52 protein-coding genes and 1 riboswitch (2 of these 53 running past the window's edge) are annotated in these 57,123 nt (G+C 61.1%); of the genes, 14 read left to right on the top strand and 38 right to left on the bottom strand.

The features are described from left to right. Nucleotides 1-265 carry the end of a KpsF/GutQ family sugar-phosphate isomerase gene (locus BM399_RS02770; protein WP_092863909.1) on the top strand. Its footprint begins 767 nt before the window's first position, so 265 of the gene's 1,032 nt are visible here — the last part of the coding sequence; its start codon lies beyond the left edge, outside the window; its stop codon occupies nt 263-265. Between the two features lie 31 nt (nt 266-296). On the opposite strand, the gene hemH is transcribed toward BM399_RS02770, so the two are convergent. From hemH to thiS, 5 genes are all read right to left on the bottom strand, one after another. After that, a complete protein-coding gene (gene hemH / locus BM399_RS02765) occupies nt 297-1,358 on the bottom strand; it encodes a ferrochelatase (RefSeq protein ID WP_092863906.1) in 1,062 nt (353 codons plus the stop codon). A 39-nt stretch (nt 1,359-1,397) separates the two neighbouring features. Continuing rightward, the gene (locus tag BM399_RS02760; RefSeq protein WP_092863903.1) at nt 1,398-2,474 is read right to left on the bottom strand and encodes a CHAD domain-containing protein; all 1,077 of its coding nucleotides are present in this window, start codon (nt 2,472-2,474) and stop codon (nt 1,398-1,400) included. Between the two features lie 103 nt (nt 2,475-2,577). Further along, the gene (locus BM399_RS02755; protein WP_092863900.1) at nt 2,578-3,195 is read right to left on the bottom strand and encodes a thiamine phosphate synthase; all 618 of its coding nucleotides are present in this window, start codon (nt 3,193-3,195) and stop codon (nt 2,578-2,580) included. 7 nt (nt 3,196-3,202) lie between these two features. Continuing rightward, nucleotides 3,203-4,018 carry a thiazole synthase gene (locus BM399_RS02750; protein WP_092863897.1) on the bottom strand — a complete coding sequence of 272 codons (816 nt, stop codon included), beginning with the start codon at nt 4,016-4,018 and terminating at the stop codon, nt 3,203-3,205. A 47-nt stretch (nt 4,019-4,065) separates the two neighbouring features. Continuing rightward, the gene (gene thiS / locus BM399_RS02745; RefSeq protein ID WP_092863894.1) at nt 4,066-4,284 is read right to left on the bottom strand and encodes a sulfur carrier protein ThiS; all 219 of its coding nucleotides are present in this window, start codon (nt 4,282-4,284) and stop codon (nt 4,066-4,068) included. A 159-nt stretch (nt 4,285-4,443) separates the two neighbouring features. Between thiS and BM399_RS02740 the strand changes: the two genes are divergently transcribed. Then, on the top strand, nt 4,444-7,890 hold the full coding sequence (locus BM399_RS02740) for an acyl-[ACP]--phospholipid O-acyltransferase (RefSeq protein WP_092863891.1): 3,447 nt from the start codon (nt 4,444-4,446) through the stop codon (nt 7,888-7,890). On the opposite strand, the gene BM399_RS02735 is transcribed toward BM399_RS02740, so the two are convergent. Continuing rightward, a complete protein-coding gene (locus BM399_RS02735; RefSeq protein ID WP_092863888.1) occupies nt 7,846-8,844 on the bottom strand; it encodes an FAD-dependent oxidoreductase in 999 nt (332 codons plus the stop codon). The two genes, BM399_RS02740 and BM399_RS02735, sit on opposite strands and share 45 nt — an antisense overlap. 37 nt (nt 8,845-8,881) lie before the next feature. After that, a complete protein-coding gene (ggt, locus tag BM399_RS02730) occupies nt 8,882-10,624 on the bottom strand; it encodes a gamma-glutamyltransferase (RefSeq protein ID WP_092863886.1) in 1,743 nt (580 codons plus the stop codon). Nucleotides 10,625-10,732: 108 nt separating this feature from the next. On the opposite strand from ggt, the gene BM399_RS02725 reads away from it, so the two are divergent. After that, nucleotides 10,733-11,182: a cupin domain-containing protein gene (locus BM399_RS02725; protein ID WP_092863883.1), complete on the top strand. Its 450-nt coding sequence runs from the start codon at nt 10,733-10,735 to the stop codon at nt 11,180-11,182. Nucleotides 11,183-11,207: 25 nt separating this feature from the next. On the opposite strand, the gene BM399_RS02720 is transcribed toward BM399_RS02725, so the two are convergent. Continuing rightward, entirely contained in the window at nt 11,208-11,633 is a 426-nt protein-coding gene (locus BM399_RS02720) for a cupin domain-containing protein (protein ID WP_092863880.1), read from the bottom strand. A gap of 180 nt (nt 11,634-11,813) precedes the next feature. On the opposite strand from BM399_RS02720, the gene BM399_RS02715 reads away from it, so the two are divergent. Beyond that, a complete protein-coding gene (locus BM399_RS02715) occupies nt 11,814-12,071 on the top strand; it encodes a hypothetical protein (protein ID WP_092863877.1) in 258 nt (85 codons plus the stop codon). A 67-nt stretch (nt 12,072-12,138) separates the two neighbouring features. Here BM399_RS02715 and BM399_RS02710 read toward each other — a convergent pair whose 3' ends face one another. From BM399_RS02710 to BM399_RS02700, 3 genes are read right to left on the bottom strand one after another with little or no spacing between them, the layout of a single operon-like run. Beyond that, nucleotides 12,139-15,807: an error-prone DNA polymerase gene (locus tag BM399_RS02710; protein ID WP_092866172.1), complete on the bottom strand. Its 3,669-nt coding sequence runs from the start codon at nt 15,805-15,807 to the stop codon at nt 12,139-12,141. A 10-nt stretch (nt 15,808-15,817) separates the two neighbouring features. Further along, on the bottom strand, nt 15,818-17,416 hold the full coding sequence (locus tag BM399_RS02705) for a Y-family DNA polymerase (RefSeq protein WP_092863875.1): 1,599 nt from the start codon (nt 17,414-17,416) through the stop codon (nt 15,818-15,820). Further along, the gene (locus tag BM399_RS02700; protein WP_143111308.1) at nt 17,313-17,999 is read right to left on the bottom strand and encodes an ImuA family protein; all 687 of its coding nucleotides are present in this window, start codon (nt 17,997-17,999) and stop codon (nt 17,313-17,315) included. The genes BM399_RS02705 and BM399_RS02700 overlap by 104 nt, the downstream gene beginning before the upstream one ends. 650 nt (nt 18,000-18,649) lie before the next feature. Between BM399_RS02700 and BM399_RS02690 the strand changes: the two genes are divergently transcribed. From BM399_RS02690 to otnI, 3 genes are all read left to right on the top strand, one after another. Continuing rightward, nucleotides 18,650-19,912: a L,D-transpeptidase family protein gene (locus BM399_RS02690; RefSeq protein WP_092863866.1), complete on the top strand. Its 1,263-nt coding sequence runs from the start codon at nt 18,650-18,652 to the stop codon at nt 19,910-19,912. 173 nt (nt 19,913-20,085) lie between these two features. Then, on the top strand, nt 20,086-21,054 hold the full coding sequence (gene lipA, locus BM399_RS02685) for a lipoyl synthase (protein WP_425284047.1): 969 nt from the start codon (nt 20,086-20,088) through the stop codon (nt 21,052-21,054). Between the two features lie 28 nt (nt 21,055-21,082). After that, nucleotides 21,083-21,877: a 2-oxo-tetronate isomerase gene (gene otnI, locus BM399_RS02680; protein WP_092863863.1), complete on the top strand. Its 795-nt coding sequence runs from the start codon at nt 21,083-21,085 to the stop codon at nt 21,875-21,877. A gap of 30 nt (nt 21,878-21,907) precedes the next feature. On the opposite strand, the gene BM399_RS02675 is transcribed toward otnI, so the two are convergent. From BM399_RS02675 to BM399_RS02620, 12 genes are all read right to left on the bottom strand, one after another. Next, nucleotides 21,908-22,837 (bottom strand): CysB family HTH-type transcriptional regulator, encoded by a 930-nt coding sequence (locus BM399_RS02675; protein WP_092863860.1) that lies wholly within the window; start codon nt 22,835-22,837, stop codon nt 21,908-21,910. Then, nucleotides 22,834-23,931 carry a sulfate/molybdate ABC transporter ATP-binding protein gene (locus BM399_RS02670; protein WP_092863857.1) on the bottom strand — a complete coding sequence of 366 codons (1,098 nt, stop codon included), beginning with the start codon at nt 23,929-23,931 and terminating at the stop codon, nt 22,834-22,836. Before BM399_RS02670 ends, BM399_RS02675 begins: the two co-directional genes overlap by 4 nt. After that, complete coding sequence (cysW, locus tag BM399_RS02665) at nt 23,928-24,824, bottom strand: sulfate ABC transporter permease subunit CysW (RefSeq protein ID WP_092866166.1); 897 nt, start codon at nt 24,822-24,824, stop codon at nt 23,928-23,930. Before cysW ends, BM399_RS02670 begins: the two co-directional genes overlap by 4 nt. Then, entirely contained in the window at nt 24,824-25,657 is an 834-nt protein-coding gene (gene cysT, locus BM399_RS02660; protein WP_092863854.1) for a sulfate ABC transporter permease subunit CysT, read from the bottom strand. Before cysT ends, cysW begins: the two co-directional genes overlap by 1 nt. A 225-nt stretch (nt 25,658-25,882) precedes the next feature. Next, entirely contained in the window at nt 25,883-26,518 is a 636-nt protein-coding gene (locus tag BM399_RS02655) for a helix-turn-helix domain-containing protein (protein WP_092863851.1), read from the bottom strand. A 241-nt stretch (nt 26,519-26,759) separates the two neighbouring features. Beyond that, on the bottom strand, nt 26,760-28,094 hold the full coding sequence (locus BM399_RS02650) for a porin (RefSeq protein WP_092863848.1): 1,335 nt from the start codon (nt 28,092-28,094) through the stop codon (nt 26,760-26,762). 135 nt (nt 28,095-28,229) lie between these two features. After that, entirely contained in the window at nt 28,230-28,952 is a 723-nt protein-coding gene (locus tag BM399_RS02645; protein ID WP_092863845.1) for an RBBP9/YdeN family alpha/beta hydrolase, read from the bottom strand. Nucleotides 28,953-29,244: 292 nt separating this feature from the next. Further along, on the bottom strand, nt 29,245-30,276 hold the full coding sequence (locus BM399_RS02640) for a sulfate ABC transporter substrate-binding protein (RefSeq protein ID WP_092863842.1): 1,032 nt from the start codon (nt 30,274-30,276) through the stop codon (nt 29,245-29,247). A 242-nt stretch (nt 30,277-30,518) separates the two neighbouring features. After that, nucleotides 30,519-31,094, bottom strand: a complete 576-nt coding sequence (locus tag BM399_RS02635) for a DUF3299 domain-containing protein (RefSeq protein WP_092863840.1) — start codon at nt 31,092-31,094, stop codon at nt 30,519-30,521. A 29-nt stretch (nt 31,095-31,123) separates the two neighbouring features. Continuing rightward, on the bottom strand, nt 31,124-32,383 hold the full coding sequence (locus BM399_RS02630; RefSeq protein ID WP_092863837.1) for an ABC transporter permease: 1,260 nt from the start codon (nt 32,381-32,383) through the stop codon (nt 31,124-31,126). Continuing rightward, a complete protein-coding gene (locus BM399_RS02625) occupies nt 32,380-33,138 on the bottom strand; it encodes an ABC transporter ATP-binding protein (protein ID WP_092863834.1) in 759 nt (252 codons plus the stop codon). The genes BM399_RS02630 and BM399_RS02625 overlap by 4 nt, the downstream gene beginning before the upstream one ends. A gap of 2 nt (nt 33,139-33,140) precedes the next feature. After that, nucleotides 33,141-33,716, bottom strand: coding sequence for a DUF2796 domain-containing protein (locus BM399_RS02620; RefSeq protein WP_092863831.1), 576 nt, complete (start codon nt 33,714-33,716; stop codon nt 33,141-33,143). Between the two features lie 744 nt (nt 33,717-34,460). Between BM399_RS02620 and BM399_RS02610 the strand changes: the two genes are divergently transcribed. Together BM399_RS02610 and BM399_RS02605 are read left to right on the top strand one after the other, a co-directional pair. Continuing rightward, nucleotides 34,461-36,470 carry a sensor histidine kinase gene (locus tag BM399_RS02610; protein ID WP_177228022.1) on the top strand — a complete coding sequence of 670 codons (2,010 nt, stop codon included), beginning with the start codon at nt 34,461-34,463 and terminating at the stop codon, nt 36,468-36,470. 90 nt (nt 36,471-36,560) lie between these two features. Next, nucleotides 36,561-36,992, top strand: a complete 432-nt coding sequence (locus BM399_RS02605) for a response regulator (RefSeq protein WP_092863822.1) — start codon at nt 36,561-36,563, stop codon at nt 36,990-36,992. Between the two features lie 19 nt (nt 36,993-37,011). Here BM399_RS02605 and BM399_RS02600 read toward each other — a convergent pair whose 3' ends face one another. Further along, a complete protein-coding gene (locus BM399_RS02600; protein ID WP_244531036.1) occupies nt 37,012-38,445 on the bottom strand; it encodes a sensor histidine kinase in 1,434 nt (477 codons plus the stop codon). 653 nt (nt 38,446-39,098) lie between these two features. On the opposite strand from BM399_RS02600, the gene BM399_RS02595 reads away from it, so the two are divergent. Further along, on the top strand, nt 39,099-39,539 hold the full coding sequence (locus tag BM399_RS02595; protein ID WP_092863817.1) for a PRC-barrel domain-containing protein: 441 nt from the start codon (nt 39,099-39,101) through the stop codon (nt 39,537-39,539). A gap of 66 nt (nt 39,540-39,605) precedes the next feature. Here the strand turns inward: BM399_RS02595 and BM399_RS02590 are convergent, their stop codons facing one another. The 7 genes from BM399_RS02590 to cbiE all read right to left on the bottom strand — a co-directional run bounded on the left by BM399_RS02590 (nt 39,606) and on the right by cbiE (nt 45,171). Then, a complete protein-coding gene (locus BM399_RS02590; RefSeq protein ID WP_092866163.1) occupies nt 39,606-40,412 on the bottom strand; it encodes a response regulator in 807 nt (268 codons plus the stop codon). A 131-nt stretch (nt 40,413-40,543) separates the two neighbouring features. Then, nucleotides 40,544-41,098 carry a sigma-70 family RNA polymerase sigma factor gene (locus BM399_RS02585; protein ID WP_092863814.1) on the bottom strand — a complete coding sequence of 185 codons (555 nt, stop codon included), beginning with the start codon at nt 41,096-41,098 and terminating at the stop codon, nt 40,544-40,546. Beyond that, nucleotides 41,085-41,252, bottom strand: coding sequence for a NepR family anti-sigma factor (locus tag BM399_RS02580; RefSeq protein ID WP_244531035.1), 168 nt, complete (start codon nt 41,250-41,252; stop codon nt 41,085-41,087). Before BM399_RS02580 ends, BM399_RS02585 begins: the two co-directional genes overlap by 14 nt. A gap of 213 nt (nt 41,253-41,465) precedes the next feature. Continuing rightward, entirely contained in the window at nt 41,466-42,797 is a 1,332-nt protein-coding gene (locus BM399_RS02575; protein WP_092863808.1) for a cobyrinic acid a,c-diamide synthase CobB, read from the bottom strand. A 15-nt stretch (nt 42,798-42,812) separates the two neighbouring features. Next, nucleotides 42,813-43,568 (bottom strand): precorrin-4 C(11)-methyltransferase, encoded by a 756-nt coding sequence (gene cobM / locus BM399_RS02570; RefSeq protein ID WP_092863805.1) that lies wholly within the window; start codon nt 43,566-43,568, stop codon nt 42,813-42,815. Continuing rightward, the gene (locus BM399_RS02565) at nt 43,565-43,951 is read right to left on the bottom strand and encodes a cobalamin biosynthesis protein (protein ID WP_092863802.1); all 387 of its coding nucleotides are present in this window, start codon (nt 43,949-43,951) and stop codon (nt 43,565-43,567) included. Before BM399_RS02565 ends, cobM begins: the two co-directional genes overlap by 4 nt. Then, complete coding sequence (cbiE, locus tag BM399_RS02560) at nt 43,948-45,171, bottom strand: precorrin-6y C5,15-methyltransferase (decarboxylating) subunit CbiE (protein WP_092863799.1); 1,224 nt, start codon at nt 45,169-45,171, stop codon at nt 43,948-43,950. Before cbiE ends, BM399_RS02565 begins: the two co-directional genes overlap by 4 nt. Before the next feature lie 17 nt (nt 45,172-45,188). Here cbiE and BM399_RS02555 point away from each other — a divergent pair, with 17 nt between their 5' ends. Next, entirely contained in the window at nt 45,189-45,974 is a 786-nt protein-coding gene (locus BM399_RS02555) for a cobalt-precorrin-6A reductase (RefSeq protein WP_342028734.1), read from the top strand. On the opposite strand, the gene cobJ is transcribed toward BM399_RS02555, so the two are convergent. Genes cobJ through cobW form a run of 6 tightly spaced genes read right to left on the bottom strand, consistent with a single transcriptional unit; the run spans nt 45,944 to nt 53,669 of the window. Then, a complete protein-coding gene (cobJ, locus tag BM399_RS02550; RefSeq protein ID WP_092863796.1) occupies nt 45,944-46,702 on the bottom strand; it encodes a precorrin-3B C(17)-methyltransferase in 759 nt (252 codons plus the stop codon). The two genes, BM399_RS02555 and cobJ, sit on opposite strands and share 31 nt — an antisense overlap. Then, entirely contained in the window at nt 46,699-47,442 is a 744-nt protein-coding gene (locus tag BM399_RS02545) for a precorrin-2 C(20)-methyltransferase (RefSeq protein WP_092863793.1), read from the bottom strand. The genes cobJ and BM399_RS02545 overlap by 4 nt, the downstream gene beginning before the upstream one ends. Beyond that, on the bottom strand, nt 47,439-48,068 hold the full coding sequence (locus tag BM399_RS02540) for a precorrin-8X methylmutase (RefSeq protein ID WP_092863790.1): 630 nt from the start codon (nt 48,066-48,068) through the stop codon (nt 47,439-47,441). Before BM399_RS02540 ends, BM399_RS02545 begins: the two co-directional genes overlap by 4 nt. Continuing rightward, nucleotides 48,065-49,351: a precorrin-3B synthase gene (gene cobG, locus BM399_RS02535; RefSeq protein ID WP_092863787.1), complete on the bottom strand. Its 1,287-nt coding sequence runs from the start codon at nt 49,349-49,351 to the stop codon at nt 48,065-48,067. The genes BM399_RS02540 and cobG overlap by 4 nt, the downstream gene beginning before the upstream one ends. Continuing rightward, nucleotides 49,348-52,632, bottom strand: a complete 3,285-nt coding sequence (gene cobN, locus BM399_RS02530) for a cobaltochelatase subunit CobN (protein WP_092863784.1) — start codon at nt 52,630-52,632, stop codon at nt 49,348-49,350. Before cobN ends, cobG begins: the two co-directional genes overlap by 4 nt. Continuing rightward, nucleotides 52,632-53,669, bottom strand: a complete 1,038-nt coding sequence (gene cobW / locus BM399_RS02525; RefSeq protein ID WP_092863782.1) for a cobalamin biosynthesis protein CobW — start codon at nt 53,667-53,669, stop codon at nt 52,632-52,634. The genes cobN and cobW overlap by 1 nt, the downstream gene beginning before the upstream one ends. Nucleotides 53,670-53,843: 174 nt before the next feature. Further along, a riboswitch (cobalamin riboswitch) is annotated at nt 53,844-54,027 on the bottom strand. Nucleotides 54,028-54,086: 59 nt separating this feature from the next. On the opposite strand from cobW, the gene cobU reads away from it, so the two are divergent. From cobU to BM399_RS02510, 3 genes are read left to right on the top strand one after another with little or no spacing between them, the layout of a single operon-like run. Next, on the top strand, nt 54,087-54,611 hold the full coding sequence (cobU, locus tag BM399_RS02520) for a bifunctional adenosylcobinamide kinase/adenosylcobinamide-phosphate guanylyltransferase (protein WP_092863780.1): 525 nt from the start codon (nt 54,087-54,089) through the stop codon (nt 54,609-54,611). 3 nt (nt 54,612-54,614) lie between these two features. Beyond that, nucleotides 54,615-55,232: a cob(I)yrinic acid a,c-diamide adenosyltransferase gene (cobO, locus tag BM399_RS02515; RefSeq protein WP_092863777.1), complete on the top strand. Its 618-nt coding sequence runs from the start codon at nt 54,615-54,617 to the stop codon at nt 55,230-55,232. Next, nucleotides 55,232-56,704, top strand: a complete 1,473-nt coding sequence (locus BM399_RS02510; RefSeq protein ID WP_092863774.1) for a cobyric acid synthase — start codon at nt 55,232-55,234, stop codon at nt 56,702-56,704. The genes cobO and BM399_RS02510 overlap by 1 nt, the downstream gene beginning before the upstream one ends. On the opposite strand, the gene cbiB is transcribed toward BM399_RS02510, so the two are convergent. Beyond that, on the bottom strand, nt 56,688-57,123 hold the 3' portion of the coding sequence (gene cbiB / locus BM399_RS02505; protein WP_092863771.1) for an adenosylcobinamide-phosphate synthase CbiB. The gene runs 539 nt beyond the window's last position; the window shows 436 of its 975 coding nt (coding positions 540-975); its start codon lies beyond the right edge, outside the window — the gene reads right to left on this strand; the stop codon is at nt 56,688-56,690. The two genes, BM399_RS02510 and cbiB, sit on opposite strands and share 17 nt — an antisense overlap.

Here is a 57,123-nt window from a genome sequence, read left to right as displayed (position 1 = left end):
CGTCGGCGTGACGGATACCAAAGGCAAGCTGCTCGGCGTGATCACCGACGGCGACTTGCGGCGCCATATGGGCGGCAAATTGCTCGAAGCCAAAGTCGATGACGTGATGACCGCGAAGCCCAAGACGATTGCGCCGACCCTGCTCGCGTCGGCCGCCTTGGAACTCATCAACTCATCGCGCATTACCGCGCTGTTCGTCGTCGAAAAGCAGAAGCCCATCGGCATCGTGCACGTTCACGATCTGCTGCGATTGGGCGTCGCCTAGGCAGGACGCACGAGACAAGCTGCGCGGCCGGTCAAAGCCAGCCTTGCAGCTCCCGGCGCACCACCGCCTCGATCACATCGACGCCCTCGGCACTGTCGTTGAGCGCTTTGAGATAGGCGAATTTCTCGCCGCCGTTCGACTCGAAAATGTGCCGGTTTTCAACGTCGAGTTCTTCGAGCGTCTCGAGGCAGTCGGCCGAAAAGCCCGGCGCGACCAGGGCCAATTTTTTGACGCCGGACTTCGCCAGCGCTTCAACGGTCTTATCCGTATAGGGCTGAAGCCACGGATCGTTGCCGAAACGCGACTGGAACGTCGTCAGCCAGCGCTCTTCGGGAATTCCCAATTTCTGCCGTAGAAGCCGCGAGGTCTTCTGGCACTGGCAATGGTAGGGATCGCCCGCCATGAAATATTTCTCCGGCATGCCGTGGAAGGTCGCGATGATCTTCTCCGGCTCGAAATCGAGTTCGGCCAAACTCTTGCGCATCGAACGCGCGAGAGCATCGATGTAGACCGGATCGTCGTGATAGCTCGGCGCCGTGCGAACAGCAGGCTGCCAGCGCATTTTCATCAGCGCGCGGAACGCCTGGTCGCACGCGGTCGCCGTCGTCGCCGCAGCGTATTGAGGATAGAGCGGCACCAAAAGAATGCGGTCGCACCCCTGCTCCTTGAGCGCAAGGATGCGGCTCTCCGTCGACGGGTTGGCGTAGCGCATCGCCCAATCGACAACGATGCGCTGCTCACCCCCGAGGCGCGCCGCCAATTGTTCCGCCTGACTGCGCGTGATCGTCTTCAGCGGACCCTCGTCGCGCTCGTTGTTCCAAATGGTCGCGTAATCGCGCCCCTTTCGGCTCGGACGCGTCGTCAGAATGATGAGGTTGAGGATCGGCCACCACTTCCACTTCGGCTCTTCGATCACGCGCTCATCGGACAGGAACTCGCGCAGATAGCGGCGCATCGGCCAGTATGTGGTGCCGTCCGGCGTTCCGAGATTAAGAAGAAGAATGCCAACCCGGCCGAACGCGACCGGAGGATGCCCGGCAGGCAGCTTCACGGCCTCGGAATCAAAGCGATCTTGTTTAGGAACTTCGTTCATCCGCTCTCCGAAATCAGAAATCTGCGCGACCCTAACGGATCAGGCGCGCCGTTGCGATGGGGCAGAGGCGACGGATTTCGTGGCGAGCCTCGGCTTGGACGCCGCGCGGGCCTTGTCCGGCTCGCCGCCCCTTTCATCGCTCCGCTCGTCAGCCCGGCCATTTAACTCGGCCCGTGCGGCATCCGCCGCCTGAGGAACCGGCTGCACCAGAGATGGTGCGTCGACCAGCGGATCCAATGCCCGGCCATGTTCCCAATAAGCCGCCGCGCGCTTGATGAAGGCCCGCGTTTTTTCAGAGAATAGCCGCTTAACGCGAAATTCGGCCTTTGCGCGCAGAACCTGCTGCTGCCGCCGGCAAATGGCAATAGCCGCTTCCTTCTGCTCGTCCGCCATATCGGGTGCGGCCGAAACGGCAACAACCAGCACCGCAAGATCATGGTCATCACCGAGCCACTGCGATAGCTCCCGCGAGGCGTTCACCCGGACAGCGAATTCATCCGGCCAAGCACGCGCAAGCAGCGCCATCTGACGCCAATGCCACTGCACGGCCTTGCGCAATTCGTGGAAATTTTCATCCGTCGGCTCGTCGTAAGCGTAGGCGATCGCCTTTCGCGCCTTCCGGTAACTTGTCTCGAGGCCACCCGCGAGTGCCGCGAAGCCCTTATGCTTGAAATCGAGACGCTCGATTTTCTTCGCTTCCGCGTCGAGCAACCCACGCGCACGATCGGCCGTCTCGGCGTCGAGCCGCTCCGGCTGATTTCCCGCCCGCGCTGTCAACGCCGCCTTCAACGGCACGAACGCGGCCACCGCCTCGGGGAATTCGTCAGCCAGTTTTTGGATGGTTTCGAACATGACGGTCTGGTCGCGCCGGGCCGACAGAAGTCTCCCGATTTCACCGAGCGCCTTCGTACGCCGCCGCGCTTTTTTGGTCCCGACGGACACTGCCGAAAGACGTATGAGCGCGCGCAACCGCTTGATGGATTTCCGGCACTCGTGCACGCCCTTGGGATCGGCCGTGGGCCCCGACAATTCCGCAATCGAGCTATCGAATTGCTCGCGCGCAATGCGGCGAAACCCCTTTTCGACGGGCTCGTTGATTTTGAATCGATACGGCATAACGCGGGAACGGCTTCGCAACGATGAGCAGGTCTGTCGTAGATCCGAACCACATAAAACTGTCACAAACAACGCTGCGATAGTTAACACATCACTGCCGTACTTATCGAGCCTCCAACTGTCGCAACCATTGAACCACGCGGTTCTCGGGGTCTGAGGCCGTTATGAAATCGGTTATGACGGCCAAGGTATCGGCACCGGCTTCGAGCACTCCCGGTGCCCGGTCCGGCGTCAAACCGCCGATGGCGACCAACGGTAGCTGACGAATTTTGCTGCGCCATTCCTTAACCTTCTCAAGACCTTGAGGCGCCCAGGGCATGGCTTTGAGCTTGGTTTCGTAAATCGGGCCCAGCGCCACATAGTCAGGTTCCGCAGCCAGAGCGATCTCGAGTTCGGCTTCGTCGTGTGTCGATACACCGAACCTGATGCCGGCGAGCTTTATCGCCTCGAAATCAGCCGTGCGCAGATCCTCCTGGCCGAGATGAATGTAATCGACACCGGTATCGAGCGCGACTTCCCAGTAATCGTTGAGGACCAGCTGGCAGTTGTTCTCGCGGCAGAAATCGAACGCCCGCTTCGCCTGCGCCGCGACCTCAGCCGGTGAACTATCCTTGATCCTGAGCTGAACGAGCTTCACGCCGAGCGGTACGATGCGTTCGAGCCAGCCGATGTCGGGCACGATCGGATAAAAACGCGCGAGCTTGGTTTGCGTTGAATTCAAAGCACGTTCAATCGAGATCGAAAAACGGAGTGCCGGCGACCGGCGTTGACGGTACCGCCATGTCGCGAGGTGGGATCAGCCCGGCTTCATAACCCAAACGCCCCGACTGGATCGCCGACGCGAATGCCGCCGCCATCTTGACCGGATCAGCGGCCTTCGCAACCGCCGTGTTGAGCAATACGGCGTCGTAGCCAAGCTCCATGGCGAGCGCCGCGTGCGATGGCGCGCCGATGCCAGCATCGATGATCAGCGTCACATCGGGGAAGTAGGCGCGCAAGCTTGTCAGCGCGTGAACGTTGGCGAGCCCGCGACCGCTGCCGATTGGCGCGCCCCACGGCATGATCACTTGGCATCCGGCGCGCTGCAGCCGTTCTGCGACCGAAAGATCTTCTGTTGTGTAAGGCAGCACTTTGAAGCCATCGCGACTGAGCGTGCCTGCCGCCTCGACGAGCCCGAAGACATCCGGCTGCAGAGTGTCGTCGTTGCCGATGACCTCGAGCTTGATCCAGTCCGTTCCGAAAAGCTCGCGTGCCATCTGGGCGGTGGCAATGGCTTCGCCCGGCGTCCGGCATCCGGCCGTGTTGGGAAGAACGCGAACGCCCAGATCTTTGATGATGTCGAGGAACCGCTCGCCGGCCTTTCCGCCGGCGGCCTCACGGCGCAGCGAAACGGTGACGATCTCCGCGCCCGACGCTTTGACCGCGCTCGTCAGAATGGCCGGAGACGGATAGCCCGCTGTCCCGAGCAGAAGCCGCGAAGAAATCGTCTCCCCGTAAACGGAGAGCGCACGCCCCGCATGCAACGACTGATCACGAACGTTCATTTTAAGCGTAACTCGTCCTTTTGACCGCTGAGCTTAGCCGCCCAATCTTAACCGCCCTGGCGAGCGGAAACGATCTCGACGCGGTCGCCGCTGCTCAGCGTCGTCGTAGCACGCCGCGCCTCAGGTACGAACTGTCCGTTGAGCGCCGTCGCAACCTTCGCCTCGCCGAGGCCCCGCTCCGCAATGAGGGCCGCGAGCGTACCGGCTTCGCTCACCGTTTTCCGGCCGTTGACGATCAACTCAGTGCTCGCTTCGTGTTGTAGCATCGCTCTATCTGACCTGAAGGGCGGACATGGGCATTTAATCGCCCTTTACCAGAGCATTGGAGAGTTTTTTACCGCATATAATCCGGACGGGTCAAAGGGACCCGCCAATCCGCCGCAATTAGCATCTGAATCTCCGGCGTCGAAATTGAGGATCGCCCCATGTTTTCGCGCCTGATGTCGTCTCGCCGTTTCATGCCGCTCTTCTGGAGCCAGCTTCTGGCTGCCCTGAACGACAACTTGCTGAAGAACGCCCTGGCGATGCTCGTCGTCTACAAGCTGGCGATGGAGAATGGCCCCGCGCTCGGAACGCTTGCAGGCGCGGCCCTGGTGCTTCCCTTCTTCGTCTTCTCCGCACTTGCGGGGCAGCTCGCCGATAAGTTCGACAAGGCGAAGGTTGCGGTTCGCGTTCGCCTTTTGGAGATTCCAATCGCCGTAATCGCGGCCGTCGGATTTCTTTTGCCATCGGTGCCGTTGCTGTTTGCGGCTCTCGTCCTCTTCGGCACGCTGAGCGCCTTCTTCGGACCGGTGAAATACGGATTGCTCCCCTCCCATCTCGAAACCAGAGAGCTTCCATCCGGCAACGCCCTAATCGAAGGCGCAACCTTCATTGCGATCTTGATCGGGACCATCGGCGGCAACTTGGCGTCCGGCGGCGAAACCGAACTGATGGTCGTCGCGAGCGCCATCGTTGGCATCTCGGTGCTCGGCTGGATTTCGGCGCGCTTCATTCCGCCGGCCCCATCCTCGGTGCCCGATCTCGTCGTCGATAGAAACGTCGTCACATCGACGGTCACCCTGTTGAAAGACCTGCGCGCCGACAAACGCATTTGGCAGGGCGCGCTCATTACGTCGTGGTTCTGGCTTGTGGGCGCCGCTGTGCTGGCGCTGCTGCAAAACCTCATTCCGCAAACCTTGAACGGCGCACCGTCCGTTTACACGCTGGCGCTCTTCACGTTTGCGGTCGCCGTCGCATTCGGATCAATCATTGCCGCGCGCGCCAGCACCAATCGTCCCAATCTCGCGCTCGTCCCCATCGGCGCATTGTTGATGGGCGTCTTCCTGCTCGATCTGGCGTGGGTCGCGTCCGCCATGAAACCTGCCCCGACGCCGCTCACCGCGGCGGATGTACTGACCTCGGTCGAAGGTCTACACATGCTCTTCGACCTCGCAGGCATCGCAGTCGCCGGCGGCCTCTTCATTGTGCCCTCGTTTGCCGCCGTACAGGCCTGGTCGCCCGTAGAGCGCCGCTCTCGCGTCATCGCCGGATGCAACGTCCTGTCGGCCGCATTCATGACGCTCGTCGGCATCGCCATCGCGGCGCTCCAGTTCGAGAAAGTCCCCGTCGCGCTCCTTTACGCCGGCCTCGGAATTGCAAACCTGATCGTCGTGGTGCTCGTTCTCCGCGCCTGGGGTGCCGAGGGCGTGAAGGACGTTGTCGTCTTCATGTTCAAGACGTTCTTCGGACTTGAAGTCAGAGGCCTCGAAAACCTCCCGAAGCCCGGGCAACGCGCAATCATCGCTCCAAACCACGTCAGCCTCCTCGATGCGGGATTGCTGAACGGACTTCTTCCCTCTCACAGCGCTTATGCGGTCGATACCGAAATCGCCAAGACGTGGTGGGCGAAGCCGTTCCTGAAGCTCGCGCAGTTCTACACGATCGATCCGACACGCCCGCTCGGCATGCGCCATCTGATCCAGGCCGTCAGAGACGGAGCATCACTTGTGATATTCCCCGAAGGACGCCTGACCGTCACCGGCGGACTGATGAAAGTCTACGACGGCACGGCGATGATCGCGGACAAGGCGAATGCACCAGTCATTCCCGTTCGCATCGATGGCCTTGAGCGCTCGCATTTTGGCTATCTCAACAGCTCTCAGACAAAGAAAGTCTGGTTTCCGAAAACAACCGTCACCGTTCTTCCTCCCGTTTGGCTGAAGGTCGATCCCGCCCTCCGCGGCAAGGCGCGGCGCCAGGCGGCAGGCGCGGCATTGCAAGACATCATGACTGACTCTGCAGTGCTGACGACGCCGATCGATCAGACGCTGTTCGAAGCGCTCGTCGCCGCCCACAAAACGCGCGACACCGGCAAGCCTGCGATCGAAGATCCGCTCGGAACCAAGCTCTCGTACAAGAAGCTGATCGTCGGCGCGCAGGTGCTGGGAGCGAAACTCGCGCCGATGCTGCCGCCGCCTCAATCGGCCGTCGGCGTGCTGCTGCCGAATTCCGCCGGCGTCGCGGTGACGTTCTTCGCGCTGCAGACGATTGGGCGCGTCCCCGCGATGCTCAATTTCTCGGCCGGGGCGGCCAACGTCGTCTCTGCCTGCAAAGCGGCGAACGTATCGGTCGTGCTGACATCCCGCGTTTTCGTTGAAAAGGGACACTTGGAACCGCTCATCCAGGCCCTCGAAGCCGTCGTGCGCGTGATCTATCTGGAAGACGTGCGCCCGACGATAACATTCCGCGATAAGGTCAAAGGCCTCGTGCAAGGTGGAAGGCAGCAAGTCAAAGCCGACTACAACGCGCCCGCAGCAATCCTGTTCACGTCGGGCTCCGAAGGAACGCCGAAGGGCGTCGTCCTCTCTCATCGAAACATTCTGGCGAACTGCGCACAAAGCCTCACGCGCGTTGCCTGCAACGGCACCGACAAGGTTTTCAACGCGCTTCCGGTGTTCCATTCGTTCGGCTTGACCGCAGGCCTGCTGATGCCGCTCGTCGCCGGCGTGCCCGTCTATCTCTATCCGACGCCGCTGCACTACCGCATCATTCCGGAGCTCGTTTATCAGTCGAACGCCACCATCATGTTCGGCACCGATACCTTCCTGGCAGGTTATGCCCGCGTCGCGCACCCTTATGATTTCGCGCGCGTCCGCCTCATTCTCGCGGGCGCCGAGGCGATCAAGGATCGGACAAGGCAACTCTACATGGATCGTTTCGGCGTCCGCATTCTCGAAGGCTACGGCGTGACGGAAACAGCGCCGGTCCTCGCGATCAACACGCCGCTTGCGAACAAGGCGGGCAGCGTCGGCCGCCTGTCACCGCTGATGGAAGCGCGCCTCGAACCGGTTCCCGGAATTGAAACCGGCGGCCGCCTCTACGTGCGCGGACCGAACGTGATGCTCGGCTATTATCGCGCCGAAAACCCCGGCGTCCTCGAACCGCCGGCGGCCGGCTGGCACGACACCGGCGACATCGTCGACATCGATCCGCAGGGCTTCATCATGATCAAAGGCCGCGCCAAGCGGTTCGCCAAGATCGGCGGCGAAATGATTTCGCTTTCGGCCGTCGAGGCATTAGCCGCCGAGCTTTGGCCGCAACAGATAACGGTCGTCGTCGCGCTCCCCGATCCGCGAAAAGGCGAGCGCCTGGCTCTGCTGACAACCGATCCGAATTGTACGCGCGACGCGTTCGCGCAGTTCGTGCGAAGAAAAGGCGTGACCGAGCTTACGACGCCTGCAGACATTTTCGTGGTTCCGAAAATTCCGCTGCTCGGCTCCGGCAAGCCCGATTACGTTGCCGCGCTCGAACTCGCGAAGCAAACGTTGGCCGCCAAGGCAAGCCCCTCAGGGAGCAGCGAACAGCGGCCCCTCACGCCGGTTGTCGGATAGATAATCGGCAACGGCCCGCGCAAGTACCGGCGCAAGAAGGAACCCGTGCCGGTACGCACCGTTGACGCGGATCAGATGGCCACCGTCCTCGACGATAATTCGTGGCACGTTATCGGAGAAAGCAGGCCTGACCCCCGCGCCCATCTCGAGGACGGATGCCTCCCCGAAGGCCGGATGCAGCGCATATGCCGAGCCGAGCAGATCGAGCGCCGATCGGAGCGAAATCGGACCGACGTCTTCCCGCTCGATGACGGTCGCGCCGACGACGAACCGCCCATCGCCCTGCGGCACGACATAGATCGGCTGACGCGGATGCAGGAGGCGAACCGGGCGCGACAAGCTCACCTCGCTCGTTCGAATGAGTACGCGTTCGCCGCGCACGCCTCGGAGGGACGGTAGATCTTCGTGGGCGCCGATCCCCCGGCAATCGATCACGACGTCTTCCGAGGTTCCCTTCCAAAGGGTCTCGAAAGAAATATCCACGCCGAGCAAGCGGAGCTGATCGACGAGCCAGCTCATCGCCTTTTGCGCATCGACGTGCGCTTCGCTCTCGAAATAAAGCCCGCGCTCAAAACGGCCGGCAAGCGACGGCTCAAGATCGGCGATGCGCGGTCCCGCAACCGCCACATGCCCTTCCGTCATATTGGCGAAGCGGGCGAGATCCCCTGCATCGCGCGCGTGCGCAACGACCAGCGTTCCGTTGCTCATGATGCCGGGATAGGTGTCGCGCCAAAGGCGAAGCCCCTCGCGCCCGAGATCGCGAACGCTGTGCGGCGCGCCTTCGGCCTCGCACTCCGGTGCAATCATCGCCCCCGCCCAACGGCTCGATGATCGCGCGAACGGATCGCAACCGGCCTCGATCAAGCGAACGCGATATCCGGCACGCGCCAACGAAAACGCCTGCCAAAGGCCGAATATGCCGGCGCCGACAACGAGGATGGACGGTTTGTTCAAGGTCGAAACTCTTCAGGACGTTTCGCTTCCTCTAGCATCAATCGCCGAGAGCGACACCCTCGCGGCGCGGATCGGCCCCGCCTTCGAGACGACCGTCGCGCCGGACGATCATGTTCACGCCGGACGTCATCGTCGCCCCCGAGACCGTCTGGCCATAGGACGTCAGCTCGTATGCCGGCCACACGATCGGCAACGAATATTCGATCAGAAACGGTCCGCCCTGGCTGCCGAAATTCGTGAGCGACGCGGCTTGCTGCGCGTCGAGACCCCAATCCAGTACGGCGACAAGGGCCTTCACGACGTAGAGGATGATTTGCGAACCGCCCGGCGAACCGGTGACGATCTCGGGCGCGCCATCAGGAGCCAGCACGATCGTCGGCGCCATTGAGCTTCTCGGCCGCTTTCCACCCTCTATTCGATTGGCGACGGCCATGCCGTTCGCATCGACCGGCACGAATGAGAAGTCCGTCAGCTCGTTGTTGAGAAGAAAGCCTTTCGCCCAAAGGTGCGAGCCGAACGCGCTTTCGATCGTCGCCGTCAGCGATACCACGTTGCCTTCGCCATCGATGATCGAAACCTGCGTCGTGCCCGGCACTTCGTACGTCGCATCCTGACCGAACGACTTTTTGGCAAGACCCGGCGGCAGTCCGGGCTCGGCCTTCGCCATCGCTTTCTTCGGATCGATGAGCTTCCGCCGCTCGGCAAGATAAGCGTCATCGAGCAGTCCGGACGGAACCGCAACCCGATCCGGATCGGCGATGTACATGTTGCGATCGGCAAAGGCGAGCTTCTCCGCCTCGGCAATGATGTGCAAAGCCGGTGCCGTCATCAGCGCCGACGCACCCTGCACCTGCGGAAAAGGCTCGATGAGTTTCAGCACGGCGCCGACAGTGAGTGCACCCGAGGAAGGCGGACCGACGCTGCAAACCTGCCGGCCGCGATAGGCGACACAAACCGGCTCCCGTTCCTTCGCGCTATAGGCCGCAAGATCCTCAGCACTCAAATCACCGGGTATGGTGTGAGCCTCTTTGACGGCCTTGACCATCGCGTCCGCAATGTCGCCGGTGTAAAACGCATCGGGGCCGCGCTCTGCAATCGTTCTGAGCGTGGCCGCGTATTCGGGATTTTTGAGCAGCGATCCTGCAGCCCTCGGCGTTACGCCGCCCTCATAAAAATACGAGCGCGCATCGGGCGCGAACTTTTCCGCGCTTTCGGATTTCAGAAGAACGTTGAGGCGCGGCGATACCGGAAATCCATTCTCGGCGAGCGTTATCGCCGGCTCGAAAAGCTTCGCCCAAGGTAGCTTCCCGTATTTCTCGTGTGATGCATGAAGCGCGCGAAGAAGGCCCGGAACACCGACGCTCAAACCCGAGTTCACGGCCTCCTCGAACTTCATCGGCTTCCCGTCTTTGAGAAACCGGTCGGGCCGCGCCGCAGCCGGCGCCGTTTCGCGGCCATCGAACGTCGTCATCGAACGCGTTTTGGCATCCCAAAGGGTGATGAACGCGCCGCCGCCAAGACCTGAGGACTGCGGCTCAACAAGGCCGAGCACCAGCTCCGTCGCAATCGCCGCGTCGATTGCCGATCCGCCTTGCCGCAATATTTCGCGGCCCGCCTCGGCGGCCAAGGGCTCGGCAGCGACAACCATGTGCTGCTTGGCGACAACGAGAGATTTCTCGCGCCTGCCCGACGCACCTTCAGGAACCGGCCGGAATTCCTGCGCCGACGCCGTCACTGCGACAATCGAGCACAAAACCGCAAGCAAAATTCTGAAAGGCATGAGATCCCCAAGGATGAGCCGAGCCGAACAAGTGAGCAATCGACGAACCGCAAAAAGCAAAGATTAACGTCCGCACACTATTTATGCTCGAAAACATGGGTGGCAACGATGTCTCTTACCATAAGCAAAAAAGTCCTACTCGCACTGTCCGCGCCTGCGCTCTTCGCCCTCGGCGCCGCAACAGCGATGGCGCTCGCGCCATCGATAACGTTCACGCCGCTGCTCCAAACGTCGAAAACCGTCGCGGACGAGCCGATCGTCTATCCGACGGGCGCGCCCGCGAAGATTACAGCCGGATACATCGATGTGCCGCCCGGCGTCTCCACCGGCTGGCACCAGCACGGTATTCCTCTCGTTGGAATGGTGATGGAAGGCGAGCTGACCGTCGACTACGGAAACAAAGGCAAGCGCACCTATAAGCCGGGCGATACTTTTGTCGAAGCGATCCACCAGACGCACCAGGGCACCAACACAGGGACTGGTCCCCTCCGGCTTCTAGCCATCTTCATCGGCGCGGAAGGCATGCCGACGTCGATCCCGGAAAAGGCCCCGGAATAGCTTGCTAGATTAGTTCGCAAACGGATCAATAGCTCCGCTGAACGAAGCTTTCCGGCGTGCCATCCTCGGGATTGACGAAAATGACGTCCTTCGGATCGCGCCGCGGTGTATCGACCGACAGGAAAACAACCGGCTCTTCGATGATCTCCGGCAGGGCGTGAACCGTTCCCTTCTCGAAGAACAATAATTGCCCGGGGCCGAATTCACTGATCGTCGAGGCATCGCGCATCCAGAAGGTGCCGCGCCCCGAAAACACATAGAGATATTCATCGCACGTCGCGTGATAGTGCGGCGGCGTCGGCTTGTAGACGCGGAAGACGCGGGCGCTCGCCGCTTCGCGATTTGTCAGATAGCGGTCGACGAGCAGCGTCGTCGCGGATGACGGAAACGACGCGGCGACCTCGCCGATATCGAACCGGCCAATGCCCGCCTGCTGAGCTTTCTCGTCCATGTGCTCGACCTCATTCCAATTATCACGAATTCGTAAGGTTTGCCGCGCCGCCCGCCCGTTCAGTGGCAATTCCGGCACGCTCCTCCATTCCTTTGTGCATACCACAATGAGACCGCCTGTCTTTCGTTTGAACCCTCGACTAATTTCCCGGCCGGAAGACCTGACCTTCTGGAGGGGCAAATGCGCTCATTGAAACTCGTCGTCGCTGCGGCTGCGGTGATGGTTGCACTATCCGCGACGGCTCAAGCCGCCGACTGCGTCCGCGTCGGAGCGATTGGCGATGGGCTGACGCACGACCTCGCGGTTATCATGTCGACGCACGGCTTGGCGAACATCATCGAAGCCAAGGGCCGCACGCCGAAGGGCGCGGTCCACACGTCCTGCACGCCGGGCACGTTCGGCACCCAGTGCCAGTCGTCGCAGCTGGCCTGCAAGTAACAAGCGTTCTGACTTTCGAGGGCTAACGAGCATCATCGTGCGGAATTCCGCACGGTGATGTTTTCGTTTAGTGGAAGTCCCGCGATTTCGGAATGACGCGAACATTGCGCGGATGACGCGGCTTCGGCTCGCGCGAGAAACGCGGATGTATCCGCCGCTCGTCTTTTCGGCTCGGATGCGCGGAGCCGGGTTCCGGGTGGTGCAGCACCTCGTCCGCATTCGCTACCGGCACGTCCATGTCGGCTGCCCATTCGGAAAGACGCAGCAGCCAATCGCTTCTGTCGACTAGCTTCGTCGACACCACGTGAATGATATCCGCGTGCTTCTCGACCTGCCTTTGCAGGCGGCCTTCAACCACGATGAGCCGCGACGTCATCACGACCTTGCGAAAACGTTCGAGCAGCTTCGGCCAGATGATGACATTGGCAATGCCTGTCTCATCCTCGACCGTCATGAACACGACGTTGCCCGTTCCCGGCCGTTGCCGGACGAGCACGACGCCCGCCACTCGAACAAAGGAGTCGTTTTTCGCGCTTGCCAACTCCTTGCAGGAAAGCACGCACTCGCGGCGGAAATCCTCACGCAGAAACGACATCGGATGCGCCTTGAGCGAAAGACGTAGCGTCTGGTAGTCGTTGACCACATGCTCCGAGAGCGCCATCTCGGGCAATTTGACGTCGGCCTCCTTCCCAACGTCCTGCGTCTCGCTCCAGGAAAAAAGCGGCAGCGGCGGCGCATTGGAGAGCGCTTTGACTTCCCACAAAGCTTGCCGGCGATCGAGCCCCAGCGAGCGAAACGCATCTGCCGCCGCTAGCTTCTCGAGCGTGCTAACGCTTCCGCGCTTTGCGACATCCGCAATGCCTTGAAATCTTCTGTTTATCCCGTGCTTCTGCGTCTCGGGTGCAGGCGGAATGAGCGTCGGGAATTTTCGGCGCAAAGCCTGCTTCTTCTCCGGATCTTTCTCCGGAACCTCGTGAATGTCGGCTTCGCTGAGGCCATCGATGAGACGCAGCCCGAGCCTCAACGCCGGACGACCTCCTTCGAGTGTCCGCTCCAATGTCGAATCCCAATCGGAGAAATTGACGTCCGTCTCCCGCACCTCCACCCCGTGCTCGTGAGCATCGCGCACGATCTGCGCGGGCGCGTAAAAACCCATCGGCTGCGAATTCAAAAGCGCGCACGCAAACGCCGCCGGATAATGACATTTGATCCAGGACGACACATAGACGAGCAGCGCGAAGCTCGCCGCATGGCTCTCCGGAAAGCCGTATTCGCCAAAGCCCTTGATCTGGGCGAAACAGCGCGCCGCAAATTCCTCGTCATAGCCGCGCTCGACCATGCGCGAGACCATCTTCTCTTCAAGCAGACCGATCGTGCCGACGCGGCGAAACGTTGCCATCGCGCGCCTGAGATCGTTGACCTCCTTGTCGTTGAACTTGGCGGCAACCATCGCAATGCGCATCGCCTGCTCTTGAAAAAGCGGCACGCCCAATGTCTTGCCGAGAATGTTCTTGAGTTCATCTTCGTCGCCGCCCTTGGGATAAGGATAGACCACGGCCTCGAGCCCGTTGCGGCGCCTGAGATAGGGATGCACCATGTCGCCTTGGATCGGCCCCGGACGCACGATCGCGACCTCGATGACGAGATCATAGAATTCCTGCGGCTTCAGCCTTGGCAGCATATTCATCTGCGCCCGGCTTTCGACCTGGAACACGCCGAGGGAATCCGCGCGGCACAGCATATCGTAAGTCGGCTTGTCCGCGCGCGGCACGGTTGCAAGCGTATACGTCCGGCCGTGATGCTTCTCGATCAGATCGAAGGCCTTGCGAATGCAGGTCAGCATGCCGAGCGCCAGAACATCGACCTTCATCAATCCCAGCGCCGCGATGTCGTCCTTGTCCCATTCGATGAAGGTGCGGTCCGCCATTGCCGCGTTGCCGACCGGCACGACTTCGACCAAAGGACCGCGCGTGAGCACGAAGCCGCCGACGTGCTGCGACAGATGCCGTGGGAATCCCATCAATTCCTGCGCCAGCTTCATCGCCGCAGCTAACGTCCGGTCCGCGGGATCGAGCCCCGCACCGCGAACGTGTTTTTCCGGCGGAACGCCGCCCCCATGCGTTCCCCACACCATGCCGGCAAGCGCCGAGATCGTATCTTCCGAAAGGCCGAACACCTTGCCGACATCGCGCACGGCCGATCGCGAACGATATGAAATGACCGTTGCAGTCAGCCCCGCACGGTCGCGGCCATAGCGCTCATAGATCCATTGAATGACCTCTTCGCGCCGCTCGTGTTCGAAATCGACATCGATATCGGGTGGCTCCAGGCGGGCAGACGAGATGAAGCGCTCGAAGAGCAAATTGACCTCGATCGGGTTCACCGCCGTAATACCGAGGCAATAGCAGACGACCGAATTCGCAGCCGATCCGCGCCCCTGGCAAAGAATGTCCTTGGATCTCGCGAACGCGACAATGTCGTGGACTGTCAGAAAATACGGCGCGAACTTGAGTTCGCCGATCAGCTTGAGCTCTTTTTCGATCGTGTCCCGAACCTTTTCCGGAACGCCTTCTGGAAAGTGGCTTTGAGCACCTTTCCAGGTCAGCTCGATAAGATGCTCCTGCGGGGTCTTGCCCGGCGGCACCGGCTCATCGGGATATTCGTATTTGAGATCACCGAGCGAAAACCGGCAGGCTTCGACGATGTCGAGCGTCCGCGCCAGCGCCGCTTCATGACCTCTGAAGAGGTGCGCCATTTCCTCCGCACTTTTAAGGTATCGCTCGGCATTGGCCTCGAGCCGGAGACCCGCTTCGCGAAGCGTCGTCTTTTCGCGAATGCAGGTGACGACATCCTGCAGCGGACGGCACTCGGCATGATGATAGAGCACGTCGTTGGTCGCAACGATCGGCGTGCCCGCCAGTTCGCCAATCGCGGCAAGCGCTGCGATGCGCGACCGGTCGTCCCCACGATAGGTATGCGAAGCCGCAAGATAAAGAGGCGCATCGCCCACGGCGCTTTTTATCCGCAGCAACGATGCCTGCAACACCTCCCTCTCTCCATACCCCTGCACTTGGCATAGGGAGGGGGGCGGCGGTTGGCCCGGATTCCCCCCTCCTCTTGACGGGGAGGGGTCGGGGGTGGGGTGAAGGCCGGGAGTGGGGTGAAGGAGCTCGTCGTTGCAGCCCCCCACCCCCAACCCCTCCCCGCGAGGGGGAGGGGAATCAAAACCATTCAAACGTTCACGAACGGATTCAAATGGAATGATCTTTCCGGTTTGAATTTCGGGCGCCGACCTGCGCGCAGCACTTGACGAAACCTCCCGCCAATCCCAATCATCCGGAGGCAGCGCGATGAAGATCTGGCCTTCCGCATGCGCGGCGACATCGGCGAGATGGAGAATGCATTTGCCTTTGTCCGCCCTGAGCTGCCCATGCGAGAGTAAGCGGCAGAGCCGCCCATAGGCCGCGCGATCCGTCGGATAGACGAGCAGGCTCGGTGCATCTTCGAGATCGAGACGCGCGCCGATCACGAGACGAATTTTTGGGTCTTCTTCCCCCTCGTCCGGTTTCGCCGCCACATACGCTCGCACGACACCGGCGAGCGAATTGCGATCCGTCACGGCAATCGCCGAAAGACCCAGCGCCTTCGCCTGCTCGACAAGATCCTCCGCATGCGAGGCGCCCCGCAGAAACGAGAAGTTCGTTGTCACCTGAAGCTCGGCGTAGCGAAGCGTCATCGGCATCGCCTCACGCAAATAGCCCATGCAGGAACCAAGAGGGCCGCTCGCTTCCCTCTTCACCCTCATAAAGGCCATGCCGGAAAACCCAGTACATCGCGCCTTGCTGGTCCTCTATCCGGTAATAGTCGCGCGTGCGCGGCCGCTTCTGATCTTCATCGAGATAGAGCGTCCGCCACCATTCGGGCGCGATGCGTTCAGGTCCTTGGGCGCGCGCCACGCGACGCTCGACGCGCCGCCAGATGAAGCTCGCCGGCGGTCCATCCGGCACGCCGGCCGTAACTTGGATCGGCTCAGGCCGCGAAAGCATGAAGGCCGGGCGAAGCAATCGCTTCGGATAGGGCCAAGGCGGCGTGTAGGATTGAACGCGCGAAGACGTTTCAGCCGCCAGCACATCGAGCGCCGGGAGCCGCACTTCCGCACGTTCCGGAATATGGCTGCCGTTGGGACGCAGCACCGTTATCGCGTCGCGCCCGAGACGATTGACGAGACGGTCGACAAGCTCCGAAGGATCGCGAAAGGCTGCGCCCTGAGGCGAGGCAAAACCCTTTTGATTGGCTCCGCGCTTTCCCGCACGCACCGCATCGAGCCGGAGAATATCGACACCGAAGCCCGCGTCGATGCTCGAAAATTTCTCGCTGAGCAGCGCCATCATGTGGCGAGCGTCATGACAAGGCGTGCTCATGGCAGCGGCAATTGTCCCGCTCGTGCCGTCGGCCCGATAGAACGTCAGACGAAGAACCCGCGCGCCGAGATCCTTCGCCGCGAGTGCGGCAGCGAGTTCGTCCGCAAGCTCATTCGTGAAGGCCTCCAGGGCTTCCGAAGAGATCAGAGGCTCCGCGAAAGCCCGCGCAACCGAGAGGACGGGCGGAGGCTGCATCGGCCGGCGCGGCTCCTCCATCGCGCCGAGGGCCTGATCGAGCCGCACGAGAACGGCGGCGGCAACGTCGGAGGAACGAAACCGCCGCGCCAGGCTATCGCGCGGAATATCGTAGAGCTGACCGATGTGGCGGAGACCCAGTCGCTTCAGCAGCAGAATCCGCGGAGCATCGAGCCGCAGCGCCTCGACGGGAAGGAAACCGATTGACGCGCGCGTCTCGGAAACGGGCGCCATCGCCCATGCCGCATCGGGCGGACAGCCGAAACGGGCGAGCGCATGCGCAGCGCCAAGCGTATCGGCAAGCCCGGCCTGCACGGCAACGCCGAACGACAAAAGATGCTGCGTCATGTTATTGAGCAAGTTCTCTTCGCCCCCGAAGAGATGAGCGACGCCGCTGACGTCGATCCACAAGCCATCATTTCCGTCGACGTGCCGGTTCGGACCGTAGCGGCCGGCCCAGCGCGCAAGCTTCAAAAGCGCAATGCGATCCTTCTCGGGCTCGGCGGGACGCGACAGGAGACCGGGATGCGCCGCCCTGGCATCCGCCAGCGATGTGCCGGCCTCGATCCCGAGACGCGCGGCAGCCTCGTTGACGGCCACGATCGCCAGACCATGCGCTCCGCTCTCAATAAGCGCGAACGGCTGCTGGGACGGCACGGCCGTCGGCTCCGCGCGCCTGAGCCGGAAGATCGGCCACGATGGAAGCCAAATCGAAACGACGCGTTTCATCACTCCACTCCAGAAGCATGGGAGACCGCGCGGCGCTTTCGGGACGCGCCCTGCAACGCTCCAGCGCGATCGAAAAGCGCGGAGACCCTGGCGCACGCGGGTCGAAGGTGTGCGGCGCACTCCCACCGCGCTGCACGCGCCATCGGGTTGCCGTTGCCCCGGCGGGCTCGGAAGCGGGATGCGTAACGAGAAGGCAAGGCGTCGCCGTCTCTCCGGCCGCAAGGCTCAAGCGGCGCGCCGGCGTCAACTCCGCCTCCTCGACAATGCCGATGACGACGGCGAGGCTCTGAGCCCGGAGGCTCTCTTCGATCGCGTTCAACGCGTCGCCAGCACGCGCCGTCTCGACGATGATGAGGCGTGATGGATCGAGACCAAGGCTCGCAAGGCCAGCCGCCGACGGAGAACCGAATTCGCCCGCAAGCTGCCGCGGCCAGCACCACAGCACCCAAGGCCCAATCCCTGAACCAGCCCCGGAACCAGGCCCAGAACCAGCCATCGAAGAGGAAGCATGTGCCTCTTCGCCGGCCGCGAATGTATCGATCCGGCGAACGGCGAGGCGAGCCGCAAAACCTATCCCAGCCATCCAGTCGGCCGCCGACGCGCCACGAACAGCAGAGGGCACTCCCTTGATTTCATGAAGGGAATTCGCCTCGAGCCCTCTCGGCAGAAGATCATCGCAGGCCGGGCAGCCAAGCTCCCAACGCGACCGCCGCCGCGAGCGGGGCAATGGGGAATTTTCCGGCGCCGCAGATACCCCCCGGCGCGGAGCATGCCGCTCGATATGCAAAATGCGGGAGCGTAAGCTTTCGATAACTGCATCTTTAAATGCATCATCTTTCCCGGATCCGGGGGACAGGACCGAGACAGCAGCGGAAACTCTCGAGTCCAATAGGAACCTCATGGTAAAGAAGTCCGTTTAGGGAACGCCTCTAAGCGATCCCCCAATAATGTTCGCCATTTGTTCTAATGCCAACCCTGTAATCCGTCAAGTCCGAGCAGACAAAGAACGAACTCAGATTACGCCGTCATCGAACCGCAACACATCGTTCTAAAATTCGTAAAACCCTAGGAAAGTCAGCGGGGAACGATGCAATCCGTACGGAACTGTGACTTCCCTGCTCTGCCGAGGCCACCGAGACTGAATTATACCGGCTCTTCACTATTCGAAGCACAGGATGACCCCCTCGTTCTGTGTTTAGTATATTTGTTGTTCACCAACCGGAGCATCCCCCGATGAGCCTGCGCTTCCTCAGCGGATTAACCCTCTCGGCCATGGTCATGGCTGGCGGGTTGATGTCCGCATCATCGGCCAAGGCCGACGACCTGATCGATTTCCTCTGGGGCGGCAGCGCCGAATACGGCGGCGGCCGCAAAATCGTATCGTTCGATCCGAAGTACAAACCCGGCCAGGTCATCGTCTCGTTCTCCGACCGCCGGCTCTACTGGATCACGAAGCCGGGCGAGGCAATGACCTATCCCGTTGCAGTTCCCAAGGAAGGAGCCCGTTGGCAGGGCGTGACTTCGGTGACCAACAAGCGTGTCAACCCGCCGTGGACTCCGACGCCGGAAATGGTCAGCAAAAACCCGCGCCTGCCGCGTTGGGTCCCAGGCGGCCATCCGATGAACCCGCTCGGCATCCGGGCAATGTATCTCGGCAGCAGCACGTACCGTATCCACGGCACCGACGCGCCCTGGACCATCGGGCAGGCCGTTTCGGCTGGCTGCATCCGCATGACCAACGAGGACGTGCTCGACCTCTATCCGCGCGTACCCATGGGGACGCGGGTGACTGTGACTTGGCAGCAGTTCTCGACGCAGCCTCTCGCGTCCGGCGACAAGTACCCGCGCTACGGCGATGCCGATTCGAACCCTCGGGCAGCCTCGGCGTCGTCCGCTTCGGCTAACTCGGCGCCAAAGGCCTCTGCCTCGGCTTCTTCATCGAACGCGTCGACCTACGAGTACAAAGCTTACAACACCGGCAAAGCGCAGAATGCCCGCGCCGCCAGCACTCAGTCGAACGACTATGGCCTGAATAGCGACTTCTGGGACGAGAAGCCGACGAAGTCGGCGTCTGTTTCCCAGGCCGCTCCGGAAGCACAGGATCAGGCATCGCAGGACGCCACGCAGGACGACGATCTGGCTCTGACCCAGAAGTCGGATCCGCAGCAGCGGGACGCCGAGAAGGCACCCAAGCAAAAAGCTGCTGAGGCAAAATCCGAAACCGAGCCGTCGGCGTCGGCGTCGGCGGAGAAGAAGAAAATTAGCGACACTTCAAGCGCATCGAGCGCGAAGAAGAAAGCAACGTCCTCTTCCGTCTCCGACCCTCATGTTGATCCGGTCATGAGCCCCGCAATGGCTGTTCCTGACCCGGTAAAGCCGAGCGCAGTGTCGGCTCCGGCGAAGGAATCGGATTCCGGCGCGGCGACAACGCGGGCATCGGCTTCGGAAGTCGACGGGCTTCCCGTCCATAAGGCTGCTGCTGTCCAGGTTCAGTGACGCGGCACCTGAAATCCATCATCGAGAATTTGAGGGCGGCTGATCAAGCCGCCCTTTTTCTTTGCGTCTTCAACGTCCGATCCCACATGAGGGACCGCACACGCCCGCATGAATAGGCGTCTGTTACATTCCGCCCGCAGCAGCTAGTATGTTGCGACAGTTGTCTTTTGCCGATGGCAGCCTTGGTGACTTTGCTCGACAGTACCGGCACGACGCCGCGCCCGCGCCACCCCGAGAAGGTCGCGCATTCCGAAACGCCGTCGTTGCCGAAACCGAACTGGTTAAGGGTCCGCGCACCGGGCTCCCCGGGCTACGACCACACGCGAGCCATCGTTCGCGAACACAAGCTTCACACCGTCTGCGAGGAAGCCGCCTGCCCGAACATCGGCGATTGCTGGCAAAAGCGGCACGCGACGATGATGATCATGGGCGGGATTTGCACGCGCGCCTGCGCTTTCTGCAACGTCGCGACAGGCCTGCCGTCGGCTCTCGATGCCGGCGAGCCGCAACGCGTTGCCGAGGCCGTCGCTCACTTAGCGCTTGAACATGTCGTCGTAACTTCAGTCGATCGCGACGATCTCGCGGACGGCGGCGCCCAGCATTTCGCCGAAACCATCCGCGCGATTCGGGTGGCGTCCCCCGGGACGACGATCGAAGTCCTGACGCCCGACTTCCTGCGCAAACGGGGCGCGCTCGAAATCGTGATTGCAGCGCAGCCCGACGTCTTCAATCACAATCTAGAAACCGTGCCGGGCCTTTATCTGCGCATTCGCCCCGGCGCCCGTTATTTCCATTCGCTCAGGCTCCTGCAACAGGCCAAGGAAATCGACGCCAAGACCTTCACGAAGTCGGGGATCATGGTCGGCCTTGGAGAAACCCGCGAAGAAGTTCTTCAGGTCATGGACGACCTGCGGTCGGCGGGCGTCGACTTCCTGACGATCGGCCAATACCTGCAGCCGACGCGGAAACATGCCGCTGTCGCCCGCTATGTTCCGCCGGAAGAGTTCGAAGGCCTTGCACAAGCCGCACGCGCCAAGGGATTCCTGCTCGTCGCCGCCTCTCCTTTGACGCGATCGTCCTACCATGCGGGTGACGATTTCCGCCGCCTTCAGGCAGCCCATCGCGCACACGCCTCGACTTAATCGAACTCATCTTGCAAGCAGAGCGGTCATGTTAAAATTCGCAGCCAATCTATCGCTGCTGTTCAACGAGATGCCGTTTCTCGATCGCTTCGAAGCAGCCGCCGCGCAAGGCTTCGAAGGCGCCGAATTTCTGTTCCCGTATGAGTTCAACGCCGACGACATCGCCGCGCGTTTGAAGGCGAACGGGCTTCGCCAGGCGCTATTCAATTTGCCCGCCGGCAACTGGGAAGCCGGCGAGCGCGGCATCGCGATTTATCCGAACCTCGTCAGCGAATTCCGCGATAGCGTTGCCCGCGCCGTGAAATACGCAAAGGTGCTGGGTTGCACGCAGCTTCATTGCCTTGCAGGCATCGCCCCAGTCGGCGCCGACCATCGCGCGATGCGCAAAACTTACGTTGAGAATTTACGCTTCGCCGCCCGCGCCCTGGCGGATGAAGGCATGACGCTGCTGATCGAACCGATCAATACGCGCGATATTCCGGGCTACTTCCTCGACTCCACAGCCAAAGCGGCCGACATCATCGAAACGGTGGAAGCGGAGAACCTGCGTCTCCAATACGACGTCTATCACATGCAGATCATGGAAGGCGACCTGACGCCGACGATCGACAAGTACCTGAAGATCATCGCCCATATTCAGATCGCCGACACGCCCGGCCGCCATCAGCCGGGCACCGGGGAGATCAACTACCCGTTCATATTCAGCCATCTCGAGCGGATCGGCTACAAGGGATGGATCGGCTGCGAATACAGGCCGCTCGCCGGTACCTACGACAGCCTCGCGTGGTTCAGAACGCAGAAGGCAAAGTCGCCGATCGCCTGACGCCGCCTCTCATCGAGCGTACCAGCCGCGTCAGTCGGACGGCGAAGCGATGCCGTCCTTGATGACCTTCTCGTTGAGAGCCGGTGCGCAAAGCTCGATGAACCGGTAGGCGAAGCCGCGTAGAAAGCGGCCGCGACGAAGCGCGATGCGCGACGTCGATTTCGGGAAAAGATGCGTTGTATCGAGAAGCGTCAGCCCCTTGTCGCGGCTCTCATCGTAGGACATAGACGCTACGATGCCGATGCCAAGGCCGACTTCGACATAGGTTTTGATAACGTCGGCATCGAGCGCGACCATCACGATATCCGGCGCGAGATTGGCCGAGGCGAACGCCGCATCGATCGCGGGGCGCCCCGTGAAGCCCTCGTGATACGTGATGATCGGCCAATCGGCGATATTCTCCAACGTCACCGGCGTCTGGCTTTCAAGCGGATGTCCCTTCGGCACGACCACGCCATGATGCCAGGAATAGAACGGGAAGGTCACGTGCTCGGCGGTGTCTTCCAGCGCCTCGGTGGCAATACCGATGTCGGCCGTGCCATCGTTCAGCATCGCCGCGATTTCCCTCGGCGTCCCTTGGTGCAGGACAAGATGGACGTTCGGAAACTCCTTCCGGAACGCCGCGATCGGCCCCGGCAGCGCATAACGCGCCTGCGTGTGCGTCGTCGCGATGAGAATCTCGCCGCGATCCGACCCCGCAAATTGATCGGCAAGCCGTTTGATATTCGCAGTATCGAGCAGAATCCGATCGACGATCAGCGCCAGCTCTTTGCCGGGCTCGGTAAGACCTAGGAGCCGCTTGCCGCGGCGCACGAACAGCTCAACACCCAGTTCGTCCTCGAGGTCTTTGATATGCTTCGAAACGCCGGATTGCGACGTGTAGAGCGCATTCGCGACTTCGGTGAGATTGAAATTACGGCGGAGTGTTTCGCGGATAATGCGGAGTTGCTGGAAGTTCACGATGCGGCCTGTGTTCCGTTCTGATCTGCAAAGACGCTCAACCGCCGCCCTCTGAGCTTGACGTGCTGACCCGTCGAAAGCCCCAGCGACTGAACATCGGAGCCCGGAATTTCGACTTCGAAAAATTCCTTGCGGCCCTCGCGCGCCTCGCCATTGGCCACAAGTTCTACCCGCGCGACGGCACCGGTGCCAAGAATTCTCTTGATGCTCGCGGATACGCCGTCTTCAGACTGCGGGTTCGCAACGATTTCAGTATCGTGCGGACGGCTGAACGCGACGACCTCTTGCCCGTTTTTGAACGTCCCCGTCTGGAAACGCAGCTTCTCATCCCCAACGCGCACGAAGTCACCGTCGACGCGGCCGCGGAATTCGTTAACCGAGCCGATAAAGCTATAGGCAAACGCCGTCGCCGGCTGCTCGTAGATCTCTTTCGGCGTGCCGATCTGCTCGACTTGCCCCTTGTTAACGAGAACGATCCGGTCGGAAACTTCGAGTGCCTCTTCCTGATCGTGCGTCACGAAAATCGAGGAGATATGCAGTTCGTCGTGCAGGGTACGAAGCCAGCGCCGCAGCTCTTTTCTGACTTTGGCGTCGAGCGCGCCGAACGGCTCGTCGAGAAGCAGAACGCGCGGTTCGACGGCGAGAGCCCGGGCGAGCGCGATGCGCTGCCGTTGGCCGCCCGAAAGCTGCGACGGGAAACGGTTGGCCACCCATCCGAGCTGCACGAGATCGAGCAGCCGGTTGACCTTGGCGCGAATGTCCTTCTCGCTCGGCCGCTCACGGCGCGGGCGAACGCGCAGACCGAAAGCGATATTCTCGAACACCGTCATATGCCGGAAGAGCGCGTAATGCTGAAAGACGAATCCGACCCGGCGTTGGCGCACGTCTTTGTCCGTCGCGTCCGCACCGTCGAGCACGATGCGACCCGTATCGGCATGCTCGAGGCCCGCGATGACACGCAGAAGCGTCGTCTTTCCGCAGCCCGACGGGCCGAGAAGCGCGACGAGTTCTCCATCCGGAAAATTGAGCGAGACGTTGTTCAGCGCTTTGAATGTGCCGAACGTCTTGCTGATGCCAATGACCTCGATGCTCATGAAACCTGTTCCCCGGCTACCGGACGGTGGGAGCGCCACTCGACGTACGTTTTCAAAACGAGTGTTACCAGCGCCAGCAGCGCCAATAGCGATGCCACAGCGAAAGCGGCGGCGAATTGATATTCGTTGTAGAGAATCTCGACGTGCAGCGGCATCGTGTTCGTTTCGCCGCGGATATGGCCCGAGACGACCGACACCGCGCCGAACTCGCCCATCGCGCGAGCGTTGCACAGGATGACCCCGTAAAGCAGGGCCCATTTCACGTTCGGGATCGTCACGCGCCAGAAGGTCTGAAGGCCTGACGCGCCGAGCGATATCGCAGCCTCCTCCTCGTCGCGTCCCTGCGCCTGCATCAACGGAATGAGCTCGCGCGCGATGAACGGAAACGTGACGAAGATCGTAGCGAGAACGATGCCCGGCACCGCGAAGATGACTTTTATGTCGTGCTCATTCAGCCAGGGACCGAACCACCCCTGCAATCCAAACACCAACACGTAGATCAAACCGGCGACCACCGGCGACACGGAAAACGGCAGATCGATGAGGGTGATCAGAAAATTCTTGCCGGGGAATTGAAACTTCGCGATCGCCCAGGCGGCCGAGACCCCGAAAACGAGATTGAGCGGAACGGAGATTGCAGCCGCCAGGATCGTCAGACGAATTGCCGACAGCGCGTCGGGTTCAACGAGCGCCGCGAAGTAAGTGCCCGCGCCTTTGCGGAAGGCTTCCACGAACACTGCGATCAAGGGCAGCAAAAGGAAGATGGTGAAATACGTGAGCCCCACGCCGATCACCAAGTACTTCACCCAAGCCGAATCCCGCGTCGCCGGATTGGCTTCGAATTTACTGGCCGTATCGGACCGGGCGTCGAATGTTGCAGCAACGGTCGCCATCAGATCGCCCTCCCCGTACGTCGCGCGGTCCACGCCTGAAGGCCATTGATCACCAGCAGCAACAGGAACGAGATGACCAGCATGACGGAAGCAACGGCCGTCGCGCCCTTGTAGTCGAACTGCTCGAGCTTCGTGATGATGATCAGCGGCGTGATTTCAGAAACCATCGGAATATTGCCGGCGATGAAGATCACCGATCCGTATTCGCCGACGGCACGCGCAAATGCCAGCGCGAAACCGGTCAGCAACGCTGGAAAGAGCGTCGGGAACACAACGCGCTGAAACGCCTGCCAGCGCGTCGCCCCGAGGCTCGCGGCGGCCTCCTCATATTCTGTTTCAAGATCTTCGAGCACCGGCTGAACCGTCCGGACAACGAAAGGCAGCCCGATAAAAGTCAGCGCAACGAGAACGCCCGGAGGTCCGAACGCGATTTTGATTCCGAGAGGTTCGAGAAGCGCGCCGATCCATCCGTTTTTCGCGTAGATCGCGGTCAGCGCGATACCCGCAACAGCCGTCGGCAACGCGAAGGGAAGATCGATGAGCGCATCGACGATCTTGCGGCCCGGAAACGTATAACGCGTCAAGCCCCAGGCGAGCAGCAAACCGAAAACGGCGTTGATCGCCGCGGCCAAAAACGATGCCCCGAAAGTCAATTTATAGGACGCGACGACGCGCGGCGCCGCAACCGCACTCACGAGTTCGTCCCAGCTCATCGTTGACGTCTTGAGAAAGACGGCTGACAGCGGAATGAGAACGATCAGCGACAGGTACACAAGCGTAAAGCCGAGCGATAGCCCGAACCCCGGCAGCACCCTCTTATTGACCCCAAACATTCCCGCCCCTTAAATCAGCACAGCCAGCACGACGACGAATCCGGCGGCCGCGAAAACGCCGGCCCAGGAAAGCGCCCTGCCCAAAATGATCCCGTCGAGAGTCATTCACTCGTCTTTCTGCTAAAACATACGACGCGCAGACTATTTGAGAGCCGCCCCACGGCTAACGAACAATAGCTGCTAAGCATATGAGATTATCGCGGGTTGCTCAGGTCGGTAGCGACCTTAACCCTGCCGGCCCCGCGAGTTGGAACCATCGAGCCCCGTGACGACCAAGAATGCTTTTGCGTCCTCGTCCCCTGGATTGTGAAAATGATGCGGAGTATCCGCATTGAAGAGGATCGCATCCCCCTCGATCAGCCGAGCAGGAGAATCCTCCCCCACGACGATCTCGACCGTGCCCTTGACGACGACGAGGTTCTTCTTGGCGCCTGCCGTCTGCGCCGCGAACAATTCGCGATGCTGCGCGCCAATCGTCACCTCATAAATTTCAATGCGTTGCGGATCCCCCCAGGGGAAAAGTGCGCGGCTGACGAAGCCTCCTTCGCTCGACGAAACCACCGTCGCTCGGTCGCGCGGGACAACGACCGTGCCGCCCACGCCCGGACTGGAAATGAGGCTTGGCACCGAGACCTTCAACGCCTCGGCAATGCGGCCTAACAGGTTGATCGTCGGCGCGCTTTTGCCCGTTTCGATCTGCCCGAGCATCGCGCGGCTGACGCCCGAGATGACACCAAGCTGTTCCAACGACAGACCATTTTTGCGCCTGAGATGACGCAAATTTTCCCCGACGATGATGGAAAGCTTCGCCGGTCCGCTGTCCGCACCTTCGAGTGTCTCGAAATCTTCTTTTCTCGCCATTACCATCGCCGCCGACTTTCGCAATCGCGTTTGCGTCTGCAAATACGGATAACCGAGCGGCGATACTGGCGGAACGAAGAAGAAATTATGAGCTTATGAGTGAATTGCTTGCCGCGAGCATGGCTCAAAGCGGCGGCGCATCGCGCAGAAAGGCGAGAAGGAAAACCTGAGGGCCATCCTTCTCGCATGTGATCTGACGGGAGCGTCAGACGTTCCTGACTTCCGAAACGGCAGTGCCGTCTTAGAAGTTGATCTTCATACCGCCGATGACTTGCTGCATCGCAGACAACTCAGTGGCTGATGAGTTCGTGCCGACCGTCACATCGCCATCAGCATGCTGATAGACAAGGTAAAGGGTCGATTCGGCCGCTTCGATGTTCTGCGCAGCACCGACTGCCCAGAAATTGATGTTGGCGCCCGTTGTTTTGATGCTACCTGTGCCGCTTACGTTCGAACCCGCGTCATCCTGGCGATACATACCGAAAACGTTGGTTTTACCCAGCGGGATCCACTTCTTCTCGATGCCGCCCTGGACGAACCAGGTTGTGCTGTCCTTCTCGAGAATTTTCGCGTCGATGGCGGGATCGTTCGAGCCATCATGCTGCTTGCCATAACCGGCATAAACGAACAGACCCGTCGGGGTGTGCTGAGCGAAGCCCGAAACGCCCCACCATTCGCAATTGAGTGCGTTATCAGGCGACGAGCCCGAGCCGTGGCAAGGCGTGGAGAAGCCATCCGTCGACTGGCCATAACCGGCACGTGCATTGTAGTTGAAATCGCCAGCTTCGCCCTTGTAGATCAACGCGACATCCCAGATGTCGTCTTCACCCCAGGCCGTTGCAACGTTGAAGCCCGCGAACGTCGGCGAGTCGTAACGCACGATATTCCGGCGTCCGTCATCGCCCGGCGTTGAGTTGTTGAAACCGCGAAGCGCATCGCCCCACTTCAAGCTTGAAGAGCCGGACGGGATCCGATTCCCGGCCTTATCGCGGAGGAAGAAGCTCTGGAGATAATCCGGAGGACCCTCGGCGTCGTAAAAGTTACGCGTCAGAGTCGTGTCGGTGTCGTCGAGCAAATGATAGGTCGCCGTGCTGTCCTGACCGACAGTGAGCTTGCCGAAAGTCTTGCTCTTTAAGAACCAGCTGCTCTTGCGCACCGAAAGGCTATTCGGGGTGCCGGCCGTGCCGTCCGGATTGTCCTGATCGGTTTTGCTGCTGTTGCCGCCCCACACGCCGATTTCCAGCACGTAACCCGCAGACCAATCGGCGTTGATCTTGGCTTCGCCGAGGAAGCGAAAACGGGATTGCTCAACCGGGCTGGTGCCGACATAAGTATTTTTTTCGCTGCCGTCGTCCCACCAAATCACGTTCTCGCTCACCCAGCCCGAGACCGTCAGGCTGACCTTGCGATTGCCCTTGCGCGCCGTCGTGGCCTCGAGCTCGGCAATGCGCTCTTCGAGATCCGCGCAGCAATTGCCGCCGAGATCGGCAGCGGCTGCGGGCATCGCCCATCCGCTGACCATCAAGGCAGCTACCGAGACACCCCAGAGGCGTCCCTTTCTCTGTACTAGCTTCATGTGACTTCAGACCCCCGTCTGTTTAATTAGATGAACTTCTGATTAGTTCATTGATTTCTCAGCTATTTTTTATGAACCCCTCTCCAAGTCAATTGCTTATTCTCAGTAGTGTGCAGATCTGCAATAGCGGAGTGACTATCTCGCACCATGGGTTGTCACATTCGGGGCACCGACGGTCCAGCCGGCCGCGCGAAGCAGCGCGGCGGCGCCGGCGAGATCGCGATGATCAATCGATTGTGCGCCCCGGCCCAACGCGTATCGCTTGCGAGCGAGCCAGTGCCGCTGCAACGGCTGAGACTGAGACAAATCCAAAGCCGCAAGGCGTTCAGCCGCCGAGCGAAATTCGCCGGCACGCCGCAGTCTTTCAAGCAGTGCGAGACCTTCGGGCCACGGGCCGAAGCCGGCCTCGGAATTGATGTGCCCGGCCTCGCCGAGATCGATGAAATCGGCCCGCCAGAGATCAGCCCAGCGACGCGCCTTATCGATCGCCATCCAAGGATCGTTCCTGCTGGCAACGACGATGACGGGAAAGCCCAAAGGCTTCGTCGGCAGGAATTCCGCGACCCCGAAGGCTTCGGGATCCGCCGGAGCGACGAGAAGCGCTCCGGTGATTCGCTCGGCGTGATCGCTTGCGGCCTGCACGGAGGCCAAGGCTCCGAACGAATGCCCAGCGATGAAGATCGGCCCTGTTGCGCGTGCAATTTCGCGACGAACGCGCGCTGACCATTCGGGTAGATGAGGATCGTTCCAGTCGCGCTGTGTGATGCGGACGCTGCCGCTGACGCGGCGCTCGAGCCAGGTTTGCCAGTGCGTAGGCCCGCTCGATCGAAGGCCCGGTACGATGAGAGTTGTCGACATTGAATTCACCCTTGATGCTGAGCCATTGGACGGAAACTGGCTCTGGTCTGTTCGGGTCTGCGGCGGACTTCGCGCGCCGCTAAAACGGCAATTACCGGCTTTTGCGCCGGTCAGCGGACAGACGACCCGCAACACCTTTCTCGACCACGTCCTGACGTCAGCATTGTTTCGAATTCCGTGACGAAGTGATCAAACGTCCTGCTTCGTGCGTCGCCCAGTTCTCTTTCCGAAATGGTCTGGAGGAGCTTTCGGCCGAGAAGGCGACGCACGAATTCAGGTTCTAGAGAGACGTTCAGCTCTTGTTGCCGGGCGTGTAGATCTGATCGAAGCTGGCACCATCTTTGAAGTGAGTATCGAACGCCTTGGTCCAACCGCCGAAAGCATCGTCGATCTTAAAGAGGTTCAACTTCTGGAAATTGCCCGCGAATTTTTCCGCTACAGCCGGATCAGCCGGGCGATAGTAATTCCGGGCCGCAATTTCCTGACCTTCGGGCGAGTAGAGATACTTGAGGTACTCTTCGGCCACCTTGCGTGTTCCGTGCTTGTCAACGTTCGCGTCAACGACAGAGACCGTTGGCTCCGCAAGAATGGAAACCGAGGGGGCGACGATCTCGAACTTGTCGGGTCCCAGTTCCTTCAGCGAGAGATAGGCTTCATTCTCCCAAGCAATCAGCACGTCGCCGATACCGCGTTCGACAAAGGTCGTCGTCGAGCCTCGTGCGCCGCTGTCGAGAACCGGCACGTTCTTGTACAGCTTGGTCACGAATTCCTTCGCCTTGGCATCGCCGCCGTATTTTACGTCAGCATAATGCCAAGCCGCGAGATAGTTCCACTGCGCGCCGCCCGACGTCTTGGGATTCGGCGTAATCACAGCCACGCCTTCCTTCACGAGATCGTCCCAATCTTTGATGCCTTTCGGATTACCCTTGCGCACCAGAAAGACGATCGTTGACGTATACGGTGCCGAGTTGTGCGGAAGCCTGGATTGCCAGTCCGCCGGAATGAGCTTTGCTTTTTCAACAATGGCGCTCACGTCGCGAGCGAGCGCAAGAGTTACGACATCTGCCTCAAGGCCATCGATGACCGACCGCGCCTGCTTGCCCGAGCCGCCATGGGACTGCTTGATGGTTACGTCGTCGCCGGTCGTCGCCTTCCAGTGCTTCGCAAACGCCTTGTTGTAATCGACATAGAGTTCGCGCGTCGGATCGTAGGATACGTTGAGCAGCGAGATTTCGGCAGCGGAAGCGTAGCCGGAAAGCCCAGCAAGGCCGAGGCCCAGCGCGGCCCCGATGGCTGATCTACGGGTCAGGGGTAGGAACGACATCAGAACCTCTCAAGTTGGAATTGACTTGAGGGCGAACCTATCCAGCGCTACGGCGCCGACGAACGAAGAAGAAATGCTGAGCTTATTAGAGGTTTCGCTGCTTGAAACCCCAACGCTACCGGGTTCCCATCCGCTAAAATGGAAATCTAAGGCAAGACGATAAAGCGAAATTTTCGCATTGCCCGCGCACAGAATGCGAGGACGCATCCAATGAGGAAAACGTAAACCCTGCTCCGTTGCAGCTACTGCTTTCTAAGCTCCACGCTGTCGGCCGTGATCGTATAACCGGCGTCGGCGAGGCCCGTGAAAGCTTCGCTCGTGTTGATCTTGCCGGTCACCGTCACCGGATCGAACATGCCGCCGACTTCGAACCCTTTGTCTGCCTTCACGTAGATAATCTGATTGGCCGGCGGCGGCGGCACGTGGATACAGGCCCCGACGAAGGGCACGAGAAGGAATTCCTTCACCGTCGTCGCATCGAAGTCGAGAGGAACGACGTAACCGCCGATCGAAACGCTTTGTCCGTCAAGTTCCGCAACGATGGCAGGCGGGCGATCGCTACCAGGCTGCCGGCGCTTGACCGCCATGAACTTGCCCTCGGGAAGCGGCGGCGGAGGTGGCCCCGCATCCGTGGACGGCGGCACCGAGCCTCCGAAAAACGTCTTGGACTGCATTGTCGACGCCGCGGGCACGCTCTTTGGAACGAGATCGGCCCACTTGAGTTGCCGCGGCGTATCGGCGGCGACATTCGACGACGACGCCACCGCGAGCACCAGATTGAGCAGGACGCTCAGAGCCAAAACATATTTCGATGCCATATCCGCATCCTTTCAAGAAATGGGCGTGCTCACACTCTGACCATCATGCCGTCCGCCAGAGACAGCCGGTAAGCACGGATTGCAGGCAGTAATCCAGCGACGAAACCGGCGGCGACGATCAAGCCGAGCTTCAGCCATTCGTCGGCGCGCGGCGGATCGATCGCGAGGCTCAGCCCGTAGGTGTGATCGATGTACGGACGCGCAAGATAAAGACCCACGTAAAGGCCGACAGTACCGGTGATGACGCCCGCAAGCGTCAGCAACCCGCCCTCCGCCGCAAGCAGCCCCAGCACCGTCGTGGGCGTTGCCCCGACCGAGCGCAGGATAGCCATTTCGCGTCGCCGCTCGTTGAGCGTGGTCAAGATCATCGTCACCATCCCGAGCAGAGCCGTCGCAACGACCATCGCCGAAACGACCGATAGCGCGGTCTCGGCCGTACCGATGAGCCCCCACAGCTCCTGGAGCGCAACGCCCGGCATGATCGCCGACAGCGGCTCCTCCGCATAATCGTTGATCCGCCGCTGAACCTTGAACGTGGCGAGCTTTGAATCGAGACCGACCATCGCCGCCGTGATCGCGTGCGGCGTGAGATCCATCTTGCGAACCGCATCGGCCGAGATGCTTTCGCCTGGAACCGGCGCCCCACTCTGCCAATCGATGTGAATGGCTTCGATGGCCTCGAGACTGACGTGAACCGTCCGGTCTATCGGCGTCCCGGTCTTCGCAAGGATGCCGGAAACCCGGAACGGCTTATCCTGATGTTCGATGAACGAGATCGATCCGACGCCGTGCGCGACGATGATCTTGTCGCCCACTTTGTAGCCGAGCGCGTCGGCAACGTCTGACCCGATAACCGCATCGAACAAATCCGTAAACGGACCACCGGCAGCAAACGTCATGCTTTGCCCGCGGCGGAATTTGTAATGCGTGAAGTAGTCGCCGTTCGTTCCGAGGACGCGGAAGCCATGGTGACTGTCGCCGAGCGATATGGGAACGATCCATTTGACTTCAGGCATCTTCGCGATGTCCTGATAGCTCTTCCACGTCACATTGTTGGTCGCGTTGCCGATGCGGAAAACGGAATAGAGAAGCAGGTTGAGGCTGCCGCTACGCGCGCCGACGATCAGATCCGTGCCGGAAATCGTATCGGCGAAGCTTTGCCGCGCTCCCGTGCGCACTTTCTCGACGCCGAGCAGCAGCATGACGCTCAATGCAATCGCGAGCACCGTCAGGCATGCCGTTACCCAGCGGTTCATCAATGATTGGAATGCGAGGCGAAAGATCATCATTGCTTGGCACCTCGCGATGAGACAGCAATGTCCTGAAGGCGCACTACGCGGTCGAAATGTGGGGCCAGTCCTTCATCGTGGCTGACCATGATGACGCTCGTGCCGGCCTTCTCGCTCTGCGCGAATAAGAGCTTCAGAAAAGCTTCTTCCGTGTTTCGATCGAGTGCGGACGTCGGCTCGTCCGCAACGAGGATCGGCGGCGCGCCGATCAACGCCCGCGCCGCGGCGACACGCTGTTGCTGGCCGACGCTCAGGTTCGCCGCTTTGACCGTCGCGATCACTGTCTCGTCGAGACCGAGCGCCGCAAGCAAACCCCTCGCAACTGCATCGAGCGATCCATCGCGCTCGGCATTTGCTCGCCGCGTGCGCGAGAACCGAAGTGGAAGCAGAACGTTGTCGATGAGAGATGCGTAAGGCAGCAGATTGAACATTTGGAAGATGATGCCGAAGTGGTCCACGCGAAACCGGTCGCGCCCGGAACCGCTGAGCTTGGCCATCTCGGTTCCAAGCACATCGATCCGCCCTTGGGTTGGCGCAACAATTCCCGCAAGCAAGCTGAGAAACGTGCTCTTGCCGCTTCCCGATGGGCCGACGAGTAGAAGCTTTTCCCCGCTCCCTAGCGTGAATTTCTTGATCGTCAGCGAGAACGGCGATGGTCCGGGCCACGAATACCGCACGTTCGAAAACGAAACGGCGTCAAGAGGGCTTTCGCCCTCTATCCGCGTATCGCGTGAAGACACGATGATGTCGCTCATGATCACATCGCGCCCGTAAGATCGAGGGTTGGCTTATCGCGCGTCATCTGCGCCTGCGTTTGCCCCTTCGGTGACGTGACGTTGACGTTCAGAAGCTGCGCGCCGGCAAAGTTCGAGAAATAGACGGTCTCGAGTCCGGTCACACGTTCGGGCGCTTCGCAAGTGATTGTATACGTCGCATGAAATTCCGAGTGCTGCGGCGCGCCGGGCTTATCGTCATCGTCGTCGTCCTTCTCGCCGGGCTTATGCGTTTCTTTCCGGTTCTCGACATTGGCCGTCTCCGCCTTGCAATTGGCCGCCGCGGGAAGCTTGAAAACGGCCAACACGTCGGCGAGCTTCGCCTTCGCTTTCTCGACCGCCGCTTTCTGCTCGTCAGTCGAAGCGATGTGCTCGAACCCGACGATATCCATGCCCGGAGAAACAAGCTCCATTTCGATTTTATTTCCCTCGATGGCGATATCGAGCGTCCCTTGTCCGTGCACGTGTGGGCCGAGTTGCCTGTGATCTGCCTGATCCGCGAAAGCAGGAACGGCAATCAACATGGCCATCGAGGCCAGACCTGACAAAACTTTCGACATCGTTCTCTCCAATTGGGTGATGATGCGCTGAGACGCGTCATTTCGCGGTGTCAGCCCAGCTGCGTCGGAGCGCAATTTGAAATCGTGCGAAACACAGCTGGATACGAAAAGGCGTTATGGGATAGGAAACGAAGACGCCGGAGCGATCTTCGAATGTCAGACGACATTCGCCGCGGGAGGACCACGCGCGCGCTGCTCGTAGCAGCGGATTATGCAGCTCTGAGTGCTGAGAGGCGTCTGAAGCTGAGCAAAGACAATTTCAGAGGGTGCGGGAAAATCAAAAAGCGAAGGCACGAGCGACGTCGCGGCCATAGCCGCTGCCCAACACAATGGGCAGTTATCGTGATCGTCACTGGCCGGCGCGCAAGGCTTCGTGGCCGTTGAGACGCAATGGCCCGCAAACGCAGCGATGGACCGGGCGCTGATTTCGCGGCTTGTGTGGTGATGGAACGACGCGACGGCCAACTGCACGCCGAAGGCAAACAGCGTGAGCAAAACAAGCCTGATGCGGAGTCGCGATGCGGTCATGATCTCCGGCCGTCTTTATAGGTATTCAGAATTCGACTGTTCCTGTGTCACAATCGTGGCAGATGAATACCCGCTCCCCATAGTTATCCCCACGGCGGCCGCCGCGCGCTCGGCAAAATGCCTCGTCCGCCCAAAAATTGGAACCATTGCGGGCCTCGCGCATTTGATCTCACGCGAGAGTCTCTACAGCCCTTCCAAGACGATAAGAAGAAAATCGTGAACGCTGATCCATCGGGGAGGGCAGGCCGGCATCGGCAAGCCAAATTCCTAGGCCAATTAATTATCTTTCCCCGGCTGTCGTTGAGGGCGGTCGCTTACCTTGTGTGCCTCGGGTTTCTCATTCCGACCCTGGGCCTTGCTGCGTATCTGCTGAGCGCGGTGCATTCCGAAGAACTTACAGCCCTGCAGGCAGACGCCCGAACGCGCGCCTTGCTCGCCGCGAGTTCCGTCGACGATCAAATGGACACCCTTCTCCGCACGCTCAAAGCGCTCCCGGCGGAGGCCCTCACTCAAAACTCGCAAAGCCACATACGCACGGAACTCGACCGAAAAGGCATCGTGCTTTTCAAGCGAAGCGAAAAGCTCGATGTCTTGTCACCCGTCGGCGGGCTCGATTCGGGCCGGATCACGCTCGATGACGCTTCCCGGTCCGCCGCGGTAGCCGCTTTGTCAAAGCAAGCGCCTCAAATCGCGGTTTATGATGACGCGCAGGACAAAGGCATCGATGTTTGGCTGGCCGCCGCATCGAGCGATGCGAAACCCGTCCTCATCCAGGCGCGTGTCCCGTCGGCATTTTTGGCCTCCCCGCTCAAGAAATTCGCAGCCGGCGGTCCATGGTCGATTTCCGTTGTCGGGCCCGACGGACAAATACTTGCCAGAACCCGCGCCAAGTCAGGCTCAGCGCCAAGTCTCGATAAAGCGAACCGTGCATCCCTCGTCGAAGCCGTAGCCGACACTTCACAGTTCGGCTGGAAAGTTGCTGCTCAAATTCCAGAAAAAGCGGTGAAACTGCGCGCTGAACGCAACTGGATAACCTTCGTCACGCTTTCCTCTTTGTTGGCAGCCGCGTCGTTCGCCGGCGCGACGTGGTTGACACGGAACATTTTGGAAGATCCGAACGCTAGGAACTTGCCCCCCGCAGGGGGGAAATCCGGCGAAACAGCAGGCCAACCAGCAGGCATGTCATTGCAGTTCAACAGCCAGGACAAGCCACCACATCAACGTGCACCGGATGGAGCTAGAGAACAGCTGCTGCGCCAGGCGCTGCGCGCGGGCAATGTTGGCGTTTGGGAATGGAACCTTGCAACGGGCAACATCCATTGGGATGCAGAAATTGCCGATATTTTTAACGATCTCCAGCCCGCGTACGATTACCCGGCGCGCACGCTTATCCGCCGGGTCGACCGCAATGACCGCCGCCGATTATTGAAGGCCATCGGCGACGTCATCGCAGGGTCGAAGCCCCTTGCGCTAGAGGTTCGCGTCAGCCGCCGCCACAACGAAACCCGCTGGATTGCCGTCCGTGGTGCGCCGGCCGAGACAGACGGAATGGAAGTCAAGACGCTCGTAGGCGTGGCCTACGACGTGACGGACCAGAAGCTGAGCCTCACGCGCACTGACGCCCTCCTCCGCGAAGTTTCGCATCGCTCGAAAAACCTGCTGGCTTTGATCCTCGCAATGGCACGATTGACGGCCCGCGATGCGGTGGACGTCAAATCTCATCTCAAGGATTTCACACTTCGCGTCGCGGGCCTCGCCGCGTCTCAGGATCTCATCGTCGCTTCAGATTGGCAAAACGTGGATCTTGCGACTTTGGCAACGGCTGAGATCGGCGCAGTCGCACGGACCGACGCCGATCGCGTCGCGATCATGGGGCCGCCGGTCATGCTCACGCCGGAAGCCGCCCAGACATTGGGAATGGTCCTGACCGAACTTGCACTCAACGCTGTCGAGCACGGTGCATTGTCGACCGCGACCGGCAAAGTGCGGCTCTCGTGGTCATTTCCCGACCCCGCAACGATTCTCATTTCATGGCGCGAAACCAGCGGGCCACCATTCGTCGCCGATGGCCCGAAGGGATACGGCATGTCGGTCGTCGAACGCTTCTCGACCCAAGGCCTGAAGCTCTCCGCTCACGCTGTTGGCAACGCTGACGAGTTCACGTGGACGTTGACCGGCCCTCTCGTCAACATCGGACACGCCCCAAAAAGCTCGGGCCAAGTCTAAACAACGTCCATTAACAACAACGTCGTCCGATGATGGAACCGTGGCCCCGCTCACAGGTTCTTGCCGGTAGGGCCAATCACGGGGGGCGCCATGAAAATTCTCATCACCGAAGATGAACCGATAGTCGCCGACGAACTCGAAGCGATCGTCACTGATTTGGGTCACCAGGTCGTCGGCATTGCGGGGTCGTCTCGTCGGGCTTTTAAGCTTGCAGAGACGACAGGCTGCGATCTGGCATTCGTCGACGTCCACCTGAGTGATGGGATGACAGGCCCTGCCGTCGCGCGCCATCTTAGCGAAGACGCGCACGCGACAGTAATCTTCACAACGTCGAACCCACGCCACGTACCGGCAGACTTCTCGTCAGCCTGCGGTATCCTGGTGAAGCCATACTCCGAACATTCCGTGAAATCGGCGGTCGCATTCGTCGTTGACTGCATGGAAACGGGTCGCTCGCTGCGCCCGAAACCGCGCACTTTGGAGCTTTCACCAGCGTACGCCGCGCGCTGGAAAGTGAGTTGAGGAAGCTAATCAGCTCTTCTCACGCCGTTGTGGTCTTAGCCGCTTTCATTGAGTGAGCGGCGGGCTCATCCTCCGGAACCAACAACGCCAGCTCCGTCAATTTGATCGTGACGCGCGTTCCCGGCCTGACATGTCCCGGGCGAACTGGTTCGCAGGCGATCACTCCGGCGAACTGGCGAGTGAGCAGAGCTGCGATTTTTGTTCCCAATCCATCGCTAGCATGACTAGCGCTTCCGTGCAGCAGCTTATCCATCTCATCGCCCGCAGCCCGATAGAGGCTGGCATCGACCCCGTTGCCATCATCTTCGACAATGAGCTCAGCTCCGGTCTCACCGCACCGGTGAAGGCGAACGCCGACATGGCCTGAACCATCTTCGCCAAAGGCATGCTTGAAGGAATTCACAACGAATTCTTGCGTCAGAACGCACAGCGACGTCGCAACCTGAGCAGGCGCAAGCAGCGGCGGAACATCGACCGTCAGAGAAATCCGCCCCTCACCGACCGTATCGACCACATCGTCCAACACGGCTTGAATGAGCGTGTCGATGCGCACGAGTTCGAGATCGTTGACGACATTCATGCGCCGCTGCGCACTCGCGATCGCATGAATCCGATCGCGCGCGCCGGTGAGAGTTTTGAGAGACTTCGGATCCGACGTGTGCCTGATGTGCAGGTTGATGAAGCCGACGACGAGCGACAACGTATTGCCGATGCGATGCGTCACATCCCGTAACAGCGCTTCAGCGCGCTCTCGTTCGCTTTCGGCGCGATCCCGCTCGATCGCAAGCTCTTCGGTCCGCGCTTTCACCCGCGCTTCCAGCGACCTGTTGGCGGAGGTCAGCGTCAGAGCGGTAATCTCGAGCGCTGCCACGCGTTGCCGCTCGCGTATCAACGCGACCATCGCCAAGGCGGCGCAAGCGAGCAATATCGCGAGCATCGCAGCCAGAAGCCAAAAGCTCTGATCGTGGAATTGCGCCACGCGCAGTTCGAAGCGTCGGTGCTGTTCCCGTTCCGTCGCTTCGATCTGGTCGCGCAACCGGTTTGAGAGTTCGATGTCGAGATTATGCGCGGCGAGCGCTGCCGCTGCATTTGGACTGCCGTTTGCAACGGCCGAAATACTCTTGTCGATCGCCGTTAGGTGCTCCTGCTGCGCCTTGTCGACAGCCTCGATCCACGTAAGCAGTTCTTTGTTGTTCCGCCCGAGCCGAACGAAATCGGAGTGGATTTCGTCGACCGCCTTCTTCGCCGTCTCATACGACGCGAGATATTTCGGATCCCGGGTGAGCAAGTATCCCCGCTGCGCAATCTCGAGATCCTGCGCAGCGCTGAGCCACTTCGTGAGGCCTTGCTGATAGATCAGCGTCTGCGCCACGCGATCGCCCGCCGCAACTGTCCATTGCCAGGCAACGATTGCTGCGAGACCGGACAGGATGGCAATCGAAACCCAGACCAACAGCGTTCGCGTCGCGCTCGACGTTAGAAACGCTGCAAATCTCCGCGATATGTGATGGCGGCCCATAAACCTATGGAAGCATTGATCGAGGGAAGCATATGCAATGCCACGACTTGGCCGTCGTGCCAACCGCTTGTTGGGCCAATTTTCTTATAACGATACTACGATTGGGCTGATCAGATCTTTCGAACTCGCTCCACATTTCGCGGATCAGATCTACTCAATTCATTTGCATTTCGGTCAGTACGTCGCATCACCGCATTTGAATAGAAACCAAGCTAGTTCTTCGGCCGACGTCCGCTTCTCAAAAATCCGGCCAAATATCTGGGGAACCGATGCATGCGCGCTACGTTCTTCCTATGTGGCCGTGCCCGCATACTCCCTCCCCACTCCCCCGTGGCCCAAGGGTACGGCATCACCTAAGAGAGTTCGCGACCGCTTTCCCCCGGGCGGCGCGAACTCATTTTTTTGCACCACCATCGTCAATGCCGACCCACCGCGACCTAGGACCGCAACCTAGCTAGGCCGCAATTTCTTCGCGCGTGCGTGGATGCGAGCCCAAATCGATCGATAGTCAAATGATCGGAAAGAAAGGAACAAACAATTCGCGAATGCGATTGACCGAGCGCAACGTCACTAGGAGATGATCAACAATGAACAAACTGACCTTGAGCCATGCTTTCATGATCGCTGGAATTGCGGTAGCGCCCGTAGCGATCAATTCGTCGGCACAGGCCCTTTCGTTCGTCAAAACTCAGTCCACGGGCGAGCAGAGCACTTCGAGCCTTATCGGGTTGCGCGTCGAAAACACCGCCGGCGATAAGCTGGGAGATATCAACTATCTCGTTCTCGACGAGGCCGGAAAGATCAGCACCGCGGTGATCGGCGTAGGCGGCTTCCTAGGCGTCGGAGAAAAGAACGTCGGCATTCCCTATAATGAACTGAAGTTCTCCGACAAGGACGGCACTCGGGTCGCCGTCATAGAAGCCAGCAAGGATAATCTGTCCAGCGCGCCAAACTACGTTTGGACGGAAAATTCCTCGGCAAAAAAGCCGGCTGACGCGACCACACAAGCCCCATCCCAAACCCAATAAGTCAAATGAAAAGGGCGCGACTTCCATTCGGAAGCGCGCCCTTCTTTCTTGAAAATTTGAAACCCGTTACGCGGCGCGTTGGCCGGACTTTTTCGAACGAAGCCCGAAGAAGAGCGATTGGCTGATCATCGCCTTCACGACAGCAGGCTCGAACGGCTTGGTTATGAGGAATACCGGTTCCGGCTTGGTGCCCGTCAGCAACCGCTCCGGGAATGCGGTGATGAAAATGACGGGAACACTGATCGTCTCGAGAATTTCATTCACGGCCTCAAGCCCCGAACTTCCATCCGCCAAATGGATGTCTGCGAGAACCAGAGACGGCGCCTTCTTTGCGACTTCCGCGACGGCTTCCTGATGGGTCCTCGCGACACCCTGGACGCGATGGCCGATATCGACGACCAGCGCTTCGAGATCCATGGCAATCAGCGGCTCGTCTTCGATGATCAGCACGTCTGCGGAGAGTTGCTCCGCGATTTCCGCGCCAGCGAGCTGCAGAAGCTCGGTCACGTGGGCGGGGGTAACGTCGAGAACCTGAGCGGCTTCCGCCGTTGAAAATCCCTCCACGGAGACAAGAAGGAAAGCCTGCCTCGGAAGCGGCGTAATCGAATCGAGCCGCCGCTCGGCCAACGGCTTATCGAGCTGCCGCGTGTCATCCGACACACGGTTCACGGCGAGTGAATTCCAGACTTTGGTGAAAGTGCGATAAAGCGCGACGCGCGGCGCGATCGATCTGTCGAACGCATCGGAATCCGCAATCAACGTTTCGAGCACCGCCGCGACGTAGTTGTCGCCCGACTGCTGGCTGCCCGTGAGCGATCGCGCGTACCGGCGCAAATACGGCAGATGGGGAGCTATGGATTCGGCTATCGACATTTTGCACCTCGTAATCTCGTTTAACGACAAGATGATCAACATGTGGGAAGCACACGATCATCTCCGGCAGGGCGTTACGTCCGTGTACCCCATGATGCTGTCCGTCTCAATTCCACGAGTGTTTCCCGGAGCTAACCCCGGCTAACCGCCCGCGCAACCCCGACGAACTCGCTATTGGAATTGAAACTTTCGCCAGCCTCAAACCCGAGGGCCTTGTTCAGAGCCACGCGGGCGCGGTTGACGCGGCTTTTCACCGTGCCGACAGCAGCGTTGGTGATTTCAGCCGCTTCTTCGTATGAGAAACCTTCCGCACCGACGAGCAGCAAGACTTCCTTCTGATCGTCGCTGAGCACGTTGAACGCTTTCTTGAAATCGACGAGATCCATATGGACGTGCTGCTCCGGCAGAACGGACAAGCGCTCAGCCATCGCACCGTCCGCATCCTCGACCTCGCGGCGGCGCTTGCGGAGTTCGGAAAAATAGGTGTTGCGCAGGATCGTGAACAGCCACGCTTTCAAGTTCGAGCCTTTCTCGAAACCATCGAGGTTGGACCAAGCCTTGACGAGCGTGTCCTGCACGAGATCGTCGGCACGCGTTGGATCGCCGCAAAGCGAATTCGCAAATGCGCGCAGATTGGGGACGGCCCCGATCAAAAGAGCTTGTAGGTCGTCGTCACTTTTCGTCACGACTTTCCTCCTTACTCTCCTCCTCGCGCTGTTTGAGCCTTTGTAGCAGCGTAACGAAGCGATCCGGGACTGGCTCGTTAATGAGTTCGATATAGGCCTCCCTCAAACGTTGCCCTATCTGCCCCTGAAGCTCCACCGGTAGCGGTGCCTGCATAGTGACTGAATCCCCTCGCTTGGGATCACTGCCCGTGCCCATCTCTCAAGACCCTATTGACGGAATTCCGAAATACTCGTGTGCGCACGCCGGGTTCCAGACAACCTAAATGCGCAAGGTTCGAAAAAGTTCCGGAACCTCCGTTAACTTGTCATGTCGGCGGCGTGCGCGCGATCTTGGAAATCTAGCCGGGAAAACCGAAGAAAGCCCCCGCTATTTATCAATAAAATGAAAAAACGTGCCGGTAACGTGCCCCCTGCGGCTCCCGCCCGCGGGAAGCGTCTCCCCGTCCGAATTCTGCATTTTGAACAAGGGGGCGTCCGGCGAAGAAAGAACGCTGGCGTAATGAAACTCGTGGCCCATCAGGATCTCGCCAACGACGCCCAGCGGGCAGTCCGCGACAAGCTCCGCCCGGCGATACCCGAGGTTCATCTTCCGAGCCGCGAACGAGGTTTCGAGGGCCAAAAGACCTATCATTTCGTGGCTGTGGCCTGTCGCATCGACGAGACCCGCCCCAAGCGCCATGTATCCTCCGCACTCTCCGTGAACCGGACGTGAACGCGCGAATTCGGTCATGGACGATTTGAAGCGGCGAGCATTGGCCAATGCTCCCGCGTGAAGCTCTGGATAGCCTCCTGGCAACCAGACCAGATCGGCGGCCGGATCGGGCGCTTCATCGCCGAGCGGTGAGAACGGAATGATTTCCGCGCCGGCCGCACGCCAGCCCTCGAGAAGATGCGGATAGACGAATGAAAATGCCGCATCCCGCGCCAGCGCAATACGTTGCGCTGGCGGAACGGCGTGCACCCGGTTTCCGGCGTACGCTGAGTTCAATGCCCCGGGAGTCGCGAGCTCGAGCAGGCGGTCGACATCCACATGCGCCTCGATGAAGTCCGCCAACGCATCGAGGCGGGAATTGATTTCCGCCGTCTCCTCGGCCTGCACCAACCCCAAATGCCGCTCGGGCAGCACCACAGTCTTTTCCCTCGGCAAGGCCCCGATGACCGGAAGCCCCGCCGCTTCCAGCGCCTCCGAAGCGAAACGCACGTGGCGCGGACTGCCGGCGCGATTGAGAATGACCCCCGCAATCGTCACGCCCTCGCGGAAGCCCTGGAAGCCGCGAGCGGCGGCCGCTGCCGTTTGCGATTGGCCGGAAACATCGAGAACGAGGATGACGGGCCATCCCGTCTTTGCGGCAAGGTCGGCGCTCGCGCCGTTGCCCCACGCACCCGCTTTGGAAACGCCGTCGAAAAGGCCCATCAAGGCCTCGCAAACGACGACGTCCGCGCCGCTTGCTGAACGCGACAGAACATCAGCGGCACGATCCCAGCTCATCGCCCAGCTGTCGACGTTGTAGGATGGCCTGGCCGCCGCAACCGCATGAAACGCCGGATCGATGTAATCGGGCCCGCATTTGAACGGTTGCACCTTGAGCCCGCGCCGGACGAGCGCGCGAAGCAGCCCGAGCGTAACGGTCGTTTTGCCGGAACCCGAGCGCGGCGCCGCAATCATCAGTCCCCGCGGCAACGTCACAGTCTCAGACATGCTCAACCGCTCACTCTAGCCGCCGCGAAAGCGGCGACGGTAATCGACGCTATAAAGAGCGCTCTCTCTGAAATCATCGCACCCGAGCGCCTCGCCGACCAAAATCAGCGCCGTTCGCTCCGGCCCCGCCTCAGCCGTCTGCGCAGCGATCGTTTGAAGAGTGCCGCGAATGATCTGCTCATCCGGCCACGTTGCGCGATAAACGACCGCCGCAGGACAGTCCGGTCCGTAGAACGGCACGAGACGGCGTACCACGTCTTCGATCGCGTGAATTGAGAGATGCACCGCAAGCGTCGCCCGCGTAGCCGCAAAGGCCTCGATTTGCTCCGTCTGCGGCATAGCCGAAGCCCGGCCCGAGGTGCGCGTCAACACCACGGATTGGGCAACCTCGGGCAGCGTCAGCTCCCGCGCCAATGCCGCCGAAGCGGCGGCGAATGCCGGCACACCGGGCGTGATCGTATAGCCGATGCCGAGTTCATCGAGGCGGCGCAACTGCTCGCCGAGCGCGCTCCAGATCGACAGGTCGCCGGAATGAAGCCGCGCCACATCGTGGCCGTCGCTGTTCGCCTGAACGATCCGCGCGATGATCTCATCGAGCGTCATCGGTGCGGTATTGATGATTTCGGCTCCCGCCGGACAATACGCCAGCAGACCTTCCGGAATGAGCGATCCCGCATACAGGCAGACCGGGCAGCGAGCGATCAGATCGCGTCCGCGCACCGTGATGAGATCGGGTGCTCCAGGACCCGCGCCAATGAAATGCACTGTCATTTCGGTCGCCTTCCAGCATCGACAGATCGCGCCGCCGCGACCGTGACATTTCCGATGATGCGTCTCGGCATGACAAGTTGGGAACCCGGCCCCGCTGCAAATAATGCCGCGGCTTCCGCGATCGAATTAATGCCATAGAGCGATAAGGATCTCTCCGAGCGCGTCTGGCAGTCTCCGCTTCGCTCGCGCAGCGCGATCAACATCAAGGGACGATAGGGAACGGCCGCCTCCTTCGCGGCGGCTTCGGCGCGAGGTCCAAAAGAGGCGGTGGCAAGCGTCGCAACCGCATCGCCGCCTCCGAGTTCACGACGCGCCGACTCGATGGCGTCGAGAAAATCGCGCTCGATTGCGAGACTGTTGCCGCCTATGCCGATAGCGATCATGCGCCACCCGAGGGCTTTGAGGAAACCCACTGCAAAACCGGCATCGCCGGACGCCACGCAGTCAACCGCCCTACAGGCTCCGCACGTTCGACGCCAAAGCGCGTCAACGACCCGCCATGCTCGTGATATGCGGCAAGCAATGCAGCCTCCGACTCGATGGTCACGGCGTTGACGACGATCCGGCCGCCCGGCTTCAACGCCGCCAAGCAAGCCTCGATAACCCTGCCGCCGGACGTGCCGCAGCCGATGAAGATCGCATCCGGTTGAGCGAGACCGCTCAAAGCATCGGGTGCCGCGCCCTCGCGAATGTCGAGATGCGGCACACCCAGAGCAACCGCATTTCTAACCGCACGCGCCGCGCGATGAGCGTCACGCTCGATACCGATTGCCGTGTTGGCAGGATGCGCGAGCAACCATTCAATGCCGATCGAGCCGCTGCCCGCTCCGACATCCCAGAGCAACTGACCGGCCCCCGGTTGAAGCGACGACATCGTGACCGCGCGAATCTCCCGCTTGGTCAATTGCCCATCGTTTTCGAAATACGCATCAGGCAATCCGGTAGTGTAGGGAATTGGAGCAGCGTCTGCACCCGCCGCGACGTCGACGCCGATGATGTTGAGCGGATCGACGTCGGCAAAATCGAAATCCCTTGCGCGCACGTTTCGAATGCGTTCGCGTGGACCGCCGAGCGCTTCCATCACGACGATTCCGCTCTCTCCAAACCCGGCGCCGGTAAGAAGTGCCGCCACTTCGCGCGCCGTATCGCCGTTGAGCGCCAGCGCGAGGATACGCCTGCCATGATGCAGGTAACGCCGGATGAGCGGCGTCAGCCCTTTCATATTGAGCCCAAGCGTCGTCACGTCCTGCAAGGACCAGCCGAGGCGCGAAGCGGCAATCGAGAAACTCGACGGCGACGGCACCACCTGCATGTCCTCTAGCGGTATGGATCGCGCAAGCGTCACGCCCGCGCCGAACCAGAACGGATCACCCGACGCCAGCACCGCGACCGGCGTTCCCCGCCGGGCCAGGATCGTCGTGGCTGTCGCCTCGAGCGGCTTCGCCCATTCCATCTTCTCACCCGGAGTTTCGCCGACGAGATCGAGATGACGACGCCCGCCGACGACAAGTTCCGCCCGCTCGATCAACGCGCTTGCCGCCGGAGACAACCCGGCGCGCCCGTCCTCGCCAATACCAATGATGGACAACCAGCGTCCGCTCATGGCATTGGCCTCCGCGTATGATGACGAAGCTTGATAGCCCGTGTCGCATTTTGCTCCTCGGAGGAACGAGCGAGGCGACCTCCCTTGCACAAAGTCTCGCGGGCGAAAATGGCATGTCCGCAACTCTGTCGCTCGCTGGGCGCACGGCCAATCCCGCGGAGAGCCCACTCCCCGTTCGCGTCGGCGGCTTCGGCGGCGTCGACGGGCTTACCGAATATCTGACGCGCGAGAACATCGATCTCGTTATCGACGCCACGCATCCGTTTGCGGCCCGCATCAGCAACAACGCTATCGCGGCGAGTGCCGCTGCTCACATTCCGCTGCTCGCGATCGAGCGGCCGCAGTGGACGCCTGCGGGCGGCGACGAATGGAGCGAGTTCGACAGCATCGATGCCGCAATCGCGGCCCTGCCTGACACGCCGCAAGACGTTTTCTCCGGCCTCGGCCGCCAGGCGATCCCCGCGCTCGGCGCCGCGCCCCAACATCGCTACGTTATCCGCGTCGTCGATGCGAGCGAGCCGCCCGCAAGCCTTCCTAACGCAACGATCGTTGCCGCGCGCGGACCCTTCCGCACGGACGACGATCTCGAACTTTTCCGGAAGCACCACATCAGCCACGTGCTCGCCAAGAATGCCGGCGGCAGCGCAGCCTATTCCAAGATCGAAGCTGCGCGTTTGCTCGGCATCAAAGTCCACATGGTTCGGCGTCCCGCGATTACGCCCCGGTCGACCGTCGCCTCCGTTGAAGACGCTTTCGCCTGGATCAAGGCCCATCATCGGCGTTGCTCCGAACGCGGCGTATAAATCCAGGCCCGCCCATCGGGAGACTTCACCTGCCGCGTGGCCTGCGATCCGATGATAACGAGCGTGCGCATATCGCACGGCATATCCGCAGCGCCCGCAAGCGTCGCAACGTCGATCTCCTCGTCCGGCCTGCCGACGGCGCGCGCGAAGACGACAATCGTCTCAGCAGGCAACACCGCACTCAAGATCTGGAACGCTTGCTTGATCTGCTGCGGACGCGCCTTCGAAGCCGGGTTGTAGAGCGCAATCACGAAGTCGGCCTCGGCGACGAGCCGGAGACGCCTCTCGATTGTCGCCCACGGCTTCAAATTATCCGACAGCGAAATCGCGCAAAAGTCATGACCCAGTGGCGCACCGATCCGCGCCGCCGCCGCGAGCATCGCCGTCACCCCGGGCTCGACGCGAATATCGACTCCGTCGGCGGAGGCGGGATTGGCCTCGACCGCTTCGTAGACCGCAGCTGCCATCGCAAAGACGCCGGGATCTCCACCGGAAACCACGGCGACACGCTTCCCGCTTGCAGCAAGCGACAGCGCGCGTTGGGCTCGTACGAGCTCTTCGCGATTGTCGGAAGCTTCAAGAATTTGCCCCGGCTTCGGAGTGATCCGGTTCACATAAGGCGTGTAGCCGAGAATGACGTCGGCTGCCGCCACCGCGGCTGTTGCAGCGGGCGTAACCCAACCTTCGGGGCCAGGCCCAAGTCCGACGATGACGAGATCACCCTTCATGCGATGCGGCGTCCACGACCGCCCGGCAGCAACACGATCGAGAAATACGGAACCGCACACTCGCCAAGGTCCGCAAGCGGCACGATCCGCTCGCCGGGCATCGTTCCGCGCTCGACATAAATCGCATCATTGAAGCGCCCGGCGTCTTTCAGCGCCTCTTTGATCTTCTGCAAATTGTGGCCGACCTTCATGATGACCGCCGCATCCGCACCTTCGAGATGCTTGGCCAGCACCGCGCGGTCCAATGTGCCGGGCAGCACCGTCAAAATATCGTCCCCGTAAGTGATCGGCGCCCGCGCAGCCGTCCAACAGCCGGACATCCCCGTAATGCCGGGGATCACTGTCACCGGATGGGCCGCCTTGATGCGGTCGTACATATGCAGAAACGATCCGTAGAAGAATGGATCGCCCTCGCAGAGCAGCGCCACATCGCGTCCCTCGGCGAGATGTCCTGCGATGGTCTCCGCGCACGCGGTATAAAATTCGCGGATGGCCGAGATATATCCCTCGTCGCGGAAATCGATCTCGGTCGTCACCGGATAGTCGAACGCGGCTTCGGTCGCCGTCTCGCGGATATGCGCACTCGCAATCGTACGCGCGTGCCCGGCCCTGCCGCTCTTGCGAAAATGCGCCACCACCGGCGCCGCGCTCAACACGCGCACCGCCTTCAGCGTCATGAGCTCCGGATCTCCGGGCCCAAGGCCGACGCCGAACAACGTCCCCGATAGCACCTCGCTCATTCGGCCTCACTTGCAAGCGCATTGACGGCGGCCGCGGCCATCGCGCTGCCGCCCTTGCGGCCACGCACGATGGCAAACGGAACGCGCCCGTCAGCTGCCAGCGCCTCTTTGGATTCAATGGCGCCAACGAAACCGACCGGCATACCGATGACGGCTGCCGGTTTCGGCGCGCCGGCATTCATCAGCTCGAGAAGCCTGAAGAGCGCTGTCGGCGCATTGCCGACGACAACCACGGAGCCCGCCATATGCGGCTTCCAAAGTTCCATCGCTGCGGCCGTCCGGGTATTGCCGATGCTGGCCGCGATCTCCGGCACACTGGGATCTCGAAGCGTGCAAATGACGGAATTCTTCGCCGGCAACCGCGCGCGTGTAATTCCGTCAGCCACCATCATCGAGTCGCAGAGAATGGGCGCGCCACCTGCCAGCGCCGACGCGGCACTCCGCGCGAACGTCAGCGACATGATGATATCGCGCGCGATCTCCACCATGCCGCACGCATGAATGATGCGCACCGCGACACGCTCCTCCTCCGGCGTAAATCGCGCAAGATCCGCCTCAGCGCGAATGATCGAGAATGAGCGCGCATAGATCGCGGCGCCATCCCGAATGTAGTCCTGAACCGTCATGATGCGGATTCCATGATGAACCTAGATACCGTCTTGCCGATATCGGCGGGTTCGACTTCAGCCAACGCGACCGAATCCCCCACACCTGCGAGTTGAGGCGATCCGTTGCGAATAAGATCGTAGCGCCCTTCGCGTGCGACGAGCGTGAAGTCCGCCGCAGACCGCCGCGCGCAACCTTTCTCGCACCCTGAGACGTGAACGGTGTAACCGCCGAGCGAACCGTTGAGACCCTCAACGAGACGCTGCGCATCGCCGCGCGTGTCGGTCATCGCATTCTTGCATCCCGGCGAGCCGGGGCAAACGTCCATGGCCAGGCGAACATCGCTGCCGGCGTTAATCAAGCCGATGTCGTCGGCAACCTTCATGAGCGCCCCGGCGCGCGCCCGATCATTGACCGGGAAAACCAGAATTCGTTGCGGGCTTGTGAACACATCGTTGCGCTTTGCCGCCGCCGTAGCCTCGCAAAGGCGATCCAGTTGATCGGCAACGATCCGCCCGAACGGAAGCCCGATCCCAACCCCGAACACTTGCTCTCCGCGAACCTGCAATCCAACAGGCGGAAGAGGATCGATCCGTGCTTGGACCGGGGACGACGTTACGCGCAATTCCGCCGTTGCAAAAATCATCACAGCGCCACGCGCCGCAACCGCATCTCGCATGCGTCTGACGCTCGGATCGTTCGCCGCAAAACCGAGAAAAGCCAACGCCAGACGTTGAACCGCTCCAAGCACGTCGCTTCTCGATACAGTGCACGAGACATCTGTTGCGCCATCGAGAAAAACGGCGAAGCGATCGCCGTCCGATGCGATCATGATGTCTGTTGCCCTGCCGCCGACGCGCGGTTCCGAAGTCCCCGAAAAGCTGACCCCGAATTTTCCCGGCAGAGCCCAGAGGCGCGCGTCATCCACAAGCATGCATTCGAACGCAGCCGCAAGAGCCCGGACATCGCTGCGTGCCGGATCGATTCCGCTCAGCGGATCGACGATAACATTGCGCACCGCTTCAATCTGAGCCGACTCGTCGATCAAGCCGGCTGCACGAAGCGCGGCGATTGCCGCGTCGTAGCTATCATCCGATACGCCGCGCAATTGTAGATTGCCGCGGTTCGTGAGATCGATCTCGCCGGAACCAAAGCGTGCCGCCACATTCGCAATCACGTGCAGCGCCGGAAGAGTGAAAGCTCCCGCGTGTGGCCGCACGCGCACGAGCAGTCCGTCGCCCGAGCGCATCGGCCGAAGTGCGCCGGGACACCATCCCTTTCTCAAATGCGCCGCGCCGGTCATTCAGCAGCCTCGCGTGGCTTGTGCGGACCAGCGTCCAAATCGTTGCGGCGCGGTTGCCAGAGCCCGCGAGAAATCGCTTCCGCGAAACGCCGGCGCATCGCATCCATCGCCGCCGGATTTTCCCGCTCGATGAATGCCGCCACGGCCGGATCGCCGAGATACGCGTTGTAGAGCCGCTCGAAGCCCCCGTTATCGACCGCAGCCGCAGTCGCCGCAAAAGCAAATGCGGCATCGACGCTCTGCGCCATCTCCGCAGCACCACGGAAGCCGTGACGCATCTGCCCTTCGATCCATCGCGTGTTGGCGGCACGGCCGTGAATAACGCGTGCGCATTCTTCTTGAAGCGTCCGCACGCGCGGCTTCTCGGGCTCTGCCGTATCGCTATGATAGAGCGCAACACCGCTGTTTCCGACGGCAGCAGCGGCGGCAGCAAAGCCGCCTTCGTGTGCTGCGAAATCACCGCCGGTCAGCAGATCGATCTCGCTATGGTCCTGCACGTGCACGAAGGCATCCGCGGCCGCAACGCGATCTTTGAACTCCCCAGCGGCATCCGTGCCGCCACTTTCATTGCGATAGCTTTGCGACGAACTCTGCAGGTACGCGTTCCCGAGTTCCTCCCGCTTCGACCAATCGCCGCGATCGATGTGCTGCATGACACCGGCGCCGTAGCTGCCGTCCGCCGGACCAAAAATGCGATCGAGCCGCACGCCCTCGCGATGCTCCGCGTGCAGCGGATTGTCGGCCACGTCCTCGGCGAGCCCCGCAACGAGCGCCACGGCGCTATTGAAGAGCGCAAGCTGCGCGCCGAAAATATCGCGAAACAGCCCGGAAATGCGCAGCGTAACGTCAACGCGCGGCCGGCCGAGTTCCGCCAACGCCTCCGTCTCGATACCCGTGATCCGATACGATCGAAAGTCCCACACCGGCCGGACGCCGAGCAAAGCCAGCGCCGTCGCAAGCTCTTCTCCGCCAGTGCGCAGCGTCGCGCTTCCCCAAAGGTCCAGTACGATTGCGCGGGGCCAGTCGCCATGATCGCCAACGTAACGATCGAGAATGGCCTTCGCCGCACGCCGTCCGTTGGCCCACGCGGTCGGCGTCGGAACGCTCCGCGGATCGACGCTATAGAGATTGCGCCCGGTCGGCAGAACATCGGAACGGCCGCGGCTTGGCGCGCCTGCCGGACCCGGCTCGATGAATTTTCCGTCGAGCGCGCGGACGATGGCATCGAGCTCAGTATCGTCAAGCACGTGCAAGCCGTCGCGGATCGCAAGCTCTTTCACATCGCAGAGAAACGCGTCGATGCGCATCAACGCGTCATTGGGCGACATGCCGGCTTCGAGCCCGCAGCGCTCCGCGATTCCCGCGCGAAAGGCAGCATCGACGATCTCTCCGGACAGCACCTTGCGCCGTCGTGGATCAAGACCATCCGCCGACGAAAACTCATCGACGAGCCGCTCGACGTCGTTCAACGGACCCGACAAGCCCGCTTCGATCATCGGCGGCGGCCGGTGTCCGAGCGTCACGGCGGCGAGCCTCCGCTTTGCCTGCGCAGCCTCTCCCGGATCGTTGACGATGAACGGATAAATCATCGGCACTGGGCCGAGCAAAGCACGCGGCCCGCAGGCTCCGCTTCCGGCGATCGCCTTTCCAGGCAGCCATTCGAGTGTGCCGTGCGCGCCGAGATGGATCAGCGCGTCAAGCTTCGCGACATGCCTCAACCACAGGTAAAACGCGATGTAGCTATGCCGCGGCGGCGTCGAAGGATCGTGATACTGCGCCTTCCGGTCTTGAACCTGGCCGCGCTCCGGTTGCAATCCGATGAGGAAATTCCCGAACAGCGCAACGCGGAATAAAAAAGCGCCATCGGCGGCAAAGTCGTCTTCTTCCGGTTCACCCCACGCGGCCGAGACGCTGTCGCGAAACGCTTCGGGAAGTTGATCGAAGGCCGCGCGATATTCTGCGAGCGGCCAACGGATCGCCTGCGCTTCGGACCCGAGCAGACGGGCAAGGTCTTGCGACCCAGCTGGCGCAGAGGAAATCGAATAACCTTCATCGCCCAAGCGCGCCGCAATTTTGCACGCACTTTCGAGCCCGTCGAGCCCGACGGCATGCGCGATCTGATCCGGCCGCCCCGGATAGGTCGAAAGCAACAGCGCGACACGGCGATTGCCGCGCGGTGACGTTCGCAATGCCGCCCAGGCGGCAGCAAGTTCCGCGACGTGTCCGATACCGGCATCGTAGGGCGCATGTCGAAGCAACGAAATTCCGAGGTCGCTGCCGAGATCGTCCTCCTCCTTGAACGAAACGACCCCCGCAAAAAGCCGGCCGTCGAGTTCGGGTAGAACGACATGCATTGCGAGATCCGACGCGCCGAGACCACGCTGCGATTTCTCCCATGCGGCGCGCGACGCATTGGCGAGCGCAACCTGCAGAACCGGACAATTGGATCGGTCGAGCGGCGAACCATCTGCGCCGTCACGCGCGGCAAACGCCGTTGCGTTGACGATCACATTCGGCTGAATTCGGCCGAGTTCTGTTTCAAGCCACAGAGCCGCCTCCGAAGCCTTCAGGCTTGGCACGTAGAGAGCGGTCGTCGCGAGTCTGCGATGTTCCAGCGCATCGATGAGGCCATCGATCGGCGCAACGTCGCCCGCGAGCAAATGCGAGCGATAGAAAATGACAGCCGCCGTCCCGAGGCCATCGGCCGCGAATTCGTCTTGAGGCGCCGCACTTTCGCGATAGATACCAAAGCCGGGAATAATCGACGCTTCCGCAATGCGCGCATCCCCGCCGTTTGCCCGTGTGAGCAAGCCATTGAGCGCAGCACGCGTATTCTCGACACCGCCCACATCGAGCAGCGATTGCAGCCTCGTCAGATCCTCTGTCTCGATTGTCGACAACGCACCGAGCCGAATATCCGGCCGCCCGTCGCCCGGCACGATGGCCAAAGCAATTCCAAGCTCGCGGCAACGCTTCCCGATCTGCTCGCCGCCATAACGCCAATAATCGAGACCGCCGAGCAAGCGAACAAGTATCGACTTCGTCCCTCTGAGCGTCGTGTCCGCAAAAATATCGACCGACATGGGATGGCGCAGCGCATTGAGGTTCGCAATGCGAAGGCTCGGACGTTCTGCTCCGGCAACAGAACGAAACGCCGCGGCCGCCATTGCCAAATCGGAATCGGAAAATGAAAGAAAGACGATATCGGCGGGCGCAAGTCCGAGATCCTGAGGCACGGCGGCCTCATCGAGATCTCGGCTCTCGCGAACGACGATATGCATTAGGCAGCGCCTGTCAGAGTCCTGGTGATGCTCGCGCGGTCGAGGCCTTTCTGACCGATGACGACGAGCTTGCCGAGCCGCGGCTCATCGGCCCTCCAGGCCCGCTCATACCGCGTATCGACGCGTTCGCCGACGCCTTGCAATAACAGCCGCATCGGCTTTCCATCGATTGCCGCAAAGCCCTTTATGCGCAGCACGTCATGAGCATTGGCGATCGCCTTGGCTCGTGACGCGAGATCGGCAGGCGAAGCGAGCGCCGGCACCTCGACAATGAATGTCTCGAAATCGTCGTGGTCGTGATCGGGCTCGTTATCGTGATGGGATGGACGGGCGGCGAGATCGTTCTCCGCCGCCGCCGAAAGCCCAAGCAATACACTAGCGGGAACACGACCCTCGCGCGTCGCGACGATCTTGATGGCGCGCGGAACGCCGGCCCTGATCTCTTCCGTGATCTGATCCGCTTCTTCAGGCGACATCAGATCGGTTTTGTTCAGAACGACGAGATCGGCGCAGAGAAGCTGATCCTCGTAAACCTCTTCCAGCGGATTTTCATGATCGACGGACGGATCGGCCGCACGCTGCGCCGCGACCTTCACGGGATCGTCTGCGAACCGCCCCGCCTTTACCGCGGGCCCATCGACGACGGTCACGACGCCATCGACCGTAACGCGGTTGCGGATATCCGGCCATTCAAAGGCTTTCACCAGCGGCTTGGGCAAAGCCAGACCCGACGTCTCGACGATGATGTGCTCGGGCGGTGGATTTCGCGACAGCAAAGCCTCGAGCGTCGGCACGAAGTCGTCTGCGACCGTGCAGCAGAGGCAGCCATTCGTCAGCTCGACGATGTTTTCCTCCGGGCAATTCTCGACGCCGCACGAACGAAGGATAGCGCCATCGACACCGACATCGCCAAATTCGTTGACGATCAAGGCCAGCCGGCGGCCTTCGGCATTCTCGATCGCGTGCCTGACGAGCGTCGTTTTGCCTGCACCCAGAAAGCCCGTGACGATTGTGACAGGTACCTTGCGCGCGCTCATCGGCAAAACTCCGAGTTGAAGTTGGTGTGGTGAGACGTTCGGGCAAACGGTCCCGCCGCGGCGGCCCCGGTCGGAGCCGCACGTTTGAACATCCACGCATGATGGGATGGCGCGCAATGGCGTGCGCAGAGCATTCTGAAAGTCATGTTAACCTTTCTCGCCCCACCGGCGACGGTCTGATCCTCTACGACGGCAGGTCTCCTGGCTCGCGGGTCTCAGCGTCTGGCGACCTTCCCGGGCATAGGCCCAGTGGTCATATCGCCAGCGCTCACCGCTCACAGTTGCGGGGGCAGCTGCGGAGTAAATACCGCATTCCCTTTGAACCCTCTTGCGAGGGACCGTCGTCCCCATCGATAAGTGAGCGACTATCCTTCGTCAATCGCCATCAGCGCGTCTTGGACAGTCCGAAAGCACCTCATGCCAACGCCAACCCTGCCGCAGCTGACATTAGTCCTTGGAGGCGCGCGCTCCGGCAAAAGCCTTTATGCCGAGCGGCTTGTCACGAGCCAGCCGGGGCCCTGGGCCTATATCGCCACCGCCGAAGCCTTCGACGGCGAGATGGACGAGCGGATCAAGCTGCACAAAAGGCGTCGCAGCAGCGGCTGGGTTCAGCACGAAACGCCTCTCGATATCGCCGATATCTTGTCGAACCGGACGTCCGAACTGGTGTCCCTCGTCGACTGCCTGACCTTGTGGCTGTCGAATTTGATGCACGCGGAACGTCCGATCCCCGACGCGACCGACAAACTGATCGCGGCGCTCTCGAAGCGGATCGCCCCCTGCGTCATCGTTTCGAATGAAGTCGGCCTCGGCATCGTGCCGGACAACGCTCTCGCGCGCGCATTTCGCGATGAGGCCGGCAGGCTCAATCAGAAAATCGCGGCGACGGCCGACAAGGTCGTCTTCGTCGCCGCCGGCTTGCCGCTGACCTTGAAAGGCTGAACCGTGACCACCGATCCGACGATAGACGAAGCCGAGCGCCACAAGGCCAAGATGGCAAAGCGCAAGGCCGTGCAAGACGCCGAGGTCGCCTCGAAGTCGATCGAAAAGGGCGTTCTCCTCGTGCACACAGGCCCCGGAAAAGGCAAGTCCACCGCCGCGTTTGGACTGGCCTTGCGCGCGCTCGGCCACGGCTGGCGCGTCGGCGTCGTGCAGTTCATCAAAGGCGCATGGAAGACCGGCGAACGCGACGCGCTTCGCATGTTCGGCGATCAGGTTTCCTGGCACACGATGGGCGAAGGCTTCACTTGGGAAACCCAGGACAAGGCGCGCGACATTGCAGCGGCCGAGCGCGCGTGGGCGAAGGTCAAAGAGCTGATGGCGGACCCCACCATTCGCCTTCTCGTTCTCGACGAACTCAACATCGCGCTCCGCTACGATTACCTTCCGCTCGATGATGTCATCGAAACGCTCCGCAACCGCCGCGCCGATCTCCACGTCGTCGTCACCGGCCGCAACGCCAAGCCGGAGTTGATCGCGCTTGCCGACGGCGTGACGGAAATGGCCGCCGTGAAACATCATTTCGCAGCCGGCATCAAAGCGCAGGAAGGCATCGAGTTCTAATGCCAGCGCGAACCCTGATGTTTTCGGGCACCGGCTCCGACGTCGGCAAATCCCTGATGGTGGCGGGCCTTTGCCGCTTGCTCGCGAACCGCGGCATCCGCGTCGTGCCGTTCAAGCCGCAGAACATGTCGAACAACGCCGCTGTGACAGCCGACGGCGGCGAAATCGGCCGCGCGCAGGCATTGCAAGCGCGTGCCGCGCGCGTTGCGCCGTCGGTTCATATGAACCCCGTGTTGCTGAAGCCCGAAAGCGAGACGGGCGCGCAAATCGTCGTGCAAGGCAAAATGATCGGCTCGGCCAAGGCGCGGGAATTCCAAACGAAGAAGCCTGAGCTTCTGCCGGCGGTTCTAGAAAGCTTCGGCCGGCTGAAAGCCGAATACGATTTCGTCCTCGTCGAAGGCGCGGGCAGCGCCTCCGAGATCAACCTTCGGAAGAACGACATTGCGAACCTCGGCTTCGCACGCGCGGCCGGTGTCCCCATTGTTCTGATCGGTGACATCGATCGCGGCGGAGTCATTGCCAGCCTCGTCGGAACGCAGCGCGTCCTCGAGCCGGATGACGCGGCGATGATCAAGGGGTTCATCGTCAACAAGATGCGCGGAGATCCGACGCTCTTTGCCGACGGCATGGCAGCTATTTCAAAGATGACGGGATGGACCGCCCTCGGCCTCGTTCCAAATTTCGACGCCGCACGGAAACTTCCCGCAGAGGATGCGCTCGCCCTGCGTGATCTTGCGAAAACATCGAAGCCGAAGGGCGCCGTGAAGCTGCGCATCGCGGTGCCGGTGCTGCCGCGCATTTCGAATTTCGACGATCTCGATCCCTTGCGGAACGAACCGGGCGTTGCCGTCGATATGATCGATGCGGGCAAGCCTATTCCGGCCGATGCTGACATCATTCTCCTTCCGGGCTCCAAAGCCACGATCGATGATCTCGCCGCATTGCGCGCCGAAGGCTGGGACATCGATATCAAAGCGCACGTTCGTCGCGGCGGTGGCGTGCTCGGCCTTTGCGGCGGCTATCAAATGCTGGGAAAACGCCTTTCCGATCCGAACGGCATCGAGGGCCGGCCCAGAACCGTAGAAGGCCTCGGCCTCCTCGACATCGAGACGGAATTTGGAATGGAGAAAACACTCGCAGCCGTCGAGGGAACGCTTCATTCGAACGGCGCTCCGTTCCAGGGCTACGAAATGCACGTTGGCCGGACCGGCGGGCCGGACACCGCTCGCCCCATGGTGACGTTTGCCGACGGCCGGAACGACGGCGCCTCGTCGCCGAATGGCCACATCGCCGGATGCTACGTGCACGGTATTTTTGCGTCTGATACGGCCCGCGCCGCCATCCTCACTGCTTTCGGTGCCGAAACATCGGGCAACAGCTACGAAGCGGAAATCGACGCCATTCTTGATGGCTTCGCCGAGCACCTCGCCCGCCACCTCGCCATCGACGAACTGCTCAGCCTCGCAAAATAGCGGCAAAGAGCAACAGAATCGCAATCATGATCGCCCATGCGATCATTGCGAGGCGAAGCGCCGCGTAAATATCCTCCGCGGCCAGGTCCCGGCGCCCGTTGCCCATATAGGCATCTTCGACGCGCACGTTGCCATAGACCTTCGGCCCGTTGAGCTTGAACCCCAGCGCTCCTGCCATCGCGCTTTCCGCCCAGCCGGCGTTGGGCGATCGGTGTTTCGAAGCATCGCGAGACATCGCCTCGAGCGCCGCCGCAGGCGACGCGCCCCGGATAAAGAGAGCCGCTGCTGCGAAAAGCAATCCCGTCAGCCGCGACGCCGGTAGATTGACGAGATCGTCGAGCCGGGCAGCCGCCCACCCGAACGCCTCGTGCCGCGGCGTCCGATGACCAATCATGCTGTCCGCCGTGTTGATCGCCTTA

The organism is Hyphomicrobium facile, from assembly GCF_900116175.1.
GTDB lineage: Bacteria > Pseudomonadota > Alphaproteobacteria > Rhizobiales > Hyphomicrobiaceae > Hyphomicrobium_B > Hyphomicrobium_B facile.
The sequence above is the reverse complement of the archived record's forward strand: the minus strand, read 5'-3'. Positions and strand labels throughout refer to the sequence as shown.

What these genes read in the sequence shown, in the direction of transcription:
- hemH (WP_092863906.1), bottom strand. Translation starts at nt 1,358, where the DNA reads ATGAACGAAGTTCCTAAACAAGATCGCTTTGATTCCGAGGCCGTGAAG.
- BM399_RS02760 (WP_092863903.1), bottom strand. Translation starts at nt 2,474, where the DNA reads ATGCCGTATCGATTCAAAATCAACGAGCCCGTCGAAAAGGGGTTTCGC.
- BM399_RS02750 (WP_092863897.1), bottom strand. Translation starts at nt 4,018, where the DNA reads ATGAACGTTCGTGATCAGTCGTTGCATGCGGGGCGTGCGCTCTCCGTT.
- thiS (WP_092863894.1), bottom strand. Translation starts at nt 4,284, where the DNA reads ATGCTACAACACGAAGCGAGCACTGAGTTGATCGTCAACGGCCGGAAA.
- BM399_RS02740 (WP_092863891.1), top strand. Translation starts at nt 4,444, where the DNA reads ATGTTTTCGCGCCTGATGTCGTCTCGCCGTTTCATGCCGCTCTTCTGG.
- ggt (WP_092863886.1), bottom strand. Translation starts at nt 10,624, where the DNA reads ATGCCTTTCAGAATTTTGCTTGCGGTTTTGTGCTCGATTGTCGCAGTG.
- BM399_RS02725 (WP_092863883.1), top strand. Translation starts at nt 10,733, where the DNA reads ATGTCTCTTACCATAAGCAAAAAAGTCCTACTCGCACTGTCCGCGCCT.
- BM399_RS02720 (WP_092863880.1), bottom strand. Translation starts at nt 11,633, where the DNA reads ATGGACGAGAAAGCTCAGCAGGCGGGCATTGGCCGGTTCGATATCGGC.
- BM399_RS02715 (WP_092863877.1), top strand. Translation starts at nt 11,814, where the DNA reads ATGCGCTCATTGAAACTCGTCGTCGCTGCGGCTGCGGTGATGGTTGCA.
- BM399_RS02710 (WP_092866172.1), bottom strand. Translation starts at nt 15,807, where the DNA reads ATGACGCTTCGCTACGCCGAGCTTCAGGTGACAACGAACTTCTCGTTT.
- BM399_RS02705 (WP_092863875.1), bottom strand. Translation starts at nt 17,416, where the DNA reads ATGAAACGCGTCGTTTCGATTTGGCTTCCATCGTGGCCGATCTTCCGG.
- BM399_RS02700 (WP_143111308.1), bottom strand. Translation starts at nt 17,999, where the DNA reads ATGGCTGGGATAGGTTTTGCGGCTCGCCTCGCCGTTCGCCGGATCGAT.
- BM399_RS02690 (WP_092863866.1), top strand. Translation starts at nt 18,650, where the DNA reads ATGAGCCTGCGCTTCCTCAGCGGATTAACCCTCTCGGCCATGGTCATG.
- lipA (WP_425284047.1), top strand. Translation starts at nt 20,086, where the DNA reads ATGGCAGCCTTGGTGACTTTGCTCGACAGTACCGGCACGACGCCGCGC.
- otnI (WP_092863863.1), top strand. Translation starts at nt 21,083, where the DNA reads ATGTTAAAATTCGCAGCCAATCTATCGCTGCTGTTCAACGAGATGCCG.
- BM399_RS02670 (WP_092863857.1), bottom strand. Translation starts at nt 23,931, where the DNA reads ATGAGCATCGAGGTCATTGGCATCAGCAAGACGTTCGGCACATTCAAA.
- cysW (WP_092866166.1), bottom strand. Translation starts at nt 24,824, where the DNA reads ATGGCGACCGTTGCTGCAACATTCGACGCCCGGTCCGATACGGCCAGT.
- cysT (WP_092863854.1), bottom strand. Translation starts at nt 25,657, where the DNA reads ATGTTTGGGGTCAATAAGAGGGTGCTGCCGGGGTTCGGGCTATCGCTC.
- BM399_RS02655 (WP_092863851.1), bottom strand. Translation starts at nt 26,518, where the DNA reads ATGGCGAGAAAAGAAGATTTCGAGACACTCGAAGGTGCGGACAGCGGA.
- BM399_RS02650 (WP_092863848.1), bottom strand. Translation starts at nt 28,094, where the DNA reads ATGAAGCTAGTACAGAGAAAGGGACGCCTCTGGGGTGTCTCGGTAGCT.
- BM399_RS02645 (WP_092863845.1), bottom strand. Translation starts at nt 28,952, where the DNA reads ATGTCGACAACTCTCATCGTACCGGGCCTTCGATCGAGCGGGCCTACG.
- BM399_RS02640 (WP_092863842.1), bottom strand. Translation starts at nt 30,276, where the DNA reads ATGTCGTTCCTACCCCTGACCCGTAGATCAGCCATCGGGGCCGCGCTG.
- BM399_RS02635 (WP_092863840.1), bottom strand. Translation starts at nt 31,094, where the DNA reads ATGGCATCGAAATATGTTTTGGCTCTGAGCGTCCTGCTCAATCTGGTG.
- BM399_RS02630 (WP_092863837.1), bottom strand. Translation starts at nt 32,383, where the DNA reads ATGATGATCTTTCGCCTCGCATTCCAATCATTGATGAACCGCTGGGTA.
- BM399_RS02625 (WP_092863834.1), bottom strand. Translation starts at nt 33,138, where the DNA reads ATGAGCGACATCATCGTGTCTTCACGCGATACGCGGATAGAGGGCGAA.
- BM399_RS02620 (WP_092863831.1), bottom strand. Translation starts at nt 33,716, where the DNA reads ATGTCGAAAGTTTTGTCAGGTCTGGCCTCGATGGCCATGTTGATTGCC.
- BM399_RS02605 (WP_092863822.1), top strand. Translation starts at nt 36,561, where the DNA reads ATGAAAATTCTCATCACCGAAGATGAACCGATAGTCGCCGACGAACTC.
- BM399_RS02595 (WP_092863817.1), top strand. Translation starts at nt 39,099, where the DNA reads ATGAACAAACTGACCTTGAGCCATGCTTTCATGATCGCTGGAATTGCG.
- BM399_RS02590 (WP_092866163.1), bottom strand. Translation starts at nt 40,412, where the DNA reads ATGTCGATAGCCGAATCCATAGCTCCCCATCTGCCGTATTTGCGCCGG.
- BM399_RS02580 (WP_244531035.1), bottom strand. Translation starts at nt 41,252, where the DNA reads ATGCAGGCACCGCTACCGGTGGAGCTTCAGGGGCAGATAGGGCAACGT.
- BM399_RS02575 (WP_092863808.1), bottom strand. Translation starts at nt 42,797, where the DNA reads ATGTCTGAGACTGTGACGTTGCCGCGGGGACTGATGATTGCGGCGCCG.
- cobM (WP_092863805.1), bottom strand. Translation starts at nt 43,568, where the DNA reads ATGACAGTGCATTTCATTGGCGCGGGTCCTGGAGCACCCGATCTCATC.
- BM399_RS02565 (WP_092863802.1), bottom strand. Translation starts at nt 43,951, where the DNA reads ATGATCGCTATCGGCATAGGCGGCAACAGTCTCGCAATCGAGCGCGAT.
- cbiE (WP_092863799.1), bottom strand. Translation starts at nt 45,171, where the DNA reads ATGAGCGGACGCTGGTTGTCCATCATTGGTATTGGCGAGGACGGGCGC.
- BM399_RS02555 (WP_342028734.1), top strand. Translation starts at nt 45,189, where the DNA reads ATGATGACGAAGCTTGATAGCCCGTGTCGCATTTTGCTCCTCGGAGGA.
- cobJ (WP_092863796.1), bottom strand. Translation starts at nt 46,702, where the DNA reads ATGAAGGGTGATCTCGTCATCGTCGGACTTGGGCCTGGCCCCGAAGGT.
- BM399_RS02545 (WP_092863793.1), bottom strand. Translation starts at nt 47,442, where the DNA reads ATGAGCGAGGTGCTATCGGGGACGTTGTTCGGCGTCGGCCTTGGGCCC.
- BM399_RS02540 (WP_092863790.1), bottom strand. Translation starts at nt 48,068, where the DNA reads ATGACGGTTCAGGACTACATTCGGGATGGCGCCGCGATCTATGCGCGC.
- cobG (WP_092863787.1), bottom strand. Translation starts at nt 49,351, where the DNA reads ATGACCGGCGCGGCGCATTTGAGAAAGGGATGGTGTCCCGGCGCACTT.
- cobN (WP_092863784.1), bottom strand. Translation starts at nt 52,632, where the DNA reads ATGCATATCGTCGTTCGCGAGAGCCGAGATCTCGATGAGGCCGCCGTG.
- cobW (WP_092863782.1), bottom strand. Translation starts at nt 53,669, where the DNA reads ATGAGCGCGCGCAAGGTACCTGTCACAATCGTCACGGGCTTTCTGGGT.
- cobU (WP_092863780.1), top strand. Translation starts at nt 54,087, where the DNA reads ATGCCAACGCCAACCCTGCCGCAGCTGACATTAGTCCTTGGAGGCGCG.
- BM399_RS02510 (WP_092863774.1), top strand. Translation starts at nt 55,232, where the DNA reads ATGCCAGCGCGAACCCTGATGTTTTCGGGCACCGGCTCCGACGTCGGC.